We start from the raw sequence: 57671 nt of genomic DNA on the forward strand, positions 1-57671 counted from the left end.
TACTTGCCTGATTCAAAAGAATCAAAAACTCACTGTTTGCCAACATCAGTCTTGCAGTGTCCGATTTCAGAAGTTCCTCAACATTTTGGGTTAAACCTGTCACGAATCCATTGTATTTTCTGATTCTCTTGTACAGTCGGTAGAAGAAATTTGCACTGTATTCATAGCGGAATAACAGATAGAACTCATCGGCAAATATCCATGTCGTTTTTCCTTCTTTCCAGTTCTGAATTACCCTGTTGAAAATACTGTCTAAGGTAACCAGCATTCCCAGTGGCATAAGCTGTTCCCCCAGTTCCCGGATATCATAATCCATGATCCTGTTCTTCTTATTCACATTGGTCGGCTGTGCAAAGGTGTTCAGGCTTCCATTGATAAAAAGTTCGGATGACAGTGCAAGTCCCCTTGCCTCTTCTTCCGGCTGTAACATCAACTGTCGGTACATATCTTTCAATGTCGGAACTTCTCCGGTATAACCACTTCGGATATAATCCCGGTACACATCTGCAGCACAGCGGTCCAGGATTGACTTTTCTTTTGCTGACAGGTTTCCTGCTCCAACCAACTGTTCAAATACAGACAGAATAAACTCCGATTTTTCAATCAGTGGATTCTTTTCATTGCCGTAGGCTGCGTCCATATCCATTGCATTCAGGTGATTGTCTGATGTCGCAGATACTTTTACAACCTGTCCACCCAGAGCCTCTACTAATTTTGTGAATTCGGACTCCGGATCAAGAATCAGGATATCGTCATCGGTACTCAATGCCAGATGCACAATCTCTTCTTTTGCCGAAAAGCTCTTTCCTGATCCACTGACGCCCAACCGGAAACTGTTTCCATTCATCAGTTTCTTCCGGTCGGCTACCAGAAGGTTCTTGCTGACTGCATTCTGCCCATAATAGATACCGCCCGGCTGCAGGATTTCCTGTGTATGGAACGGGATTAAAACAGCCGTTGATTCCGTTGTCAATGTACGCAGGGCATTGATCTTTCGCAGTCCGTAAGGAAGCACTGTATTGAGTCCGTCCACTTGCTGCCACTTTAATGTTGCCATCTGGCACAGATGCTTTCTTGCTATCGACAATAATAATTCCGTATCGGAATCCAACTGTTTTTTACTGTCTGCCAGATGTACCATTGTCAAAATTCCGAACATCATACGCTGGTCTCTGGTTGTCAGATCATCGAGCATTTCCTTGGTTTCTTTTCTCTGAAGTTCCATATCGTATGGTACGATTGCCGAGAAGTTATTATTAGCGTTCTGCCTTCTCTGCCAGTTGGTCACGTTGGTTTCCACACCAAGCAGTCGGTTCTGGATTTCCCTTACCGCTTCATCCGTAGGGACTGGCAGGATATCAATCGACAATATCAGATTCCGGCTGAAGTCACACAGTTCTGAAATCATGTCATCTTTAACATAACTTGCATAATCCTGCATATACAGGACTCTTCCGTACCTGTCACCGATTTTAAAATGGTCACGTTCAAATTCCATAGAATCCGGACACATCCAGTCCTTGAAACTTGTTCCCTTCTTGGCAAATTGTTTCAGATCAAACGGAAATGCCTGTGGGACATCTCCCTTGAAGAAGTCCCTGAAAATCTGGAGCCGGCTCTCTGCGTCCAGTCCTTCTGCTGTGGACGATAACTTTGCCAGATGTGTTACGATGTCTGTTCCGATACGTGCAAAATAGGTTCTTGCATCGTCAATCGATCTTTTATGTACACTGACAGTCAGATACCGTTCCTGATAGATGCTGTTGTTTGTTCCTGTAATCTTAGACAGGAGCATTTCGTTGTATTCTTCCCGATAGTGGTCCAGTCCATCTTCCTTCATTGGAAGCAGGATTGATTTTTCAAATTCTTCTTTATTGATTCTCCGGTTATTGATGGTAATTTTGGCAGAAATGCCGGAATCCAGTGAATTTAAGAGTTCGGAATAATCCAGAAACATTTCTGTCTTATTGTCCTTACTCGCAATATAATAGTTGATATCTGTAAAACGATATGTTTTTGAGAATTTCGTTCCCTGTTGAAAAATTCCATCCGGCCAGATTCGCTGGATGGGAATTGCCTGTTGGACTGATTTCGGAACTTTGAAGCGTTCCTTATCCATCCGAAGTGCCTGACTTAAGGTTTTAATCAAAGGCATCACTCCTTCCCTTGCGTTTCTTTCTCTGTTTTGCTTCTGCTCTTTGCTCCCGCTCTTTTATGATTTCCGCTCCATCCTTTTGATTCTTTTCTCCCAGCGAGATGGTCTCCTGCATGCAGGAGTAGTGGATATCTTCCGACTGAAACACCAGTTTCTTCGGATACAGCAATTCGGATTTGATCACTGCCCATAAAAACTGTTCGGCTGTCATACCATGATATTTGAAAAAGCCACAGGCAGCAAATGGAGTAGCACCAAGCACACACAGCCATCCGGTTATTTCCTGTCCGGTAATTTCACGCATTCCAAAGTAAATTCCGATTGCTGTAAGAATCGCAAGAACAGAACACACACATTGTCTCAGGTCCAGTCCCATAAACATGGATTCCTGATAGTCCCGGATTTCTTTATTCATCTTGACTTCCATAACTTATCGCTCCTTTCCTCTGCTTTGTTTCTTCGTTTTCTGTGGTTTTTCTTTCGGTACTTCTATCCCGGCAAATCTACAGTGTTCTGCAACGCCTTCCGGATCAAATTCCGCAAGTCTTGCTAGATCAAACGCTACCTTCTGATAGGTTGCATATCCTGATCTTCCTGTTTCATTCAACACTTTTCCTAGTTTATGTTCCTTGATAAAATGAAGCATATCCTTGGTAAAATCTCCTGTTATAAAAGCCTCATTTGGCTCTAAGAACTGATAGGGCAGATTAATGGTTACATCTCCAAAATCTTCCCATTCTCTCCCTTCCTTATGGCAGAGTCCTACATATAAATTTCCATTGTTCCGATAAGAGCTCACTCGTATTGCTACTGTCTCACGTCCAAATTCCCAGTTATATCTTAATGTTTTCTTTATATCCATATTTTTAACCTCCAAGTCCCATCATTTCTCTGACAATACGGTCAGATGCCTTAATTGCTCCAACCAGCACCAGTAAATTAAATACCAGTTCTCCGACATAGTTCCACACGATTGTAACTGCACTCAACTCCGTATCTCCGACAGCCGGAGGGCTTGCTGCATAAGCAGAAAAGATAATACATGCCAGTGCAATAATTGCCCCTTCCAGACATACGCCTACATAAGAACGGATAAAGTTCTTTCCAATGGACTGCGTGGGTTCTCCTGCAAATGAGGAAATCGGAATCGGGGCGATTGCCGTATACATATAGATTTTGAACATTCTGCCATACACTGTCAGGATCATTACAAATGACAATACAGTGATCAGCAGACTGCCAAGCAGTGTAACAATCCACAACGGAATGGATTCCAGCATTCCCACGCTCTCAATCTTATCTACAATCTCCGTTGGCAGTTCCGTCACGCTTCCTGCCATACTGGAGCCACTCATTACGGTTGTCACGATTCCCTGCACAATGGAAAACAGTGCCTGCATAAGTTCCATCCCGTATGTAATTGCTCCCTGAGCAAGTGCAAACCGGATAAATGCTTTTAGCACATGTTCCGGCTTTTTCAGATCTGTAAAACTGCCACACGTTTTAATGATTCCGGCTGCGAAAAATAATACCAGTAATCCATAAGCAATGGCTGTCAGTGCATCATTAATATTTACCATAATCCGCCAGATGCCGCCGCCCTTAAAAGTTGCCGGATTTTCGGTCAGCAGAGTCCACAGTTCTGCCATCTTTTCACTCCATGTGGATAGTGCTGAGTTTAGATTCTGTACAATCCAGTTATCACTCAAAAACTCTCACCTCCTTAAACATATTTTTGAATACAGGAGTACCTTCCGGCACTCCTGCTGTTTCCTGATATATTTTTTCAAAGAGGCTTACGCCATAATCAAATCGAGGATTTCTTTGGCGAACGTAATAATTACCCCTCCGGCCAGTGTCAGAAATCCATTTGCCCTCTGGCTTGGATCATGGCTTTTTAAAGACAAACCAACCTGCACAACACCAAATCCAAGCAAAATCAAACCGATCGCACGAATCAGAGAAAAAATAAATGTAGACAAGTTATTGATAACGGACAACGGATCTCCGGCTGCGAATGCGGTCGTTGCTCCAACCGTTACGGTCAGTACCAGCGCCATGTAAAGGCTCATCCACTTTTTCTGTTTTCTCCCCATCGGCATCGGGGTTGTCATTTTTTCAGTTGTATTCTTTTTTGTTCTATTTTTTTCTCCTGTGAGAAGTTTCTTCAATACACATCACTCCAATCCATCAAAAAACTGCTATTCACCAAGGATGTCCTCGGTAGACAGCAGTTCGTAGTCGTCTAATCTGTTAATGTCAATCTTTAGGTCGTCGTGAGCCAGTGGTGTTTTCGCATAATCATAAGGCGATGCACCACCGTCCTCTGTGTATCTGAAATTCACATGCTTTTTTAAATCATATTTATCGTCCATGATTGGACGCTCCCCACGAATAAACAAAATCGCTTTGCGGTTATCTAAAAGCCGTATTTCATCCGGTGTTAAAAGTTCCCTTCCAGTCTGCTGATAATTCACCGAATAGCTACCGCTACGCCCTTTTGTCTGTCCGTAGGTATTGGTATCCAATGTCTCTTTTCCCAATAATTCCGAGACATACTTATGTCCTTCTTTTTCATTTCCACCCAAATATAAAAATTCATCGCAGTTACCGATAAGACTCTCATACGAGTCTTTAAACAAGGCTTTCATCTGTGCAATGTTCTGGATGATGATACTGCAGGAAATCCCTCTGGAACGCATGGTTGCCAGAATCTTGTCAAAGTCATCCGGCAATGCTACGTTTGGCCATTCATCCATAATGCAGTGTACCGGAATCGGAAGCCTTCCTCCGTACTTCCGGTCTGCCACATAATACAGTGTCTGAAACAGATTGCTGTAAATCATGCCGACCAGATAATTCATACTGGTGTCCGCATCTGGAATACAGCAAAACAGTGCCACTTTTTTCTCCCCGATACTGTATAAGTCCAGTTCGTCTGTACAGGTCAGATTGGCGATCTGTTTCAGATTGAACGCTGCCAGACGAACACCAACAGAAATCAAAATAGATTTCGCAGTCTTGCCGGCCGCCTGCTTATAAATGGCATACTGCTTGACCGCAATACTCTCTGGGTCCCGCATTTCCAGTCTTTCAAACAAAATGTCCAATGGTGACTGGTAATCCTCATCATCTTCTTTGACCTGTGCACTGCCAAGCATTTCCATGATCATCGGGAAGTTCTGTTCTTCTGGTGGAGCTTCATGCAGCAAATACAGCATAAGTGCCTGTAAAAGTGCAGTCTCGGACTTCTCCCAAAACGGGTCTGAGCTCTGCGCTCCCTTCGGTGTTGTGTTGCGGATCAGGTTATTGATCAGCTTCAGTACATCCTTATCATCCCGGACATACGCAAACGGGTTATAACACCAGGAAGTCTCCGGATTGATCAAATCAAAAACCCGGACTTCATATCCATTCCGTTCCAGAACACCTCCTGTTTTGCGCAGAAGTTCCGCTTTCGGATCTGTGATCACCATCGAGCAGTTGCACTGCATGATGTTCGGAATCGCATAGGTCCGGCTCTTTCCTGCCCCGGAACCTCCGACTACCAGCACATTTAAATTTCGTTTATGCTTATATCCATCCAGTCCCATGCGGAAATGCTGTGTCAGAAGCAGATTATTCGTGTACTGCTTTTCGCAGTAACGTCTGCAGATTTCGGACACATTGCCCCATTTTGCGGAACCATGTTCCACGCCTCTTCTATAATTTCTTTTTTGGGATTCATAAATACCAATGCCTAAGAAATAGGCTGCTGTGAATATCAGAATACATTTGAACGTATACGGTGTATACGTGATAAAAAACGGCTGTTCGAGTTTTTCGCTCAGCGTTTCTAAGATTTGAATAAAATTCTTATCCGGTGTAATGGCACAAGCGGTAATCGCTGCCGCCCACCAGACAAATGGCAGAAAGACAAGATACAGAACCCAGTCCTGCTTTTTTGTACTTATCTCTGCAAGTCAGATTCTCTTTTCTTGCGTGGCTTTTCTTCTGGATGTCCCTGTCCTTCTTTCTTATGAAAGGAATCCACCCCCGGTATCAGTGAGAGACTTCTGCCGTTGTCCCACTTAACACCGAGCTGGCCTGCATCATCCACATACTGCACAGTTCCTTCCAGTCCCTGCGGCATACCCGCTTCTCCGTCCATCGAATTCAGACAGATTCTTGTTCCTGCCGGATACTGTTCTCTAAGTCTTGCCACTTTTTCTCTTGAATAAATGACCAATCAACCACTCCTTTCTCTACCAGAACATGTGTCTGGTGGTATTCGGTTTTGCAACCTGAATAATGATTTTATCTATTCCATCACTATATCTTCCGGCTGCAAGATATTTACTTCTAAGCCTGTTCAGTGCCTTACGGATCTGCCTTTGTTCCCCGGCTGTAATCTGCAGCCGTTTCTGGGCGAGGTCGTATTCACTTACTTTTTTCAGAAGAGCTTTCGTTTCTTCCAAACATTCATCCTGCTCACTCTGTGCCTGCAGCTCATCATTCAGTGCCACCACGAACATATTTTTCATAATGTTATCCATCTTCAAATAGTATTTTGTCATCTGGCTGACCTCCTTTTTTTGTTACACCAACCATATCACAAGACCTCCGTAATAGCTACTCCAACCATCCAACTTTTTCACTTTTATCGTTCCGGCTGGCTCTTTGCTTTTTTCTCTTTTCCGGATGCTTTTTCAGATGGTTTTTCATCCTTGGTTTCCGGTATTTTTACAGGGTCTCCGATTGCGAACTCATCGGTTATATACTCCTGTTCCTTTGCACCAAAATTGCGTTCGATATGGTTTCGTATACTGTAGGAAGCCTGACGGACATCATTTAAAAAGTCTCTCAGTTCCTGCGGATCTTTCTTTCCACATTCATTTCTCTGTGCAATATACTCCAGATTGAATCCGGTAACATCCACACCATAACGTTTTGCAATCACATAGGCCGCACAATATGCCTGTGCGCTGACTTTCTGTCGGCTGTAGGTTCCGGTATGCTGGTCCAGTGCTGCACATGCCAGTTCTCTGTTCAGTGCATGGAATGTCGTTACTTCACTCATTCCGTTGCGGATATAAATGGTACGGTATCTCGGATTGTACTGGGCCTGCACTTTGTCTGGCAGATCATCCTCAATCTGTACACGCACCGACTGGTCTTTTAAGACAGCTCCTACCAGTTCTGTCAAACTTCGCTGTGAGCGTTCTTCTAATGGCTTTCCTGACATCTGACTGATGTCAAATCCTTTTCCGATCGTATACCCTCTCCGCATTTCTCCGTCTTTTTCGTATTCAGTGGAAATCATATAAGTAATGCCATGCTCCCCTGCTTTTACTGAACGGTGTTCTTCTCTCCAGCGTTCATAAGACCTTACCACCTTAAAATCCGGATGCTGTCCGTAGATCAAAAGCAGATTCGGAGTTCTCTGTGTATTACACTCTGCCATAAAATCCAGAAAGCCTTTCAGTTTTTCTCCATCCTGAAAAACTCCCTGTGCCTGTGAATCTACTTCAGCCCATACCTCTTCTCTTTCCTGCTGCTTCTTGGCTGCATATTCTTCCTTGGTCAATTTCTGTTCAGGAATCTGCTGTTCTTCCGTTCCACCTGAAATCATATCTGTTAAATCCATATACATTACCTGCCTTTCGTTTTCATATTCTTACGTTTCTTCCTGCTCTCTCTGGCATTTTTCCGTCTGTCCGGCCTCTTACGTTTCTCTTCCTGTTCCTTACGGATATCTCCAAGTTCTTTCCGCACAGATGGTTTTTCATTCTTTTCTTCCCAGCTAGTTTCCCGACCGGAAGAAATATTTTTGTTGCGCGAGAAAGGTTCGGACGGATTCTTTGCTTTCCCCTCCTGCGCATGTGTAAAATTTCCTTCCGGGAAAGCCTCATCCCCGATCTGGAACATTTCTTCCGCATCATCCAGTTCAAATTCTATCTTACCTTCCGGCAGGACAACGGTCTCTGTCCGTACATTCTCCCCGGTTTCTTTTTCCATCTGGTTCTCTGCCTTTTCCGGTGCATTCTCTTTTTCCACTGCTTCTGTAACCATAGAGCCTGATTCTGCTTTTACAAAATCCAGATTCATCCGGTCTAATACCCGGTTCATCTTTGCTGCATCATCTGCAAATACCATGACCTCTGTCTGATCCGGATTCACCTTATCTTTGATGACAACATATAAGATACCTCTCGCTTTGGCTTCTTTCGCAAATTCTTTTAAGCGGTCACCCGGAACGGTAAAAAATTTCATCGGGCGCTGTTCCTTTAACATTCTGGTAAGCCTTGTTTTCCCTCTTGTCTTTTTCTGATCTTTCAGGGCGGCCGCAATAAAGATTGCCACATGCTTTGCCACATTTCCGGTAATCTTCAAAGAGTATTCCATTCCTTCCAGACTGTACCGCACCACCTGATCTGCCGGTTCTGCTCCGTAATTCATACTTATCTCACCTCCTGACTCTCTTTTTCTTTGTATTCCACACGTTTCTCATTCTGGTTTTGTTCTTCTGCCTTTCGAAGTCTTTCTTCGATTTCCAATGAATGCTTTTCAATCCGGACGGTCATACGGACTTCTTTTCGGAGATTTTTTAATTCCTCATTGATTTCGGACAGCCGTACTTTTCCACTGTCTTCACTGTCATTCCGATAGAGCTTTCTGCGTTCCTTCATCAGTTCTGAAATCTGTTTTTGTAACGGCTCACGGTATGTGGCAAGCTGTTCTCTGGTCGTAATGTCATGCTTCATTAAAAACTCAATCTGTTCAATCCTCTGATCCAGTTTCCGGATATCCTCTCTGATGGCATACGGACTTCTTCTCGGTCTTTTTGGCAGTACTCCCATTTGATATAAATAGGAATAATACAGTGCCTGAATCCCGGTCAGTTTCTTTTTGGGATGAATCTGTACTGCCTTTTGATAGACTCGTTTCACCTTTGGCTGTAGTATCTGCCCACGTATTTCCTCTTCGGAATAGTTTTTTCCGAGAGAACGCAGACGGATATACCGCTCCATTCCCGGAGCTTTTAAAGAAATGTATTTCCTGTTCAGTTTCCATGTATAACCCCGCTTTTCCATCTCTTTTAGGAATTGTAACCAGGAGTAGCTTTCCTGTACCGATTCCCTGATATCCAAACGGATCGCCATTCTCCATGTCGGTTTTCCTTCCTGTTCTGCTTTCCACTGTACATAAGGGATTGATTTTTTCTGATTGGATTCAATGATAGACAGACCATATTTTCTGCACAGGTCATCGGAAATCTTACGGATCTCCGTATAATAACTCTTAGCATTACTATGGTACTTATGTCCGTCCACCATGCTTACAGAATTCCAGACAATATGATTATGATAGTGTCTGGTATTAAGATGTGTTGTTATGACTACTTCAAACTGTCCTTTTAAGAGCCGGTCTGCCAGTTCCTGCCCGATGAGATGTGCCAGTTCCGGTGTCACCTCACCTTCTGCAAAACTCTGTACCAGATGGTATCCTTCCACACCGCCCATCTTATGGAATCTCTTTTTCGTTGTCAGCATATCTTCATACGCATTTTCATTGGTGCATCCGATGGTATCTTCGAAGACCGCTTGTTCCGTCTTTGTCCGGTTCATGGCATAATCAATGGCAGCCTCCAGAGAGTCTGCTTTCTGTGTGGTTTTTTCTTTGTCTTTCACATATTCGATGGAACGGTCCAGGCGGTGGACGGGGATAACACTTGTATAAGCCATCTGTCATTACCACTCTTCCTTTACCAGATGCCATGTCTCTTTGGTAAGCCGGAGCATTTCCTGTACACTCTGCTCACTTGCCATTCCCGAAGCATTCGCAACATGGGCAAGCTGGTTCGCATTATTGCACAGACCCGCTATCTTCCTAAGCAGTTCCGGGTGATGTTCACAAGGTTTTGCGTGTACCTGTGCTCCTAAGATCAGCGAACGCATAAACTCTTCCCGACTCAGTCCGCTTTTTTCCACCTGTTCCTCCAATTCCCTGAGTTCCCTTGCATTTAACCGCACCGGGATCACATGGTTTCGTTTTCGCATTGCATCACCGTCCCTTCTCTTTTCTCTTTCATCATATCGCCAAGCTCCTCATCGGATTTTTTCGCTGCAACCATGCAACAGGTCACTATCACTCCTATAAATCCTCCGCTCATCAATGCGATTACAATCATTACTCCATTTCTTAACATGACTTGATCCTTCCTTTCCATTTCCGTCTGTGTCCGGGGGATTGGGGTTCTCCCCAAAGTGCGTTTGGATATCCAAACGCTATGCTTGCAAAACGAGTACCGCCAGTTTCTGTAGCACCGGATTGACTCGATTCTGATTTATTTTGATTCTTTTATCTGTACCAGTCCATCAAGTGTCGTACAAATGATATGGAGTCTGTCTGCCATACTGATTTCGGTATTCATTGTTCCTGTCACTTCTTTCCCACATACGACTACCATCCGGCATCTCCGTAAAAGGATATGGGACATTCTTCCATATCCCTGCATATCTTCTGCATCAGACTCTTCCAAGAATGGTGAGAATACAAATCTCGGACAGATTGGTACATACCCAAGTTCATAGATTTTTCTGCAATATTTCTGCACTTTTACCCGGCTTTCTTCTGCTGAACAGCACACATAAGCCAGCGCCTGTTCCATACGCTCCATCTCCTTCCTGCATCCAGTTGGATGCCACTCATTTTCTCTATAAAAAACAAGATGTCCAATTGGACATCCCGGCTACTTTTCATCCTCTTTCTGCTCTGCTTCTAATGCAATTTTCACTCTGTCACTTCCCAGTTTGTAGTAGGCATCTGTTACCTCAATTCCCACTGCACGATAACCTGTCATAACCGCTGCAAGGACAGTTGTTCCTGCTCCGACAAACGGGTCCAGGATCAGCCCTCTCGGTTCACAAATCTGGATAACATCTTTCATAAGCTGCAACGGTTTCTCTGTCACATGAATCCGGTTCTGCGGATTGCCATATCGGAAGACGCCCGGCAGACAAGATACCGGACGGTTGATCGGCATCGGTCCGTTACTGCCCCACACAATATATTCAGCCTGCTGGCGGAAACGGCCTTTCTGTGGACGGGAGTTTCCCTTATCCCACACCGCTGTTCCTCGCCAGATCCATCCTGCCCACTGCAATGCATCGGTAATCGATGGATACTGACGCCAGTCAATGAACAGACAGATCGGAGCACCTTTCTTGCAGGCTTTCCGCACATCATAGAGCCATTCAGCCATCCAGTGCGTCCAAGATCTCTGGTCTTTGTTATCCCCATCGAAATCCGGAAGTGCATTGGCAGCACTCATACTGCTGTATTTCTGATTTGTAGTACGATTTCTTTCATTCTGTTTTGTTCCACCGGATGCATACGGCGGATCGGTAATAACTGCATCAAAGATTCCCGGCTGGAATGCTTTGACCAGTTTTAATGTATCTCCATGTAATATTTTCCAGTTTTCCCCTTCAGTATATTCCTCCGGGTATGTTCCCTCTTTCATAAGTTCTTCCAAACTCAGGCCATTTGTCATAGGCATCATCCTTTCTTTTCTCAGCGTTCCGGCTGATTTTTCTTCTTTGTCTTTTTATTTTCTTTGGGCGGCGGACTCAACTCAGTTTCTACATATTCGCTGATAATCAAAAGTGCTTTGTAATAGTCCCCACTTTCCAATACCCTTTTACGCATTTCTTTTGCTTCTGCTGTCTGTTTATTCTTTTTCAAAAGAGTTGAGGCATCGCCCATAATGGAAAAAATATTCCCATCATGTCCAAGGAGCTGTAACTTGGGACGTTGTTTCTCAGGCTTTGTCGGAATCTGCTCTGTTTTCTTTTCATACATTTTCGGCTGTTCCATATTAGGATGCCAAAAATGCACATTCATCGTTCCACCATCTACCTTGATATCCCTCTGTTCAAATCCTTCACCCCACCCGTCACTGTACTGCCCTGTAATGTATTCGGTGAATTCCTGTAGTTCTTCCTGACTTAAAAATTCATTTAATTCCAGTTTGGTACAGCCGTACAGGATTCCGTCTTTGTTTTCTATCGTAACAACTGCACTTTGTATCTTTTCCTGAATGGACTCACTTCCGTCAAAATACTGCATGAGATCATCTTCCCCATAGCGTTCCAGTTCTTCTCGGATGACTTCTTCATAATCGGCAAGTTCTGTTCCATCTAATGGCATTCCATATTCATCACTCTCCGACCACTCTTCTTCCCATTCGGATTCTTCTGAATAAAGATTTCCAGTCAGCTCCGTCAACAGATGTACGTGCATCGTTCCTTTTTCTTCCATTCTCTATCACCTTCTTTCTAATGGTCTGTCCCTGCATTTATTTGTCTGCTTTTTTTCTTTCGCAAGGTCTGCATAATCTGCCCCTTCTTTTTCCGGCAGATTGCAAATAATCTGATACGTTCCCTCGTAATGTTTTTTCATCTGTTCTTTCGCCCATCTCCCGGCAAAGTCATTATCGGTGCAGATTTCAATTTCTTTGATTTCCGGATGGTTCTTCAGAAACTCTTCCAGTGCATCCGGCAGCTTTTTAAAACGTTCACTCTGTATCTGTGTGTTTTCTTTCGGAGCAGCGATTCCTCCAAGGGAAAGACGATATTTATCCCTCTTTCCTTCTTCCAGTGTCATGTGGGCCAGTGCATCAATACACGCTTCATATACGACAACTCGTTTTGTTTCTCTTTCAGGTGGAATACAAAAGCTGTACTTTTTTTCACTCCCGGTCTGCTCCATCTTGAATCCTTTCCCGTTTTTTTCATAGATTCCTCGCAGGAATGCATATCTTGCTTTTCCGGATTCATCTTTTCCAACAAAAACAGCGTTATGGTACGGGACACTTTCATAAAGGATTTCATGCGAAATGCAATACGTGATCACTTCATCGCTGATTCCTCTGTGGTTTAAATAAGCCCTGATTCGTCTGCAATTACAATATCTCTCCGGCAGCTTAAAGGGTGGTTTTTCCTTTTTCGCAGACTGTGTCGGAATAAAAGACGGACTCTCTTCGCACAACAGTTTTACGGCATCTGTAAATTTCATTCCATCTACTTCAATCAGGAACCGCAGTGCGGACACGCCACCGATATCTCTGGATTTCCAATGCCATTTGCTGGACAGTTCATTGATTTTAAAACTGTCATGGTCCGTCAACTGCCATTCATTTCTGGTTCTTGTCTTTTGCAACCGCTGTGCCTGATGCGTCCGCAAATACTCATACGCAGTCATATTTTTTGCTGCCTGAATCTCTTCTTCCGTTACCCAGGGCATTACAGAATTGCATCCTGAAGATCCAGTACCTTATCCGTCCGCTCCCAAGGAAACTCCTTTCTTCCAAAATGACCAAAAACTGCCGTCTGCCGGAAAATCGGACGGTTCAGTCGAAGGGATTCCATGATCTGAACAGGTGTCACTCCAAACACCAGTGGGATTGCTGCCGCCAGACAATCATCCGCACACACTTTCCCTGTATCAAAGGTATCCACCTCAATCATAACCGGCTCTGCTACTCCGATTGCATAAGCCAGAGACACCTGACACTTGCTTGCAAACTCAGCAGCTACTATATTTTTTGCGATATACCTTGCCATATAAGCTGCCGAACGGTCTACTTTCGAACAGTCCTTTCCTGAAAATGCACCGCCGCCATGCGGAACCATACTTCCATAAGTATCCACCATCAGCTTTCTTCCGGTCAGTCCGGTATCTGCATCAAACCCTCCACACACAAATTTTCCTGACGGATTGATCAGAATCTTCGTATCCTCATCCGGCGGCAGTAATCTGAGTGCTGAGCGAAGCACTTTCTCTCTGATTTCGGCATCTAACTTCTTCAGGCTCTTTTCTGCACCATGCTGGCAGGAAACAACAACACTTTCCAGTCTCACTGGCTTTCCATCTTCATATTCTACGGTTACCTGTGCTTTTCCATCCGAAAAGATATCTTTGATATATCCGCTTCTTCTGCAAGCCGAAAGTTCACGTGTGATCCGGTGTGCCAGAACAGTCGGCATTGGCATAAGCTGCGGAGTATCATCACACGCATATCCGACCATAACACCCTGATCTCCAGCTCCCCTGCTTCTATCTCTTAATTTTGCGCCGATATTATCCCGAAATTCTTTCGACACACTCACTGCTTTCGCAATATCTGGACTCTGCTGGTGTACAAACGTATCCATTTCTATCCCATCTGTACAATATCCACACTCTTCTAAAACTTTTCGGATCACATCAAACACTGGTGGTTCATATCCGCTGGTGATTTCTCCTGCTACAAACACATTTCCTCTTGTAGCAAGGACTTCACACGCCACTCTCGAAGATGGATCGTAACGCAGACATTCATCTAAGATTGCATCTGCTATCTGATCGCATACTTTGTCTGGGTGTCCTTCTGTTACTGATTCTGCTGTATAAAAACGTCTCATCATTCTTCTCCTTATATACAGACAGGGCAGAAGCTGCTTTATGCACATCTCCTGCCCTGTCAGATTGGTTTATCCTGTAATTCTTATTTTATTTTTCTTCTGTTTCTTTTTTGTTGTCTGTCATTTTTGACTTCTTTCTGCGGTATACAGTCACTCCTGTAGCTGTTCCAGCAGATGCCAGTGCAAGCAGAACAAACGCCCATATTTTCTGGTTATCACCTGTTTTTGGTGCATTTGTTTTTTCTGTTGTTTTCTCCGGTGTTCTGGCATCTTTCATTTCTACTTTCTGGACTTCCATTGTATCTTTCAATGTAAATGTGACATCTTCCGCAATCTCGTAACCATCCGGTGCTGTGATCTCACGCAGAGTAAGTTCTTCATTGACTGGGAGTTTTTCAACGGAATGTGGTTTTCCATCTGTAATCCACTCTTCCAGAACAGTTCCGTCTTTGCGGATAATCTGAAGCTTTGCCCCTTCCAGTTCTTTTCCGGTTGTAAGGTCTGTTTTTGAAATTTCCACTTTGGAATATTCATCTTTCATCTCAACCTTTGTCACACTGCCATCTTCTTTGACTTCAAACATCACATCGCTGGCAGACACATAGCCATCTTCATAAGGAGCCAGTTCCTCATGTAAGGTATAACTTCCTTCCGGCAGTCCGTAAATGACATGTTCTTCCTTACTGCTTACCCATTCTTCCACAACATTTCCGTCTTTATCAATGACCTGCAGTTTGGCTCCTTCCAGCTCATTTCCGGTAGTTGCATCTGTTTTTGTAATGCGTGTTTCTGTCGGCTGATTCTCAACTTCTTTGTTCAGTTCAATCTTTGCAAGATTCTGATTTTCGTAAGTTGCATCTACATTCCATACTTCCTCATTTGGAAGATATCCAGCTTTTCTGACTTCCTCTTTGACATAGTATTTTCCATGTGGAAGATCACTGTCGAAAGTAAGTGTTCCCTTTGCATCCGTTGCTTTCTTTTCCAGCAAGGTGTCTTTCTCTACGAGAACCTCTCCCTGATTAGAAAGAATATCTTCTGCAGCATACAGTCCAAAAATAACACCTTCCAGCTTTTCGCCTGTGACAGAATCTTTCTTTTCTACTGATACGAAAACTTTCTGTCTTTCATTTTTATAGGTAACGCCTTCATAAACAACTGCCTGTGTATCATCCTCTGCTGTCAGGGTAAATTCTTTCTGTTCTGTATTTAGGACAAAATTCTCTCCTGCTACAACTTCTTTCAGATAATACGTTCCCAGTGGCAGATTGTTGATAACTGCTGTTCCATTTTCATCTGTAGTCAGTTTGGCTACCAGGTCATCTTTCTCATATCGGACAACTGGATTTCCTGCTTCGTCCTTTGCTCCGTCCGGTGAATAGATGGTATCTTTGGCATATATTTCGAATTCAGCGCCTTCTACTCCGGTTTCTTCATATTTAAAGCCTTTATAAATACCTGTTTCTTCTTTTCCAGATACGGCATTTCTTACTTTTGAAACCAGTGCTTTTACTTTTGCCAGAACAGAATCTCCGGTTACTTCGGTAAGCTGTTCTCCCTTTTTCGTCAGGAGCAGGCTTCCTACCTGTTCATCGTTTTTCTGTTCTACCTCTACAATCGCAGCTCCTGTATCTGGATCAATCTGATGTGCAGTGTTTGAGGATACTGTAATTACAATACCACTCTGTGGATTTTCTTTATATGTTCCTTTTGTAGTCTGTTCTAATGGTGAAATAATCGTTGTTCCATCATACAGGGACTCCTCGCTTCCCTGTCTTACAAATCCTTCCGGTGCTTTCACTTCTTCGATTCGGTAGGTAGAGCACTTCAGTTCCTGCGGTGTGATCAGATATCCTTCCTCGTTTGTTTCGAATACACTGATCTTTTCTTTCTTCGGATACTGAACAACCTGTTCCACATATTTCTTATTTGTCACATCGTAAATCTTATAAGAAGCACCAGCCTTTAAAACAGTATTTCCAGTCTGTGCATCCTTCTTTACAATTTTCAGCAAAAATTCAAACGGGCGGTCATCAAATACTCTCCACTGCATTGGCTCTCTGCTGTCATTTTCCACATTTACAACAAATGGATCAATGGTTTTCAAATTCTCAGGGGTAGTACTTTCCACTACAACATAACTTCCATACGGCAGTTCCGGGCTGACTGCATATCCTTTTGTATCAGTGATCAGTTCTGGTACTGGTACGGCTGTTCCATTCTCGTAAGTAACTGCAACCTGCTCTTTGCTGAAGTCATAATTTTTGAAATCGCTTGCTGTATAGCTTTCTCCATTGGCTGGCTTCAGTTTTCCATTTTTTACCTGTGTCAGGTCGCTGATCAGATATACCTTAAATCCTGCTCCTGCAACCAGGTCTGTTTCTGTCTGCTCTCCATCTTCACTGATTTTGATTAACTGGAATGCCTGTTTCTTTACCTGCTCTTTTACCGTAAGGTCTCTTGTCACTTCGGCAACATCCTGACCTTCATAAGTTACTGATACCTCGTATTTGGTAGTATCCAGTGTATATCCTTCCGGTGGAGTGATCTCTTTTACATACATTTCTCCAAGGTATAATTCTGAAAATTCCAGTGTTCCGTCATCTCCGATGACTCCCTGTGCAATCAGGCTGTCCTGTTTATACAGAACCCCTGTTGTGCCATCCGGATGCACGATGTCCTCTTTTGCATACAGACCATACACAGCACCACGAAGAACACTGTCCCCCTGCGCTTTAAATGCAAGTGTTTCTTTATCGATCTTTGCGATTTTCACCTTTCCGGTGACTCTCTCATCTGTTGCTGTTACAGTCATTGTCTTTCCGGCAGTAACAGCCACTTTATATACTTCTGTATTCAGTTTGTATCCTGTCGGAGCAGTGATCTCTTTCACGTACACTGTTTTCAGTGCAGAATCAAAATAATCGCTGACTGCTTTTCCGTCTGTTCCGGTTGCTGACATTGTCATCAGCAGATTTTCACACTTCTTATCAGTATAAATACCATAAACTGCTCCTGACAGTGGATTCTGTGTATTGACATCTTTCTTCATAAGTTCAATGCGTGTCATATTCAGCCACTGTACACTGAAGCTTACCGGCGCTGCTGTTTCGCTTTCAAATACACCGATATCCTGCTTGGAATCTCCGGTTGTCAACACCAGTGTTCTCCATGTCTTTCCGACAGAACCATATAAGTTGCCGGAAGCATAACTGCCTGTCAGTAATAAATCTGCGGACAGATAGAATGTATCTCCACCATAAATCTGGATTTTTCCATTTGTAACACTTGTTCCTTTGGAAAGATTATGTGCTGTCACATTTTCTGGTACACTCAGTGTCACATAGTTTCTGTGATCTCCAGACAGTGTGATATTTGGTGTTTTCTGGATGTTTCCATCCCGTACTGCATTCAGCTTTGTGCTTGAAAGGCTCAGTTCACCTTTTGGCGGTTCTTCCTGTCCAAACAGATAATTGATATATGCGATAACCCCTGCATTTACAAGGTCATTATAATTACACCCTGTAAATCCGGCTTCTCCTGCATAAGCATAGCTGGCTGCAATGTGTGTATACACATACTTTTCATCTTCCGTTTTTCCAGACAGATAACTTCCTGTCAGATTTCCTGCCCCGCCATAACCATAATAAAGGACTTTCTGCAGATTTTTATTGCTGTCCAGTACCTGTGCTACATAACTTCCACTCGGTGGGGATGCTTTCTGGGACTGAAGGCAGTATGCAATTTTTCCATTGACTGTAAACAGGCAAGTAAGATAATTTCCAATATAACTTGGATAATAAATAGTTCTCCCCTTTGTCAATGTAACTGTGGAACCGCTGCTTGTAGCTCTTTCAGCCGCAGACAATACCATCACATTTCCCTCTTCGATGTCCTCTTTCAGTTCTTTGATTGCCTGTGCAGATGCATCTTCTTCGGATGTTTCAATTTCTACATCTGTGTAGTTCTGCACAGGCGAATCCGAATCATCTTCAGATTCTGTATCTGACTTCTGTTTCTCTCCACCATTTTCTTCGGAATGTGCCTGTCCTTCGGTATCCGTCAGAGTCACTTTACGGGTGATGGTATAGCTGTCACTCTTATCTTTTGGAACGACCATATAAGTGGCAATATATGTTCCTGCTTTGTCTGAATGATACTCTCCACCATTCTCATCTTTGATACTTACAAGCGTAACATCTTCTTTTTCTGCATCATAATGGATTCCTTCCATACTGGTTTCCACTGCAAATGTATCATCTGAAACTGCTTTTGTGATATCATCTGCTGTAACTGATGTATCTTTCTGGCTTGTTACCGCCTGTTCAGATGCCTGTACTTCCGTCTGCTGTTCCGAGCCTGTCTGTTCGGCCGCAAACGCATTCGCACTGCTCAAGGTACTGATGCCCATCAGGACAGCCAGTCCAAAAGCAGCAATTCTGGTCTTTAATTTTCTAACCTTCATGTGCTTTTCCTTCCTATTATAAATAGATTTTTTCAGTAAAATACCGCAGAAGATGTTTCCTCTGCGGTACGTTTTATCTTGCATATCGATTTTTTTCTTTTTTTACTTCCTGTCTGGTACGTTTTACCGCTTCCATGACAGACTCCGTTGGAATCTGGTTATCCTTACATCCTTCCAGAATTCCATCCAGATAAAATTTCGATGGCTTTGCCGGAACATCTTTGTGCGGAGCGTTCATCATATATACAAACACTTCTTTCTCCACACCATCCTGATTTTTTACCCGAATCGATTCTTTCCCATAAAAACTTGGGAATCCTTCATAAAAATCCAGACTCTTCTCACACGCTTCTGTGATTTTCCATAAGACTCCTTCGACATAGCTTCCTTTTTCCGGCAGAACCGTTGCTACCCCATTGCCCGGAGCCCTTCCCCGAAATGCCAGCCGATAATTTTCAAGCCGGACGTTTTCCACAACTTCCGCAGCCGGACACCTGTACTTCATCTGCTCCAGATTCATGTTGCTGCCATAAGCGAAGTAATATCTATCTTTCATTTTTTCTCACCTCTATCTGACTCCTTCTGTCCTTTGATTTTTCTTCAGACACTCATACGTGCTTTTATCATATCTCCACGCAAGATCACCATCCAGATTTGCCAGCAGATGTTTTCGAACATTTTTATATTCGTCTCCAATTAACCCAAGTCTCAATAAAAATGTACGAAATGTAAATGCCGGGTTTTCTGATATCAGTGTCTTTTTCATCTGTGTCGATCTCTGATTGATTGCCTGTGCGGAAATGGCTAATGCCAGTGTAATATTTGCTCTCACCTTTCCTGCATGTAGTGTGCTTTCAAAACAACGCCATTCCAAAGTTCCCTTGGAAAACACAGCATGAAGATTCAGAGCATAATAACGGGTATGATCATAATGGGTATGACTTCCATCCCTGCCTCCATACCAGACATTTCTTACTCGGTCCATTGTGATTGATTTATTTGGTATTTTTCGGATTTTCTCCAATACCTCCGGTCGCACCCTCTGACAATAACTATTTGCTCTTCTCTCCTGCACTTTCAGTGCTTTGAACAGGATATCTTCCTTTGCATACATAATTGTCAGTGCATTTTTCAGACTCTGCGGTGTATGATTCGATGCATCTACATGAACATGCTGACCACAGGACTCATTTACAAAACCTCCATGCTGTCGCAGACATCGTACTACTTCCTGTAACTTTCCCATTTCATCATAGGATAATTTCGGTGATACCATTTCTGTTGAATATTCTCCACCTGCGTCTACAATTCGACCGTATACTTTCCGTTGTGTATAAATGCTCCCATCAGACATAAATTTCCACTTTTTTCCTTCCAGATCTATCACTGACCAGACTCCATAAGTAGTGCCGTCATAATATGCTTCTGTTCCAAACATTTCAGCAACAACTTCTGCAGCACGTTGTCTGGTAATCCCTGTCATTTCGATTTCTGTGCCAAAGTATTGGTCTTTTATTCCGATCATGCCTAATGGATTCCTTTCTCAGACACTTTCTGTGTGTTAAGTTCGGAGTCTGCCTTTTGTAACAATCTGCCAATTGCCTCGATAACATTGACAGTTACTCCGTTTCCAGCCTGTTTATAAAGCTGTGCGTCAGAAGTGCTGTCTATGATCTTATCAATCTGCCAGTCGTAATAACCCTGCAGTCGCAGACATTCCCTCGGAACTAACCTTCTTATTCTGCCGTGATACAAGATGCCATGACGATCGGTTGCAGTAATTGTAAACATCGGTTCTTCGGGTTCTTTCATACGTCTGCCGTTCTGACGAACATTCTCTTTTGCTGGTGTTAAGACTGCTCTTGCTCCATCCTCTGCTAATACACCAGAACATTCTCCTTTGTATTTGTGGACACCGCATTGTCTGGTATTCAGGCTTCTGCATTCTTCCGTTACCACCGGCGGAGGTGAAAGATCGACAAAGTGCAGCGTTCCCTGTTGAACACCTGTTGTCAGGGTATGTGCGATCTGGTGTCCGACTCTTCCTCTCCTGCTGTTGAGATTCGCATAACCCAGATCGATGCTGTCCCCTTCTCTTGCAAGTTTGTAGCCGAGCTTTGTATTCTCTTTGATTGGAACACCTACATCATATAATCCTGTCTTGCCGCCCATTCCACCTGCCTGTGATGTCAGGGTACAGCTTAGTCCTTTGGGACTGTAGACTCTTTTCCCCTGACTTCCTGCCCGGACTTGAACAAGAGCTGCTCCATTTGTTTCTGGTTCAGGTAATACTTTTCCGGCACATCGGAAATCAAAATATCCGACAATATACACCCGTTTTCTTGCTTGGGGGACTCCGAAATCCTTGCTGTTAAGCACTTTCCATTCGACATGGTACCCCAGTTCAGAAAGCGTACTGAGGATGGTGCAAAACGTCCGGCCTTTGTCATGCGATAACAAACCGGGAACATTTTCAAGGATAAAATACGAGGGTCTTTTAGCTTCAAGAATCCGGGCAATTTCAAAAAAGAGAGTTCCTCTTGCATCTGCAAATCCTTCTCGCTTTCCGGCGATAGAGAATGCCTGGCAAGGAAATCCTGCACAGAGTAAATCAAAATCTGGCATTCGTTCTGGTTCGATTGTTCTTGCGTCATTACAATACCACTCCCCTTCCGTATCAAACAGCAATCGGTAGTTCTTATCCGCATAAGTATCCACCTCGCAATGTCCGACACAGACAAAGTTTCCTGCCCGTCTTAAGCCTTCACGAAATCCCCCGATTCCGCTAAAGAGATCAAAAAATTGAATGGTTGCGGCTATCAACCTCCTTTTTGCTGATAAAAACAGGCGGCATGATCTCTCATACCGCCCTTCGTTATTCTGTATCAATTGGTTACCATTCTGTTGGTTCTTCTGCTTTGGATTCTTCCGGATCAGTCTCTCCTTCTGGTTCAGTTTCCTCTTCCGGTTCACTTTCCCCTTCTGGTTTGTTTTCCTCTTTCGGTTCACTTTCTCCATCCGGTTCGGCTTCCTCTTCTGGTTCACTTTCCCTTTCCGGCTCAGTTCTTTCTTCCGGTTGAGTTTCTTCTGTTCCCAATTCTCCAGTTGTCTGTTCGGATTCTTCAGGCTGCTCTTTGCTTTGCCATTCGACCTCTACCTTTTCCAGTGCTTCTTCTATAATCTGAATTAAGAAGTCTTTCTGTTTCATGTGTTTCTTTCCGATGACTACTTTTAATCTCTGGAATAATTCCTCTGATACCTGTACTGCTACTGTTCTTACTGCTCCCATGCTTATTTCTCCTTTTCCTTCCACTCTGTTGAAATGTTCTTCAATGACCTGTTGTAAAAATTTTTGTGTGCTGCTTTCTGTGAGTTCAATCTCTTCTCTTACTTTCTCATGTAAGTCCATCGGGATCTTTCCGCAGATATTTTTCATCTCTGCCATAACCTTTCTCCTTTCACTTTTGCTACACACAACATACTCCAAAGCCGCATGGAAAGCTATTCACAATACCCACCAAAGATATCGATGCATTTCTTGCCTTACCCCTAGCAGATCCAACAATGTATGTATCGTGCAATCATAGGCCTCACCCCCTTTACAAATTTTCCATTTGAGATAGAAAATCCATCATCTGATCTGGTATTTCTTCCGATGATGGTTTCGTTTTCAATTGTTCCGTAGTGCCACATATTCCTAATTCCCGAACACTTTCTTTTATCGTCTTTTGAATGACTTCTTCCATCCATTTCCGATCCTCTTTTTCCAGAATTGCCTGAACCAGATACTGGCTTTTCTGCCCTTCTGGAACACTTTGAAATTTCTCCCATGCCCTCTGGTGTTCTGGATTTTTCAGGTTCGGGCGGAACGAATATACCGGGCGTGTCATCTCGTCCACATCTGCTCTACAATCCGTTCATACCCTGTTGCGTTGGCATGGACGTCCTCTATAAAAACGGGGCGGCAAATCGCGTCCTGTGCGGTCACGTGGCGTTTTAAAATTGCGGAGCCTCCCCCCATAAATACGGTGGGTACTGCCCGGAGATCAAACCCGGATTCTGTCACCGCAGACAGTATTCTTTCTATATATTTCCGTCCGTTTTCCTGTATGATCCGTCTGGCCTCCTCTGCCATACTGCAAGATTCCCTCCGAAGCACACGCTCAATTTGAGTTTCTGTCACAGACAGTCCGGTATTTCTACGCACTTGTTCTGCTGTCTCATCAATACATCGGATTACTCCAAGTTCCAGACTTCTGCACGTTGCTGCATTCGGAACAGCATTGTCCAGCCTCATAAGGTCAACGGTCCAGCCACCAATATCAACAAGCAGAACAGACGGTTCATTCTTCAGATACTCTGGATGCAGAGCAAGCGCAGAGTATCCCTGTGGGAACAGTTTCACATCTTTTATTGTTATCTCATATAACTCACTTTCATATAAAAATCGCACTGGCTGCTCTTTCCGCAACAGATACTCCCTGAATCCCTGTTTCTCTCTTCCAAAACTTGAAAGCGGAAGTCCAACAGCCAGAATTACCTCTGTCTTTCGTTCCGCTTTCCGATGCTTGATTTCTTCTGCAATGGCTGCCAACGTCAGCAGATAATAATTATCATTGGACGTTTTATTTTTTACCAGCGTCTGTCTTCCCGTACCGCAGACATAATACTTTCCTTGATATTGCAGAACATTCTGCATGGTATACGGCTCGTAATCATACCCAATAATTCCACTTGGGAAAGACACTTGTCTTGTTTTAATGGCATAATAGCCATGATCAATTCCTATGATTATCGCAATCACATCCTTTCATTTTTTCTGTTTAACGTAAGATCAAAAATGTTGTCACTGCTGCAACGGATCGTTGCAAAAGTGCCATTCGTGAACACTTTTCTATGTTCCAGCGTCCCAAAACCTGCGGAAAATCTGGTTTTTTTATACCACTATCGCCAGAGGAACACTACTGTTCCTTCCCAGCCGGTTATAAAAGATCCCTCTCCCGGCGGCGGTCCAGCCTGTCCGGGGGAGGGATATATCGCAAGTTTCCTTTTTGAACAATTGCCTGTCTTTTTATTTTTATGAGATGTTTTTCCTGCTTTTGTAAAATGGGAAGATACTCCGGTTCTGTCAAAAACTTCCGTATATAATTGCCCTTTTTTCCCAGCTTGTTATCATTTTTCAGCAGTTCTATTTCTACCATGTAATGGGTATCTGGATGAAATCTCTTCTCACACAAAATGCTGTCCCCTTTTATATAATCAGATTTAGCCGATTCTCTTGCTGCCGCCAAGAGTTCATAAATACTTACTTCCACCTCTTATCACCTCCCAAAAGACCAGAAAAAAGCAGACCTCTTAATCGAAGTCTGCTCCTGTCGGATATGGTAATCCTCTTTCTTCATATTTTTTATCGATATAATTTCGAATCCATTCCCTGTATTCTTCCGTTAATGCCAGTTCCTGAAATTCTAACAACCACTTTTCCCCTTTTGCTTCGTCATCAAGCCATCGATCTTCTATGCACTCCGGCTCATCTAACATTTTCATCATCGCTTCAAATGGCTCTTTTACATCATCACCAAATTCTTTCCATAAGGCGATTCCATAGTTCTCCAGTTCAAAAAATTCTGTCAGATATGTCAATCGTTCCATATCCCCCAATGTCATTCTTTTTTCACCTGACAATAATGCTCGATCTCTTTTGCCACATAGATTTAAAAATTTTCTCTTTTCCATCTCCACATCCATTATACTTTTACCTCTTCCTGTTAAAAATAATTCCTTATTACGAAACATTATAAAATTTAAATTCTTTAGAATCAATATATATATTTCTGTATTACGAATCTTTTTATTTTATAAGGGGAGTTCATCATTATGCAAAAGATTAGACCAGATATGGATATTGGTAAAAATATCCAAGCAATTCGATATAAAAACAATATGACTCAAGACCAAGTAGTTGCAAAATTAAATCTTATGGGTATCTCCATCACCAAAAGTACCTATGCCAAACTGGAAACAAATCGCATGAACATTAAGGCATCTGAATTAGTTGCACTTGCAAAACTCTTTCATACCGATATCAATGCTTTCTTTTCCGGCTTGCTATAGTTCGACATTCCCCGACTCCCTGTGTATATAATAGCATATTAAAAATAAGAACCAGTCTATATTCTTATCGGATATAAACCAGTTCTTTTTTCTTATCAAATAATATAAAAGTGACAGGGAATTCAGATTCTTATCTTCTGTCACTCATGTAATTATTATTCTATTTTAAATTTAATGAATTTACCCATTCTTGAATTTCTTTTTCAATGTTATTTTCTATATAAACGTCATACACATTTTTCCACATTATCTGTGTATACTGTTATTTTCAACCCCATAATTATAACTTGGTACACGCTATACACTACTATAAACTGTACTCCATTTTAGGGAATCCCAGAAAGATCTCGTCATAAGAACTCATATCGATCTCTTTTTCCATAATCTCCGGTCTGTATTTCTTATCACTCATTTCCACACTGCTTCGGGATTTTTTATTCATCCAGTCAAGATCTGCCTTTGTATATGGAATCTTCGGCTCAATCTCAAACAAATCCGCTTTTACTTCCTCTGCGATCATCTGTGCTACTTTTTTTGTTGTTCCGCTTGCACTGAAAAATGTCACTAATTTTTTACTCATAATAAAAAGCCCCTTTCTATACGTATTTTTTACAAAAAAATAGATGTATAAGATTTACATTCATCTTACACATCTATTTTAAGCTCTATCGCTTCATTATGTCTAATGCTTATATTGAATTTTGTTTTATGCCTGAAAAGCATTAATCTCCTCGATCATTTTACGGACTGCCAAAGAATATGGGATATTCCGTCGCCAGGCAATCACCGTACTGGTCGTGATTTCAGGAGAAATTTTTCGCTGTACAAGAATATCATCTCGCCAATACTTTGCAGCACCCTCAATTGAAATTGGATACCCTAGTCCATTTGCCGCCATAACTCCGGCATTCGTTCCAAGATTACTCGTAAAAGCAATCTGTAATTTTGAAAAGTCTTTCCCAAACCAGTTAGCAAGTTCACTTTGAACGTTCATTCTTTCCGGCAGGATCAAGGGCTTTCCAATAAGATCTTCTTTTTTTATAAACTCTTTTTCTGCCAGCGGATCATCCGGCCGCATTCCGACACACCAGTGATCGCAATCTGTAATCCGGATATAATCCAGCCCTTCGGTGTCCACCGGCTCCATGAATAATGCAATATCTACAAGTCCTTTGTTCATCATCTCATACACTGTATCTGCTGTTGCAGTATGCAATACAATCTGAACCAGCGGATATTTTTCTTTATATGTTTTACATATCTTCGCCAATGTCTCCACTGCTGCAAATTCACCGCATCCAATGGTTATCGTGCCCTCTACAACCTCTTCTTTTCCTTTCAGTTCCGCAAGCGTCCTTTCCTCAAGATTAAGAATCTCCAAGGCACGCCTTTTTAATAAAATTCCTTCATCAGTGAGCGATATTTTCTTCCCGTTTCGAATAAACAATGTTACTCCAAGCTCCTCTTCAAATGCCGCCATTTGTCTGGATAGCGTTGGCTGGGTAATATGCAATTGTTCTGCTGCTTTTGTAAAGCTCTGTTCTTTTGCTACTGTTAAAAAATAACGTAATAATCTTAATTCCATATCTTTATATTCCTACAAATTTTTAATTCTAAAAGTTTAAAACTATCGTTCTCTAATCTTCCTGACATTACGATTCATGAGGTGTCTTGCAATATGTCTATAAGCAAATGCTTTAAAGGCTGAAATTTCTTGATGATGTTCCTTCAACAGTTCATCTGGACAATCATAAACACCAAAATCCTGATTGATTCCTTCGCTCTGAATATAAGTATTGTTTCTATCAAATTCAATAATGAGATTTCTGAAATCCTTGACTGCTACTCCATAACCGCAAAATGCACCTTTACATTCCGGATTTCGTTCCTGTAACTTCTTTATATAGGTTTTATCCAAAATGAAAGCTTCCAATTCATACCACTGATTTTCAAAATTAATTTCTACCCAGCTATGGAAAATATTTTTTGGAGCATTACGGTAAACAAACCCGGTCATAGCTCCTTTCTGCAGGCTTTTATCAATCGTAAAACCATGTACTCTGCATGGAATATTGCAGGCACGTAAAAGTGCCATGAATAAAGTTCCTTTAGTATTACATTGTCCATAACCATCTGCAAGTACTTTTGAAGCTGAAATTCCGTCATCAATATTATATCCAAATAAAATATCATCTCTTACATAGTTGTAGATTGCCTTAATCCTTTCAAATTCACCCATTTCCTTCCATTTCATATTTTGAATAAGTTTTTGAATTGCCGGATTAGAAAAATCAACCATTCGTGTTTCCCTAAGATACTTATCTTTCATTTCCTATCGCCTTTCCCATAGGTTTTCTCACAACACAATGCATTCGCATACCTTTACGAATTTCAAATTTTTCTACTTTTAATCCTGCTTTTTTGCAACATTTTATAACCACATCTCTTGTTGGCACCTGGACATCTCCATGTCCGCATATATTTGCCAACGGCATTTCCAATGTATTCATTAGCCATACCAATACTTTGTTGTCACTGGTCACATCTCTAAGAACCAACCTTCCATTTGGGCGAAGACATCTCTTCACACTGTCAAAAAATGCCTGTGGATTCGGATAATGATGGAAACTCATAGAACAAATAATTGCATCAAATGAATCATTTTCAAAAGGAAAGTTCTCACAGTCTCCTACAACAAATGTTGCATTTGAAATATTTTTCTTTTTTGCCTGTTCAATCATGGCCGGAGTCAGATCCAGTCCTGTATAATGTCGGTCTGGATATTTTTCTGCTAATAAAGAAATCATCGGAGCAGGCCCACAGCCTGCATCTAATAAATCTCTAAAAGGCTCCTTCTCTAATTCTTCCAGAATATCCGGATAATCTTTCTTGCACATTTCGTAAATACCAGCATGGCTACTTTCATATCTTCCTGCTGCTTTTGTAAATTCTTTAATTGACAATTTTTTATATTCTTCATTTTTCATGCTTTTTCTCCAATCACAGTACCTTTTTCGTCTTGCATCCGCATTTCTTCATTGATATGTTCGAAAAAATTCATTGGCAAAAATAATTATCTTCAGCGGTATAGTATTAGTTCTATAGCTTATTGATTATATTACCTAATATCTGTTATTCTATAATCTTTCACTATGTTAGTTTTAACTAACTATCTAGTATAAAGAAAACCGTGCAAAAAGCAAACTGTAATTTCACACGGTTTTCTCATGCTTAAGTATATCACTTGCGTAATCATATAACAATATATTTCTTTCAACAATTTACAAAACTAGGCGGTAGAATTTACTCTTTCACACAAGTATTACTTTTTATTATTTTCTCTTGCCATAATTCCTGTAAATTGTTCGACACCAAAACGTCTCATAAACATTTCACATTTACACAGGAATAAATAGTAAATATTTAATCCGCATCCACTTAGTCCTTCATAATTTCCCTGTCCCTTAGAAATTAACAGATCAGCATTCTCAACCTCATCCATTGATTCCTTAGAGATTGCTCCAACCACATTACCTGGCAATCCGGTACCGTTTCCAAGTACCTTTTGTGCAACATCTTCCATGTGAATGTATTTTGCATCTTCCAGTGTAGCATCATTTAAAACTGGTTTGCCTCTTACAATCACAGTTATATGTAAATTAGGATTAATATCGCGAAGAGTTGAAATCAATAACTTATCTGTTACAATTTCTCCGCAGTTATCCGTAAAATAAACCAGCCTTTTCGCATTGACCAAATCGTTTTTAAAAACATCCAACAGTTTAGAATCTATATTTATATTTATTGCTTCATCTAATTGAGCTTTCAGCTCACCTTCATTTACATTTTCTAAAGCTCCAAAATCAATATAGTTTCCAACCATTGCATACTGTATTGCTGTTTTTAAATGATTTTCAGATGTATCAATTTTATTTTTCATATACGGAAAGTGATCAAGCATTAATTGATTGTAATGCTGTTTGATTTCTGTATAATCCATCACATTTCCAAAAAGTTCCTGACGAAGATTATCCATTTTTTCTGCAACCTGTGGTGTAGATAACCCATCACTATTCTTTACAATCTCCTTCACCTTATATTGATATTCTGTTATCTTTCCTTCTGTTGCATCAATAGGATATTTATTAATATTTCGTTTTATCTGACATTTTTTACATTCTTCATTTATTATCATAACTTCCGTTAATAACCCCCACTTTTCTAACGCTAAATCAAGTTAATCCTTTGGTTCGTCAAATTTTCCATTTCCCTCTCGGAACGGATGAGCCACGTTCATTTCAACATATTTTTCGACAATTTCATCAAAAGTTGACTGTGGCATTTTGTCTATATTTACCGGCAAATCATAAATCTCATCAAAAAGATATTATCGGCAATAAATCCATTTTATTATGTGATATCTTACTTTTGTTTTGCCATATTTAAATGCTGCTTTATCTTCACAGCTGGTCTCAGTATTCGTCTGATTATCAACTGCAAAAATCAAACATCTCCCTGCAAATCATTTTCCCGCATGTTGTTTTGAAAATACTTTCATAAGCTTTTAATGCAGCTTCTTTCGATAAACCATCCTCCATAATATTAACCAGGAAATCAGCCTCTACCAATATCTGATAATCAATTTCATCAATATTATTATATGTATGGTGATGTGCAATCAAATACTGAACCCGATCAGATACATCTTGATCAAAGCCTAATTCTTTGAGCATCTTTTCTGCAATTGCAGGACCTTCTTTTTCTTGTAATTTTCCATTGCAGTTCCCATATTTTTCTTCGCAGGAATGAATTCCAATATCATGTGTCAAAGCTGCTGCTTCAATGATAAACAAGCATTCCTTATCTACATTTTCTGTTTCTGCGATCAATTTTGCATAACTATGCACTTTACAAAAATGTTGAATCCTCTTTGCATCTCCTCTGTATAATTCAATCATTGCCAAATGTAATTTATTTATCATCTTAATGCTTCCTCCTATTGCACTATAGAATAGCTTTTGAATTGATTCTCTATTTTCCGTGACATATGTCACATTTTTATTCTTGAATCTGTGTCATTAGAAACGGTCAATTCAAAATGTTTTCTATTTGTTTTTAGATAGCCTTCTTTTTGTAACTTTGATATCTCTGTAGACATTGCCGCACGATCTATACAAAGATAATCTGCCAGCTGCTGCCGGTCAAAAGGAATATCAAAAGATAACGACGAATGTCTGATAGATTCTGCTGACAGATACGACAATAGTTTATCTCTGGTTGTTCGTTTCCCGACATGGGTGATCTTATCGTTCAGGATCAGTATCTTATTCGCCAGGACACTGACAAGGTTACGGATCAGTTTCTGATGATGCTCGCATGCCGTCGGGCAGGAAACAAGGAGTCTCTGGACATTCAGGGAAATAATTTCACAATCCTCATCTGCTATCACACTGATGTTTAAAACAGCTCCCGGGCTTGCTGCATATGGCTCACCAAAGAAATCACCGGTATGGCATTTTGACAGAATATTTCGATGTCCCCAGAGATCTTCCTGAATCACAAGAACACAGCCTGACAGCACAAGTCCCATTACCTCGGTAGAATCTCCCGCTCTGAAAATATAAGAATTTCGTTCTTTGGAAATTATTGTTGCATTTACACAATGCAATACGGATAATATCTCGTTATCTGTAAGGCCTTTGAAGAATGGACTGTTTCTTAGAATAGGCAAATATTTTTTCAAAATCGTTCCTCCTGTTGGAAATCAAACATACAAGTTGTATTTATTATACTATGATTCTAGCAGAAACAAAAGTGAAATGTTATAAATGGAGGGTAAAAATGATAAGAAAGATTATTCGAATCGATAAAGAAAAATGTAATGGATGCGGTGTCTGTGCGGATGCCTGCCACGAAGGTGCCATTGATATCATTGACGGAAAAGCAGAATTGGTGAGAGAACATTTCTGTGACGGACTTGGTGATTGTCTCCCGGAATGTCCTACAGGCGCCATTTCTTTTGAAGAAAGGGAAGCTCCTGCATATGATGAAGAAGCCGTAAAAGAAGCTCAGAATAAGAAAATTGCTCAAAATCAGGCAATGTCTACGCACACCGGTTGTCCTGGTTCTAAAATCATGCAGATTCGGCGGACAGAAACACCTGAGTCTGTAAAATCATCTTCAACCGTAGATTCTGTATCAAAACTTCAGAACTGGCCAGTCCAGATTAAACTTGCACCAGTCAGTGCACCATATTTTGACGGTGCAAAGCTTTTAATCGCAGCCGATTGCACTGCTTACGCTTATGCAAGTTTTCATAAGGATTTTATTCAGAATAAGGTAACATTAATCGGTTGCCCTAAATTAGATCAGGTAGATTATAGTGAGAAATTAACTGCAATCATTCAAAATAACAACATCCAAAGCGTAACGATCGTAAGGATGGAAGTTCCTTGCTGTGGTGGTTTGGAGATGGCAGCAAAAAAAGCGCTTCAAAATAGTGGAAAATTCTTACCATGGCAGGTTATAACGATAGGTATTGATGGGAAAACTATAGAATAAAAAAAGAAGGAGAATGCAATAATGGATAAGAAAATGTTTTGTTTTCAGTGTGAACAGACAGTCGGATGTACCGGCTGCACAGGAAATGCCGGCGCCTGTGGGAAAAAAGCAGATACAGCCAGATTACAGGATGAACTGACAGGTGCGTTGATCAGCCTTGCAAGAGCTGTTGACGGTTCAACTGCTATTTCTAAAAGAACCGGGCAAATCATAATTGAAGGATTGTTTACTACAGTTACAAATGTGAATTTTGACGATGCATCAATTGAAAACATGATACAAAAAGTCAGAGCTGAAAAAGAAAGACTGGTTCCTGACTGCAGCAAATGTCAGTCACCATGCGGTAAAACAGATGAATACGATATGCAACAACTGTGGGATGCCAACGAAGATATCCGTTCTCTGAAGTCTCTTATTCTTTTCGGGATTCGTGGGATGGCAGCCTATGCCTATCATGCAAATGTTCTGAATTATGAAGATGCCGAGGTGAATCGATTCTTCTGCGAAGCATTGTTTATGATTGGTTATGGAGAGAGTGTGGAAACTCTGCTTCCCACAGTGCTCAAAGTAGGAGAAATCAATCTGAAGTGTATGGCACTTCTTGACAAGGCAAATACAGAAACCTATGGAATACCAGAACCAACCGATGTGACACTTACAATAGAAAAGGGGCCTTTTATTGTCGTAACCGGACATGATCTGAGAGACCTGCAGCTTTTACTTGAACAAACAGAGGGAAAAGGAATCAACATCTATACTCATGGTGAAATGCTCCCTGCCCATGCATATCCGTTCTTAAAAAAATTCTCTCACTTAAAAGGGAATTTTGGAACCGCATGGCAGAATCAGCAGAAAGAGTTTGATCATCTTCCTGCTCCGATTCTCTACACTACCAACTGTCTTATGCCGCCAAAAAGCAGCTATGCTGACAGAGTATTTACAACAGAAATGGTTGCTTTCCCAGGTGCTGTTCATATCGATGAAAAGAAAGATTTTACGCCGGTTATTGAAAAGGCACTGGAACTGGGTGGTTACAAGGAAGATCAGATACTCACAGGCATCAATGGCGGTACAAAAGTGACAACCGGTTTTGGTCATGCGGCTATCCTGTCTCATGCAGGTACTGTAGTAGAAGCTGTAAAATCAGGAGCAATCCGTCATTTCTTCCTGGTTGCCGGCTGTGATGGTGCCAAACCGGGCCGAAACTATTACACAGAATTCGTAAAACAGACACCTTCTGACAGTATTGTCCTCACCCTGGCATGTGGAAAATTTCGTTTTAATGATCTTGAGCTGGGAGAAATTGGTGGTCTGCCACGGCTGATGGATATGGGTCAGTGCAATGATGCTTATGGTGCGATTCAGGTTGCTGTGGCACTTGCAGATGCATTTGGATGTTCCGTAAATGAACTTCCACTCTCCTTTGTTCTCTCCTGGTATGAACAGAAGGCTGTCTGCATCTTGTTAACGCTTCTGCATTTAGGTATCAAAAACATTCGTCTTGGTCCTTCTCTTCCGGCGTTTTTGTCTCCTAATATTCTGAATTTTCTAGTGGAGAATTATGGCATTGCACCTATTACCACACCGGAAGAAGACATTAAAGCACTGATGAACCATAGCAAATAAAGTTTTAACGGTTCAGCACCTTTACAGTTGCATAAGCTTTCGAGTTATCTATAAATTCAACAAAGCCGATGCGGGATTCAAAATCCTCCATCGGCTTTATTGATTGTAATCCCCGAAGTGAAAACTATCTTATAATATGTACTCCATTTGTCTTTCTTTCGTTCGCATTCCCATTTTTTCATAAAATTTCTCAGCAGGAGTATTTCCTGCCCATACATTTAATGTCACTTCATAACATCCCAGCTGTTTCGCTTCACTTTTTACATATTCAAACAGACTTTCGCCAATATGCTGGCCTCGAGCCTCTTGATCGACACATAGATCATCAATAAAAAGAGACTTAAACTGCACCATATTATTTGAAAAGGGCTGCTCCTGTAATTGACAAAATGCATACCCCCTACAAACATCATTCTCATCTACTGCAACATATATCGGCTTTTCTTTATTTTTCAGAAGCTCTGCCAATTCATCTATAGTATATTTGGTCGTACCCGGAATAAAAATATCAGGTCTTATGTCTGCATGAATTTGTAACACCTGTTTTAATAGCTCTAAAATTCTTGGAATATCTTTTTCTTCTGCTTTTCTGATAATCATTTTTACTCTCCCATCATTGTAATCAATATAAGTGAACTATTTCTAATCATCAATTCCACTACTTTTACGTTCCATATATCCTAGCCGATTAAATATATCTGCCAAAACCGGGTATCTTCTCGTTGATGGAACTGTAAGCGGATCCGGTAACTGCACTTGCTTCTCTTGTTCTTCCTGCGTAGCTAAGCTGATGCCGACAGCACCTAGAATGACCTTCGGAGTCTCATCTCAATTTTGGAAAGATGATGACTATCTTAAAGCCCTTTCCCCACTGGGAAGCAGCTTCCAGACGAAGGTTTAGATCGTCTGCCATCTTCTTAACCAGGTAAAGCCCTATACCGGTAGCTTTCTTTCTGCTGTCAGTAGAATCCCCGGTAAAGCCTTTTTGAAAAATATACGGCAGATCATATTTTTTTACACCGATGCCATTATCCTCAACTGAAAGGACATCTGCGGTCTCCGAATGTATCATAGAGATCGTTAGCATGGGACTATCGCTGCTATATTTTATGGCATTGCTCACGATCTGTCCCAACATAAACTGAAGCCCTCTACGGTCTGTATAGACTGTTTTAGATTGCAGTTTATTGAGAATTGCAAACTGCTTTTCTTCCAAAAGTGGGGCATAGTCCTCCAGAACTTCCCCCAAGCAGTCATTCAAATTGATATCTTCAAACTGATAATCCTTTGTACTGCTCTTTAACCGGGCATAGTATAACATTTGAGTGACATCCTCCTGAAGCTGACTGCGGACATAATCTAGCTTTGTTTGCAGGGGAGGAGATATTTCGTCACTCCGATTATCCAGGAGCATGGTCAACAACGATAGGGGCGTTTTCGCTTCATGTGCCCAGCCCTCCACATATTCTTCATAGTCCTGTAGGGCATCTGCCATACTGTTACTCTCAGTTTTGTGTTCCTGTAAAACTGATGCCAGAAGCCGGATAGATTCTCCTTCTTCCTGGCTGATGGCACTGAGCAGCCGTTCCTCGTTGCAGATGGTAGGATCACTGAGGAAATCCCGGAACAGCTCTCGGCAGGTGGTCTCCCGCTTGTTTAGTACAAACAGAATCGCTGAAAACAAAAAGAGGCTTGTCAGAACTAGTAACCCAATCAAGGTTTGAAATGCCTGAATGTCAGAAATCCAAAGAATGATAGCACAAAAGCAATCCACGCCCAACAGCAACAATAGCCAGGGATAGTATCGCTCTGTTATGCGCCAAAGCTGCTTCATGGAGCCACCCCCGTTTCCAGACGATAGCCCATCCCACGAACCACAACGATTCGCTGCTTCATCTCAAGACCGGACATCGTCTTTTTCAGCCTGGTCAGATTAACCTGCAAGGCATTTTCGTCTATGTATTCCGTGGTTCCCCATAGTGCTACGCAAAGCTGCTCCGTCGTGACCAGAGCATCGCCGCCGGACAAAAGAGCAACCAACAGTTTTCCCTGATTTTTTGGAAGCACGACAGAGGTATTATGAATATAAAGCGTGTAGGTCTGCTGGTCTAACAGGAAATCTGGTCCCTCCATGAGATTGGTACGGCCTTCATACCTTTTGAGAATATTGGATACCCTGGCAAGAAGTCGATCTTTTCTACACGGCTTCGTCAAATATTCATCGGCACCCAAGTGGAACGCTTGCAGTTCATCCTTTACCTGATCTCTGGAAGTCAGTACCAGGACGGGGATAGCGGTTTTATTCTTTAGTTCCTGGCAGATTTGAAAGCCACTGATCTCCGGCAAATTCAGGTCTAAGATCACAAGGTCAGGACGGAGGGCTGCCAAGAGCCGCGCGGCATCTTCAAACTCAGTGATTGCCTCCGCAACATACCCGTCCTTTTGGAGCATATTGCAGAGTTCTTCCCGCATATAGACTTCATCTTCCACAACAGCAATTCTTTTCACGACAGCACCTCCTTCCAAATTATTCTTCTCTCTGTGGCTGCATCAGTGTCAGCAAATACCGATCACTGGATCGCTTGACCACTCTCATATAAATATATTCTATCACGCAAAACAGCAAAATCATAGCAACAGATACAAGCAGCATTTCAGACACTGTCCCACGGGTTCGAGACGAGAGTATCCCTGTAAATAACGCCCTGACTCCAAACAGACTGCTGACAGCCGCAACCAATACAGGAAGTCCCATAAACCAGGTAATTTGCTTTCTAGCAGACTGGCAAAGGGTTTCGTAAGTAGCTCCCAGGCGGATCAGGGTCTGGTATCTGCGCCCGGTTTTCTGCTGACTCATCAGGAACTGAACACCCACGATGGTGTTGGCAACTACCAGGAAAACAATCGCAAGATAGAGGGTAATATAACTGGATGCTATGGTGTAGAAAAGCTGACGACCCATATTCTGAAGATAGCTTTCATATTCAATGCCAGTTTCGTCCAGCTTCTCGTTCAAATCCAAATATGCAGTCATAAGGCTATTTCCATCCAGAGCTTGCTCACTGAGCACCGCATTGACATAGGTATCATACATTCCTTGGCTATAATATAGGAATGCTTCATCCGGAAGAATCAATGCAAAGGACAAGGTTATAGAACGGTCCGTGACCAAATTCACAGACTGAACCTCTCCTGTAAGATGAATCGGACTACCATCCAGTTCCACCTTGGGCTGTCCGGCCAATACTTGGTTCAGCATTGCGGTACGGCTTACCGTAGTAAACTCTGTATCAATATAGACAGCGGCCTCTTTTTCGCCTAATTGGAGAGCCGGTTTGCCGGACAATTTCAACAAACGATTATAGTCCGATAAACAAATCAAATATGGGTATGTGGCATAATCAAGATTGTTCAAAAGGACATCCCGGTCTTCTGACTGGGGCAAGCTCCGAAGAGAGTCCATAACAGCGTTCATGCTGTAGGCATTATCATAATCTTCTGTGGTGCGAATACGCCCAACCCTCATTTCAAAAAGCTCTGAAAATTGATTTTCCAAACTGTTTTCTTTCAGGACTGCCTTTATATTCGGAAGAACCTGCGATGAATCTTCTGCAGTATGATCTTCAAAAGTATAGTCGATTACATGACTAGAAGACAGGTTATTCGTTCCTGCAATTCCTACGCCCGCACCAAAACAACACAGCGCTGCCAGAATCAGCAGGGAGCTGATGGCCATGGAGTTTGACTGATGAATGACATTCTCCTGAATCTGCCGGAAGGTAAATACATGAAGCTGCTTATTTCCTTTTCCTTTCTTAACAATCAAAGCAATCAGCGCACGTATCCCATAGAAAAGCAGCATCGTACCAATTATGCCCAACAGCAAAGTCAGTCCCATCATACTTACCTTTGTCCATGCAATTTCCTGAATCGCCATGTAGTAAGCCACTGCCAACATCACACTTCCGCATATAGCAGCCAGTCCATAGATAACAGAGGGCATTTGCTTTTTGGTGCGGTTCGTTGACTGGGATAGCAAAGCGTCTATCTCCTGGCGGCTGATTCGTCTACTCAAAATCAGAAGTGCCGACAGCTTAATTGCCAGAAATCCTGCCATCGTCCATTCAATCGCAGACCAGGATAAAGAAAACTGATGACCGATGATCCCCATGCCTACCAGCTTAGCGGTGACAAGACTGACAATTTCTGAAAGCACCACAGCTACAGGTAAGCCTATGAACATGGCAAGAATACTGATCAGGCAATCTTCCGCCAGAAGCATACCAAACAGTTTACTTCTACGCATCCCCAACATTAGATAAACACCAAACTCATGCCGTCTGCGCTCGAGTTGATACTTGCAGGCAAAATAGATCAAAAAGAACAGAATACCGAGGGTCATTCCATAAAACGCAGGAATCAGAAGCAGAAGTTTGTTAACTGCGTCACTCTCCATTTTCTGCAAAAAGAGCATTACATCTTGAGTGGAGATGGAAAGAATCATGTAAAAGGCAACAATGGAAATCACCAGGGAGCTGAAAAACAGACCGTTTTCCTTTCGGCTGCGGCGGCTGTTCCGAAGAATGAGATTAGAGAACATTTGCGCTGCCCCCTCCCAGTTGCGCCATCACCTTCAGGATGCGCCCGTAGAACTCCTGCTGGCTTTCGTCTCCACGCCGAAGCTCATGAAAGATCACGCCATCCTGGATGAACAGGATGCGCTTACAGAAGCTGGCGGCATTGGAATCATGGGTTACCATCAGGATCGTAGCTTGTTCGTCACGATTCAGGCCGGACAGCTTCTCCATAAGACTTTTTGCGTTCTTAGAATCCAGCGCACCCGTCGGTTCATCGGCAAGGATCATTTGAGGATGTAAGATCAGAGCTCTTGCTGCCGCAACACGCTGACGCTGGCCACCGGACATCTTGGACGGAAACTTATCCAGAACATCAGTGATTTCCAGATAGACAGCCAACTGCTTCAGCCGCTGTCTGCTTTCTGCTTCAGATACCCCATGCAAAGAAGTCGGGAGCAGGATGTTTTCCCTGCCAGTCAGGTTGTCCAGCAATTCAAAGTTCTGGAATAGATAACCAACCTTTTTCCCACGGTACTCTGCAAGAGCCTTTCCCTTGATCGATTGCAGAGTATCACCCTCCACCTGAATGCTTCCACCTGTGGGCTGAATCACAGTTGCAATACAGTTGAGAAGCGTGGATTTACCGGAACCACTGCTTCCCATAATACCGAGAAACTCTCCCGGCATGACCTGAAAAGTGATTCCGTTCAGGGCTCTCGTCTGGTTTGGCAAAGTCCCATAGACTTTGGTAAGATTTTCAATATTCAAAATTGGTTTCATGTGAATACCTCCTATCCATTTCTAGGCAAATGATAGCACAGAAACACAATAAAGAACACTTACAGTCGCTGTAAGGATTCTGTTCCTGTTTTCAGAACAAGAATGACGCATCAAGCGGGATAAGTATATGAATTCCTAATTTTCAAAACATATCCCTTGTAGTTTCCATATGTCTTGATTACCAATCCGATCTTCCAAAGGTGTAAATAAGGTGTAAATCCCCAGGCGCGACTTCCTGATTCAACAGCTAAAAGTATTTTTATATTTTGCTCTTCTTCGATTCTGCGAAGCTGAGCTTTTATCTCTTCTCTCATTTGTGACACCTCTTTTTTATTACACCTTTAGTTATAAAACTTTAAAGAATGGCATTACTTTTCATTACATTCTCTTGTCATAATCCCCGTAAACTGTTCAACACCAAATCGTCTCATAAACATCTCACATTTACACAAGAACAGGTAATAGATATTTAATCCACAACCGCTTAATCCTTCATAATTTCCCTGTCCTTTAGAAATCAATAGATCCGCATTCTCGACCTCATCCATTGCTTCCTTGGATATTGCTCCGATCACATTACCCGGCAATCCTGTACCATTTCCGATTACCTTTTGCGCAACATCTTCCATGTGAATGTATTTTGCATCTTCTAGTGTAGCATCATTTAAAACCGGTTTGCCTCTTACAATCACAGTTATATGTAAATTAGGATTAATATCGCGAAGGGTTGAAATCAATAACTTATCTGTTACAATTTCTCCGCAGTTATCAGTAAAATAAACCAGCCTTTTTGCATTGACCAAATCGTTTTTAAATACATCTAACAGCTTAGAATCTATAGTTATATTTACTGCTTCATCTAATTGAACTTTCAGTTCACCTTCATTTACATTTTCTAAAGCTCCGAAATCAATATAGTTCCCAACCATCGCATACTGTATTGCTATTTTTAAATGATTTTCAGATGTATCAACTTTATTTTTCATATACGGAAAGTGCTCAAGCATTAATTGATTATAATGCTGTTTGATTTCAGTGTAATCTATTACATTTCCAAAAATCTCCTGTCGAAGATCATCCATTTTTTCTGCAACCTGAGGTGTAGATAATCCGTCACTATTTTCCACAATTTTCTTCACTTTATATTGGTATTCTTTTATTTCTTCTTCAGTCGCATTGAGTGGGTACTTATCAATATTTCGTTTTATCTGACATACTTTACAATTCTCATTTATAATCATAGTTTTTACTCCACATATCATATTTGTTTTCTCTATCTACTTATGAAAAAACAATGTCAATCTATTGTCCAGTATACCACATCACTGTTAAGAATACCAATTTTCCTATACGGATAAAAACGTACTTTTTCAGATTTCAAATATACACTTCCTTCCAAATATGATACGATATACCCAACAAATTATACGCGAGGAGAATTTTATGAAAGCTTATGAACGTTTACTAAAATATGCAGTTATAAAAACCCCATCTGATGAATCCAGCGATTCAACACCTTCTTCCGCATGCCAGTTTGACCTGGCCAATCTTTTAAAGAAAGAAATGGAAGAACTTGAAGTCTCAGATATTCAGCTGACTGATAATTGTTTCCTCTACGGGAAACTTCCTGCTACAAAAGGTTACGAGAATGCACCGGGTATCGGTTTTATTGCACACGTAGACACCGTATCTGATTATTGTGAGCACGAGATTCAACCCATCATCACAGAAAATTATAACGGTAAAGAGCTTGCTCTTGGCAATAGTGGATTGACCTTAAGTCCTAAAATGTTTCTACATTTGGAATCATTAAAGGGACACACGCTCATTACAACAGATGGAAATACCATCTTAGGAGCTGATGATAAAGCCGGAATTGCAGAGATCATGACGCTAGTCGAGCATTTACAGAAAGAATCCATTCCTCATGGTCCTATTTCTATTGCCTTTACTCCTGATGAAGAAATTGGCACGGGAGCTTCTCATTTTGATGTTGAGTTGTTTGGCGCAGATTTTGCCTATACATTGGACGGTTCTACAGAGGGAGAACTGGAGTATGAAAACTTTAATGCATGCAGTGCTTCTTTTGATATTCATGGGGTAAGTGTGCATCCTGGTTCTGCCAAAGATACAATGATCAATGCCTGCCTTCTTGCTATGGAAATTAACAGCTTGCTTCCTTTACACGAGACACCTCGTGACACAGAAGGATATGAAGGTTTCTATCATCTCATTAATATGAATGGTGATTGTGGACACGCCACGTTAAATTACATTGTCCGCGACCACGATACAGAAAAATTTCAATACAGAAAAGATAAACTTATTGATATTGCAAATGAGTTAAACCAAAAATGGGGAGACGGTACTGTTGATTTGTGTATAAAAGATCAGTACTTTAATATGAAAAATATTATTGAAGAACATATGCACCTGATCGATAATGCAAAGCTTGCCTGTGAAAAGGCAGGACTTATTCCAAATGTTTCTCCTATTCGAGGTGGTACTGACGGTTGTCAGCTGAGTTTTCGCGGTCTTCCATGTCCTGATATAGGTACAGGAGCTTATGGCTATCATGGACCTTATGAACACATTTCCGCCCAAAGTATGGATAAAGTAGTTGATATGATTATTGAACTTGTGAGAATATATTCAACTTTTTCAAAAGAAAAGTGAGGTTATTTCCAAATTAGTAAATGCTTAAAAGGCGCTGCTCTTATGAATGAGTAACGCCTTTTTAACATCTATTTCATTAATAAAATTGATTATTTTTAATATCCGTTATATTTATGACATGCAGCTTTATGTCCCGGTTTTACTTCCAGACGATTTTTATACATGCAGATTTTTCTGCATCTCTTCTTTAAATTCTCTTCCCTTGAACAAAATCACTGCTACAAGGAATAAGAAACACGTCAATGCTCCAAACATACTCACTGTTGGATTTTTCACCACCCCGCATAAAAGCAAGATTACCGGAAGGATTAATCCATATCCAGCGGCCATAATTTCATAAATAAGATACTCTCGTACCGGACTTTTCTGCACTTTAGCGGTTACAAACATTGCTGCAAGTGTAGATACACTCATGATCGGCAACACAAGATCTACAGACCAGCTGTGCCATCCGGTCAGTGCATCCCATATAAAACAGATGATTGTACCGATAATAAGCTGCCACATCGCATTTTTCAGCAGATTATAACGTTTGAAAAATCCGATTGACGAGGCAATCCACATCGTCACAACACCTCCTGCTGTAAATAAAGTCCATCGAATTCTTGGGTGGAAATTCAAATCCGTAACAAGCATTGCCGCAACAATCGCAATACACAGAAAGCTATAGATCTTATAGACATTCATTTCCTGTTCGCTTGGCTTACCTGTCTTTGGAAATTCAGGCTTTACTTTTTCAGATGTGATTCCCTGTTCTTTTAACAAGCGATAAAAGTTGCGTTCAATGTTCACTGTGTCGTATCTGGATGTAAATGCAAATGATAATTTATCCTGGAAGGAACACAAACATAATTCAAGCTTCGGGGTATTTGTATATACGCCAAATCGTTCAATATAAGGTACATAACTTGCAGGCATTTTAACTGCGCTCATATTAGAAAAGATTGCTGTTGTATTCTTCTCCGAATATTTTGCGCCTGCCTGAATACAAAGGTTTTTAAGTTCCAATGGCGCAAGTCTCAAAATCGGATGCAATTCCAGTGCTAGTAACTCGCTGATATGTGCTGACATTTTTTCTTTCGTTAATTCTGTCTCAAAAAATTCTTTCGTATATTTCAGAACTGCTTCAAAGCTTTGATCTTGTGTTGTAAAATTATATCCCGGTTCGATCCAGTTAAAAAAATTCAACATCGATGAAGACGGAAAAAACTTTCTTAGGTTAACCGGAACCATTAACACAACCGGCTTTTTCTTCTGCATCTTAGACATTTCTTCGTTTATTGCCATCATAAATAATGCTGTCAAAAAGATCGTCATGGATACTCCGAGTTCTCTGCTTCGCTTTAATACTGCCTGTACTGAGACAACAGATTCATGGACATGTAGATGATTTCCATCTTTCTTTTTCCTTCGTATCTGAAAAGCATTTAGTTTTCTTTTTTTCGGTCGTTTTTGATTTTTTGAATAATATTTTAAGAAACTGTCATCTTCCTGATCTTGTACAGTCATATCTTCCGGCAGTAATGTAATCTGTTCTAATCCTTCTTCTTTATGCACAAGGTATAAATAATTCTTTACCAGTTCTTTTAAGAATTCTGTTGCCCCTGTACCGTCTGTCAACACATGAAACACTTCAAAATTGATTCGTTTTTTATAATAAGTTACTTCAAATAGTAGGGTCTTCTTATCTCTTATATAGAGTCTGCTGCATGGCTCTTTATATTCTTCTTTAACAATCGGCCGTAGATTACACGGTTCAAGATAATGCCAAAATAATCCCTTACGAAGTACCATTAAAAACGTAGGAAATGTTTCTATCGTCTGATCCAGTGCTTCCTGTAAAGCTTTAGGATTTACTTCTTCTTTTAATTCACAGTAAAATCGAAATACTCTTGTATCTTTTTTGTTACTGGCAGCAGAATATAATTTCGCTGCGTTGTCTAATTTCCTCCAGCGTGCGTTTTTCTTACTCACTGTGTTTCCCCTTTCAAAAATTCATTAATATAGGTGAAACTTTCCTGTACATGAAGCTGCTTGATCCCCAACGCGAAGTATCCATGTAATGCATCTTTAATCCGATGTATCTCCACATGATTTCCAGCCTCTTTCAAGCGTTCCCCATACGCTTCCCCTTCATCTCGAAGTGGATCAAATTCACATGTAAGGATCAATGTATCCGGCTGATTCGTTAAATCTTCAGCTATATATGGTGCAAAATAAGGATTCTTCTTATCCTCCTCATTTCTCGCATAAAGATCAATATAATCCTGCATTTTTCCGGCAGTCAAAAGATAATCGGAGCCATTTTCCTTAACAGATACAAATGGTGAATTCTCTGTATAATCATTATAGGTAGCCGGATAGATCAGAATCTGTCTGTTTGGCATAAATTCTCCGCGGTCTCTTGCCATCAAAGATAATGCTGCGCAGAGATTTCCCCCAGCACTGTCTCCGATCAAAGTAATGTTTTCTGGTCTTATATTTAACATAAAATCTCCAGAATATACCGCTTTTGCAACAGCATAACAATCTTCCAGACCTGCTGGGAATTTATCTTCCGGTGCCAGTCTGTATTCAACTGCAACTACATATTGTCCGGTTGCATTCGCAAGCCGAGCGCAAATTCTTTCATAATTATCAATACTTTCTGTAACCCATCCACCGCCATGTATGAACAAAAGCAATTTTTTATCCTGAATATCATGCTTCTTTTCTTCACTTTCTCGAAAGCTTTTCTCGCTTGGAAAAAATATTCGAATCGGAACTGCATGACTTCCGTTATATATTTTCTCGTCTACTTTCTTATAAAAAATCTTCATTGGATCCAGTCGTTTTAAATCCGCCATATGACGAAATGCTTCCACTTCTACTCCATCAAAAGATAATGCTTTCAAAATTTTCTTTGCTGTCTGATTGATCAATAGTACATTCTCCTTATATCCGTTCTTATGTCTGTAAAAGACTACGAATCCATTATATCATAAAGTGCTTTGAAAAATAAATTTAATGTTGAAAAAAGCATCAGCCAACTGAATGACTGATGCTTCTGACATCAAGATACTTTACTTTTTATAAACTGTGTTGCCTTTTGCAATCACTTCAACAAGCTGAAGTTCCTGATCAAGAATACAAAGATCCGCATCATAGCCTTCTTCAATCTTACCTTTTCCTTTGAGGCGAAGAATCTCTGCCGGATTAGATGTAATCGTAGAAATAGCTATTTCTAATGGAATTTTTGTTTTGAATACACATTCCTTTACTTCTTTCAGAAGGCAGCTGGACTGTCCAACCCCCATTCCAAGGAATTCACCATCACTACTGTACATCGGAAGGCTTCCCTGTCCATCGGAGGAAATTGTCATACGATCAGGATTTACTCCTGCATCCAACATACGTTTGATACCATTGCATACACGTACTTCATCACAGATAGTTTCCCAATAGTCAATATCTTCATTTCCGGTAAAATCTACTGCTCCACCCTTCAGTGCATACTCAATTGACTTACAGAAAAGCATCTCATTCCGGTTGATATGTGTTGGAAGTATTTGAGAAGCCGGTATCTCTGTCTCATCTACCACCCGTTCAATAAGATCTAAGCATCTCGGACTGTCGCCAAGATGAACATTTACAATACCAGCTTTCCCGGAAAGGACGCCACCAAGTCTTGTATCAGCAACGACACGTGCAAATTCTTCAAAAGTCGGCTGTGAAGAACGATGATCAGAAATTGCGATTTCTCCTGTTCCAACAATTTCCTGAATCATCATAATGTCTTTTACAATACTGTCCGTCAGTGTGCGGACCGGAATCTGATAACTACCTGTATAGCAATATGCAGACATCCCCTGCTCATTCAAGCCTTTTGTCTTTGCAACCAGTGCACACATATCACGACCGATTCCATCTGTTCCAAGGCAGCCAACAACTGTTGTTACTCCAAACTTCGTAAGTCCTTCTATAGTTGCTTCTGGAGTACGGTTGGCGAATCCACCTTCGCCACCGCCTCCGAGTACATGAACATGACTATCAATGAATCCCGGAGTTAAAAGTAACCCCTCTCCATCGATCACTTCTGCATCAGAAAGAAATCCGTCTGCTGACATAGAACCTGCATCTTTAATCTTGACAATCTTGTCATTGATCGTCAATACATCTTTTTTCCCCAGATGCTGTGGGGCATAAACATCAATACTCTGAATTAATTTCATCTTAAATCACTTTCAATTATCAAATGCCTGTTTTAGAATCCAATTCCGACAGCGATCAGAACTGTAATAATTGCACCAATCATCAATACGCCGAGGAATTTCCACATGAATTTGATCCAGTTAGACCACTCGATCTTAGCAATTGCAAGAGATCCGATCAGACATCCTGATGTAGGAACGATCAGGTTTGTAAATGCATCACCAAGCTGGAATGCAACTACAGCTGTCTGACGTGATACACCTAACAGGTCTGACAGTGGAGCCATAATCGGCATTGTGATTGCAGCCTGTCCTGTTCCGGATACAACGAAAAAGTTGAATACGGACTGGAACAGATACATAAGTACTGCTGCAACTGCTCCGGATACTCCTGACAGTGCATTTGAAATATTATACATAATTGTGTTGATAACTGTAGGTGTAGTCGGATCAGATCCACCAAGAACCTGCATGATACCCTGAGCCATAGCAACAACAAGCGCTGCACCAATCAGATCTTTTGCTCCATCTTTGAAAGAAGTTGCAATATCATTCAATCTCATATCGTTCAGCTTAAAGATAACTCCGATCACACCGGAAACAATTCCCATAATAAAGAACTGTGTTGCGATCTCTGGCATGTAATATCCCTGAGTCATAACTCCCCAGATCACCCAGACTACGGTAGCAGCCAATGTCAGAAGAACTAAAATGTGTCCAAGACCAAAGGAATGTCCTTCGTCAATACCTGTTTTTTCGTTCTGTTCACGGAAATACGCATCCGTCTCATATGCGATTGAGATTGTCGGAGCCTTTTTAACCTTTGACGCATAGAACATCGTCATTCCACAGCCAAGAGCTGTAAATACAACCCACATTACCATACGGAATCCTGCTCCTGAGAATACGTCAATCCCTGCAATACCCTGTGCAATACCTACAGAGAATGGATTCATCCAGGATGAACCGAAACCAATCTGTGTTGCAACATAAGTAACAAGAACTGCAATAACGGAGTCATATCCAACTGCTACAAATAATGGACAAAGAATCATAGTAAATGGAAGTGCTTCTTCTCCCATTCCGAAAACTGCTCCACCAAGAGAAAACAGTACGAAAAGTACTGGAATCAACAGTTTTTCGGCTCCCTTTGCCTTACGGATCAATCCAATCAATCCGGATTCGATCGCACCGGTACGGATCATGATACCAAATGCACCACCTACTACCATAAGGAATGCGATAATCTCGATCGCAGAACTACTTACGATTCCGTTATACATATAGTTGAAGAATCCTGTTCCACCATCTCCACTAAAGAGTGCTACTCCTTCTGTTACTACGTTCCCTGCATCATCTGTCAGATACTGGAAACTTCCGTCTTTGATTACTGTACGGGTTTTCTCAACACCATTAATCATGTATGAAATGTCCTGTGTTTCGTAAAATCCCTTTGGTACAAGAAATGTCAGAAGTGCTGCTACAACAACTACTAAAAAGATAATGATGTAGGTGTCAGGCACTTGAAATCCCTTGTTAAAAGACTTTAACCCTTTTCCTTCTTTTTTGCTCATTTTTGAGTCTCCTCCCACATTTTTTGATATACTATGTTAGTGTACCATAGAATGCCGGAAAAGTAACTAAAAATTTATATATTATATCAATTTTTTTGTCATTTTTTGTATTTTTATACATTTCAACCGTAAATAAATCTGTGATAATGCAAAAAATTAACGCTCTTGCCATAAAAAGCAAAAGCGTTATGATATAAAACCAATTATTACGAGTATGAAATTACAAATGTCCAATCAGACTATGATTATGCTTTCCATAATCCATTAAGATTACAATAAGCATAAACTTTCACTTCGCTCTTTTCGAATACTTGTGCTATCTCAACATTCAACAGCTACTTTTATAACACCATCTCTCTTATTCTCAAAGAGATCATAAGCCTCTTCAATCTTACTGAGAGGATAGGTATGCGTGATAAGGGGTTCGGTATTGATTTTTCCTTCAGCAATCAGTTTTAATATTTCTTCACAGTCGCATCCATCCACTCCACCGGTTTTAAAGATGAGATTCTTACCATACATGTCTGGAAGTGGTAAGCTTTGTGCTTTATCGTAAAGTGCAACAACTGTCACAATCGCATTCGGTCTTGCGCATTCCCAGGCTAAACGAAATGTAGACTCTGCACCTGCAACTTCCAGGACAACATCTGCACCGCCGTGGTCACTTGTATTCTTAACAAAAGTCTCACATTCTTCCGGAGAAATAGTAAGTACATCTGGGTAATGTTCATTGATAAAATGTATACGTTCCTCATCTTTTTCACACATAATAATGTGTTTCGGATGCTTTAGCATAACACAAAGTAATGTACAGATACCAGTCGGTCCTGCACCGATGATCAACACCGTATCATCTTCTGTGATTTCAGAGATACGAGTTGCCCAGTAACCCGTAGCCAGTACATCTCCTACTAATAATGCCTGTCGATCGGTAACTTCATCCGGAATCTTATTTAATCCCTGATCCGCGAACGGTACACGCACATACTCAGCCTGACCGCCATCGATACGACACCCAAGAGCCCATCCGCCATTCTGATCCGTACAGTTATTGACATACCCTTTTTTACAGAAATAACATTCACCACAAAATGTCTCGACATTTACCGTTACTCTGTCTCCCGGTTTCACATGTGTTACAGCTTCGCCAACTTCTTCAACAATTCCAACCATCTCATGTCCGACAGTAATCCCCGGAACTGCGCGCGGAACACTTCCATGCTTAATATGTAAATCACTGGAACAGATACTGGCAAGTGTAACCTTTACAATCGCATCCCTTTCATGCATAATCACCGGTTTAGGTTTTTCTGTTAATTCAAATTTTCCTTTTGAAACATATGTATATGTCTGCATCGTTTTCCCCCATCATCTTCAAAATAATATAAAGTTGCTTATTCTTTTGGATTATCTCCATCACGATAAGGTACAGTAGCTGCCGGAACAACCGTTGAAGCCGGTTCGGTATGTATATCCTGATCATCAAAGAATATATGCGCTCCAAATGCTGCAAGTACTTCTGTCTTGCTGACACCGCCTAAGAAGAACGCTTCATTGATTGATACACCCCAGTTGCGGAGTGTTTTGACTGCGCGTTCATGCGCCGGAGCATTTCTAGAAGTAACCAGTGCGGTTCGGATTGGCTGAATATCCTTTTCTTTAAACAGCTGTTGTACATAAGACAGCTTTGTCAGGAAGTTAGCAAACGGACCTTTTGCCATCGGCGTGTTCGCATTCGCTTTCTCATGTTCTTCAAATGCCTGTATTCCGTTCTTCTGAAAAATCTTTTCAGATTCGCCTGAAAAAAGAACTGCATCTCCATCAAATGCAATGCGGATCTGATCTATCTTTTGCTTTGCATCCGCATGTGCCGCTCCAGTCAAAATAAGACCTGCTGCAATTCCATCGTTAATAGCCGATTGTACATCAACAGAATTTGCTGACAAAAATAAGTCTGTCTTAAAGGCTTTTAAATAGGGAGCAATTTCCGCTCCACTTGTCAAAGTCGCTCTTGTAATATCCAAGCCATAATACTGTATAGAATTAAAGATACGAAGACATGTGTTTGCATTGTTCCGTGACATAATGATCACTTCCACCAGTCTTCCTAACCCTGTGTTATTCAGTTTCAGAAAAGCTTTAATTAATTGGAAAGCAGCACCCTTCTGAAGAATTTCATTCTCATGTGCTACCTGGTAAGCCTCATATGCTTCAACGCCTTGTTCTTCGAATATTTTATTTTCCTGTTCAAGATTAAATAAAGCTCTCGAACTAATCCCTATTACAAGAGGTTTTGATAAATCATATGGCATATTTTATCGCCTCCGATCAAGAAAAGAATCACCCATCAATCACATCTTTCTTACATTATACGTTTCCATACTATGAGATACAAGTAAGAATATATAAGAAAAGATTATTTTTTGAATTCCACTGCGTGTTTTCTCTTCCACAGTGGAAATAAGTTACGCTGACATACGTAATTCTTTCGTTCATCTATTGCAATCGCATGAAAGAATGTCTTCCACAGATCCGTATACTCATCTTCGTACTCTTCTGTCTTTCTCAATGTCTGAAATTCTTCATCTGTCAGATATCGGAGATAGTTCTCACCATCTTTCGGATGAACACAAGCTGTTTTGCGATTATCATCTATGATCATCCACTGTTCTGAAGGCATGCGGTCTGCAAAATGTCTGCCAACCAACATAATGACATCACTTTTTGGCTCCAGATGGCTAACATAGACGTTACTTGAATTCAATCGTTCAAATCGTGCGAACTCTCTGAAATGATGGCTTTCGTTAGACACTTTACGACGCAATTCTAATATCCGCATCACACGTGGATCCGCATATTGCTGTAGTACACTCTCTCCAATTTTGAATCCGACACGAAGGAAATTATAAATTGCCTGCAGTGCATCTTCCTCGACAGATAAAGTCACCAAATAGATATTCAGATATGCTTCATCCGAAATATCTCTCCGAATCGAGCGAATCACTTTTTCTGCTTTGGAAAGATCTTGGTCTACATGAATATATTCATCAAATATCGTTTGCTGAAATACAGGTTCTTTTTTTAATTGTATCTGGTCATGACCAATCAGTAAAGCTTCAGACCATGCATCATAGATACAGGTCATGATATCTTCCAAACGGTCTTTACAAGTAAATATCTTCATCAGCATACTCCAAAATCTGTCAATGTCATCTGGGTAAATGATTCATTCGCATGTTGTGTGTTCCATAGATCTTTCTTGTCTACACTTATTAGTTGTCGCGTAATATAAGATACCTCAATAGGAGTATGGTACATCTGTTTTCCACCACACGTGATGAAATAATGCGCACGCTTTAATACTACTCCCATCTTCTTCAGACTTGCATAATCAAGTCTGCCATAACGTCTTGCATAAGTGATACGACTTGCTGATTTCGGTCCGATTCCCGGAACACGAAGCAGTGTTGCATAACTCGCTTTCTCTACTTCTACTGGAAACTGCTCCAAATGGCGTAATGCCCAATCACACTTTGGATCAATCATTTCATTAAAATTCGGCTGTTCTGAGGATAATAGTTCTCCTGCCTGAAATCCATAGAACCGCAATAGCCAATCAGCCTGATACAGTCTGTGTTCACGTAAAAGTGGTGGTGGCGTTCCTATCTCCGGCAACACATTATCTTCGTTCAATGGAATGTATGCTGAATAGAAGACACGCTTCAGATCAAAGCCCTGATACAATGCCTGTGTCGTCTGCAATAATGTATAATCACTCTCACCGGTCGCACCAATGATCATCTGCGTGCTTTGTCCTGCCGGAGCAAAACTACGCTTCAATCGCGACATATCACGAGGCGCCAACTGGTTCGCATTCTCCCGGGTAAGTGCATGATCCAGTGACGTGTATTTTTTATAAGATTCTAATCGATTCATCTGAGGATTCTGAGAAATGGCTTTATCCTTCTTCTGAACATTCAAGCACTCAGAAAAATGTTTTTTCGAAGCATCAGAAAAAATACCTGCATTCAAAAACTTATTCCCGCCACTTCGCTCCATATAAGCTGACTTTCCGATTGCCATTCTGTGAGATGCAATCGTACTCTGCACCTTACCCATAGGATTCAGAATGTTCTGCATGGTCTTGTTTGGAGCCAATGTATGCAATCCTTCTTCCGTGGGCAATTCAAGGTTGACACTGATACGATCCGCAAGATATCCTGCTGCCGCAAGTAGCTCGTCGGATGCTCCCGGAATCGTCTTAATATGAATATAACCGTTAAAATGGTATTTTGTTCGAAGCAGCAATAATGTCTCGCACATCTTCTCCATCGTATACGTCGGATTCCTTAAGATTCCGGAACTCAAAAACAGACCCTCAATATAATTACGCTTATAAAACTCTACTGTTAAGTCACAGATTTCTTCCGGAGTAAAAGTAGCCCGCTTTACGTCATTACTTCTGCGATTGATACAATACTTGCAATCATAAGCACAATGGTTCGTCATCAAAATCTTAAGCAGAGAAATACATCTTCCGTCTGCTGCAAAGCTATGACAAATGCCGCATGCCTCTGCATTGCCGAGCTCTCCTTTCTTTCCCCGCCGGCTGGATCCACTTGAAGTACATGCAACGTCATATTTTGCTGCGTCAGCAAGAATCTGTAGCTTTTCCTGTGTTGTATAATTACTATTCCTAATATCTGTATTCATATTTTCATTATACAAACAGTTGTTCGATAATGCAAGTATTATTTCGAACAGACGTTCTTTTATAACTGTTCAATATGCTTTGAGCATTCTTAAAGTACCTGAAAAATCAAGATTTTTTCTCTATTATCCTCACCCGGAAACAGATCTGAAGTATTAATCTCATCATAAAAAATCAACTGTTCCTGAGTCATTAAAATACTGATATATTCTTCTGAAGGATAATAGAAAAATAATAATATATCTCTCGGATTTTCATAATAAGATTCGTAAATCCTCGCTAAAACTGACTGCAATATCTCTACTGAAAAAGGATTAAAAAAGTAACAGCGATCCACTTCCGACGGAACTTCATAATTTTCTGCACTACATAATACAAACTCCGTGCGTGATGCGGAAACGGATACTTCTTTATTATCTGCTGCTCCTTTATAAATCCGTTCATCATACTCTACGCCTATTGTCTTGCATCTTGTTTGATACGAAAGATAAAAACATACCCGCCCTTTTCCGGTTCCATAGTCAATTAGAGTATTATTTTTCCTGATCAGTCCACTGTTTGCCAGGCGCTCCAATACCATATAAGACGTTGGTTCATAAGGATATCGATACTGATCTGAATGAGAGTCATCCCGCCCGGTTGTCTTTATCTTCAGGAGTTTATCCCATTGTGTTTCATTTTGATTCATTTCTTTCGATCCTTCATTTTTATGTTTGAAATATCCCCCGGTATTTTCCCAAGTTCTGTTACCATGTACATAATCTGGCTTCCTTCTTCTTTCAGCCACTTAATTGACTTTTTATAATCTGGGAACACCTTCTCCACTTCCGACCAAAATGCTTTCGAATGATTCATCTGTTTTCTATGGCACAATTCATGAACCACAACATAATCCAACACCTCAGGAGGCGCAAGCATCAACAGACAGTTAAAATTCAAATTTCCTTTGCTGCTGCAACTTCCCCATCTTGTTTTCTGATTTCTGATGGTTATATTCCCGTAAGTGACTCCGATTATTCTTGCGAAATATTCTACTCTAGCCGGAATTATTTTAAGAGCCTGGTCTGCAAGTGCCTTGATTTTATCGAGTGTCACGTTTTCTACATTTCCCGATTCAACACTTTTCTTCTTTACTTTTATTTCATTCATCTGTTTGCTTATCCAAGCTTCATTCTTATTAAGAAATTCCTCAATGTATTTCTCTGTGACACCATACGGAGCCCTTACAGTGACACTAAGATCAGAATTCACCTGAATAGCTATAGTTTTTCTTCGGGATTTAATTACTGTAACTTCCATAAATTGTCCCTTTGTTTTTTGCTATTTCATATAATCACGAATCTTATCAATCAACGTAACATCCGCCGGAAGCCATGCAACGCTATCTAATTGATCCTTAGTAAGCCATTTTGCAGCTTCCGCTTCTTTCAATTCCAGATGTCCTGCGACAACTTCACACCAGAAACAATCCATAGAAAGATGGAATGTTGGATAGTCGTATTCGATAGTATCAATAAGCTCACCAACAGAAATTTCTGTATCCAGTTCCTCCATGATTTCTCGCTTTAATGCTTCCTGCGGTGTTTCTCCGGCCTCAACCTTTCCACCCGGAAACTCCCAGCCACCTTTTAGATCTCCGTAGCCTCGAGCTGTTGCAAATATCTTTGATTTTTCATTAAAAGAATCGCAAATAACTGCTGCTACAACATGTATTGTTTTCATAAATAAACTCCTAACTTGTCATATATTCATAAATATCATCTCGAACCGGTACATCCAAAGTATAATTGATCTCGAATGCATCGTCCTTCGTTTTTTCCATCTTAATCGGGATTGGAGATCCCTTTGCATAGATTTCGCCTAAAAAGTAGAATTCTTTTGCTTCTTTATCATTCTTGTTTTTACGAACAAAAAGAAAAATTCTATTGTCTCGATCCTTTACAGTTCTCTTATAAAAATGATCTGCATCACTGGAATCTACTTTTCTTGGATGTTTGGATAATGCTATTAAGTTCTGCTGTGAAATAAAACGATCTTCATATGCAATCGCATCTTCTGTCTTATCATAGTTAATAAAGACTGGAAGCGTTTTCGTAGCAGTATCATAAAAATATCCGCCAATATTTTGCGCATTCAAATTCTTTTTCCAGTTCAGTAATCTACACACGTCTTCATAAGTATACTTTTGATACAACTGAAAGTTCGTATCTTTATACGGTTGTGCATATCTTTCTTCAATAGTCTCTATACCATATTCTATAAGTTCCTTGACCATTTTTGAAAATTCAGAATCACGTATCAGCAATGCCTTGAATTCCGGATGCAATTCATATCCTTCATCGACTTTTTTAATTAATACACAAGAAGCATATTTTTTTCGTTCCTCTTCTTTCGCAAATTCGTTTGTTAAATTACGTATAACGGATTCCTCTACTATCTTGGAATAAGTCGCTTTATACTGTTCAGGCAACAATTTTTCCATATATGCAAGAATTCTCTGATTTTGATTAATCAAATGTTTCAGTACTAATAATTCGTGAATCCTCTTCATATTTGTAACTTTCTTAGAAAGGAATTCAATAATTAACTCTTCTTGCGTATTTAAGGTAACAGTATAGTCATCTGAATAGTATTTCTTTAAGAACGCATAATAAGATCCAAACTTCTCAAAATATTTACGCACATCAATAGAGCCATACTCCTTAAAATCCAAAACGGTCGGGATTCTTCCCAAACGATATCTCAAATTATCGAAAGATTCTCTAAGTAATTTTACATCATTGGTTCTTGCCTGATCTATAGAATGGTAGATGCGTTCTCTGGAAATCGCGTCAAAATGAATTGTAGATTCTCCAGGAATCACGCGCGTACCTTCTGATACATATCTACGAATGGAATCTTTATTGTAACTGCGGTCACCCGACAAAGCAATTGGAATCATAAAATTATTCGTGTAATTACCAATAAAATCCAATATTACAACGTATTCTTTATTATCAGCTTTTCTAAGTCCACGTCCCAACTGCTGAACAAATATTACCGGTGACTGTGTCGGACGAAGCATAATTACTTGGTTTACACGTGGTGCATCAATACCCTCATTCATAATATCTACAGAAAAAATGTAATCTAATCCTCCCTCATAGTCATCCTGCTCCAAACGTTCAATAGCGCGCTCACGTTTTTCCTGTGAATCATCACCGGACAAAAACAATGTACGTAATCCGCGTTCATTAAATAATCTAGATAATTCTTTCCCCTCATCTCTACGGCTTACGAAAATCAAACCTTTTACACGATCTCCATTATAACCATAATAATTTGCTTGCTTTAAGATATGGTCTACTCTTGCAGAACAGGTTAATTGATTAAAGTCCTCTTTTTCATTAATCGTCTCGCCGTCAATAATCAGATCGGTAATTCCATAATAATGGAAAGGACATAAAAGATTCTGCTCTAATGCTTGTTGGAGTCGAATTTCATATGCAATATTATGATCAAACAATGCAAATATATCAAATCCGTCCATACGTTCAGGAGATGCGGTCATGCCCAGATAAAAATTAGGCTTGAAATAACTCATGATTTTCTGATAACTATTTGCACCGGCCCTATGCACTTCATCGACTACGATTGTATCAAAATGGTCCGGTGAAAATTTCTGCATAATCTCAGCTTTAGCCATTGTTTGCATCGTAGAAAAAATATAATCCTGTGCAAAACTCTTTTCTGTACCAGATAATAATCCGTAAGTTCTATTACTACCAAACACACGCTTATAACTCTTCAAAGCTTGTTTTGCAATTTGTTCTCTATGCACCAAAAACAACACTTTTTTCTGTTTTGTTTCTCTAAGTGCAAAGGCAGATGCATAGGTTTTTCCGCTACCACATGAACTGACCAAAAGTCCTCTGTGTTCATTGCTCTCTAATAATTTACGAAAATTGCTTACAAATCGTGCCTGCATTTTATTCGGCTGTAACTTATATGCTTGAAGATCAACCATTTGCTCTTTAGCAGCATTTTTCTTCTGTTCTTTTATAAGTTTATATCTTACTTCATAATCCTCAATGAAGTCTTTTACTGCAAGTGTATGTTCACTATTCCAAAGAGCATTAAATTCCGTCATCATTTGCTTCAGTAGTTCACCATCAGAAGTTGAAACGAGTTTCGTATTCCACTCTTTATTCACTGAAAATGCAGACGCTGTCATATTGGAACTTCCTACGATAAAACGGTAAATCTCTTCTTCTTTAAAAATATATCCTTTCGTATGAAACCCAGATGCACCTTCATCTGTAGAATCATATACTCGCACTTCAACATTCGATAGATCCGCTAAAGTTTTTAATGCTTTCGGTTCTGTAAATGTCAGATAACTTGTCGTTAATATCTTTCCCGGTATACCTTTATCGCGTAATTCAGCAAGTACCTGCTTTAACGGTGCCAGTCCACCTTCGGTAATAAATGCCACGCTAATATAAAAAGCATCACAATGGCGAAGCTCTCGCTCGATTGCAACAGATACTTTTTTCCCCTGCGTGTAGTCATTAGAAACAAACTCAGGCCTATATGCCAAATTTGAGTTGATTGCTGAATTAATAAAAGCCGTATCTAAACCTGAAGAAATATCGTGATTAGCCTTTACTGCCATCTGAATCACCTCCACTGTAATCGTTTATAATTTCAACAATATCATTTAACGTACTAACTCAAATTATATCATACATACGTTTATCTGTGGAAATAAAGTGCATGGATTAGAATGGGTAGATTATTTAATTGTGAAATGATTTCCAAAATATATTCGTTTCTTTTTATTGACTTTTTGCTACTATGGGGGTACAATCGTAGCTAAGAAATGGGTTTTTTACTGAGTAATGTCTTCGGACTGGAAAAGGGTGCTCGTTTCTTTTTTTATGTTCATTATATCATACAGATACATTTTACCATCTTTTGCATGTCGAATAACCATTATTACATTAAAAACATTATATCTTTCAATTTCCCCAACTTCATTAAACACTGGCAAAGCAAATCTTGACTCATAACGATACCAACCATACATTGCATCTATAGTATGTTTTTCTTTATAATTTTCAGTAAATTTCTTTCCGGCTGCAATTTCAATCAATTCTGGTAATCCCTGTGCGGCATTAGCTTTTGCCTTCGCATTTGCTCCTTTTAAAATATGTGTATAATTTGAATGAGTATACTCATCCGGTAAATCTGTTCCAATATAAACTGCATCATTGCTGTCATCAATTGTGTAGATATCTCCTACATATTGTTTTAGATATTTTTCAACATCCTCCCATTTTACAGATCTTTTCCCTTTGAATATGATGTCATGAATAAATACCGTTTTCTTTCCATCTATATCCTCGATTACATTTACTTTTCTTTCCACGTCTACCTCCTTCTGCTTCACTCGAATACACGCAATGCGTTATTTATTATTAAAAAAATAATATTCAGTCCTAATCATCCATTCGTTTTATTCGACATTCCGTTTCTGCTCTATACTTTAATAAACGTAACAGATATTCTGGAAGTTCTCTTTTCTCTGCTTCCCAATCTTGAACGGTACGATACGGAATCCCATAGTAGTCACTAAATTCACGTCTGTTCATTCCCATTTTTTCTCTTAATTCTTTTACTTCTTTTCCTCTGCTCATGATTGAACCCTCCCATTTAAATAACGCATTGCGTTACTTGATAGTACCAGATATATGCTATGTTGTCAATCAACTACCGTCTCACCTCTCATCATATTTTCGCCCATATGTTTTTATG

Annotated in this window: 58 protein-coding genes and 2 pseudogenes (1 of these 60 running past the window's edge); 4 read left to right on the forward strand and 56 right to left on the reverse strand. The window is 40.6% G+C overall.

The genetic code is table 11. From position 1 onward, the window contains the following. From ACZ47Z_RS08525 to ACZ47Z_RS08655, 27 genes are all read right to left on the reverse strand, one after another. Nucleotides 1-2149, reverse strand: partial view of a VirB4-like conjugal transfer ATPase, CD1110 family gene (locus ACZ47Z_RS08525; protein ID WP_199596345.1) — the 5' portion only. The gene continues 182 nt to the left of window position 1, outside the view; only the first 2149 of its 2331 coding nucleotides appear in the window; its start codon is at nt 2147-2149; the stop codon falls past the left edge of the window. Further along, on the reverse strand, nt 2142-2582 hold the full coding sequence (locus ACZ47Z_RS08530) for a PrgI family protein (RefSeq protein ID WP_007884640.1): 441 nt from the start codon (nt 2580-2582) through the stop codon (nt 2142-2144). The genes ACZ47Z_RS08525 and ACZ47Z_RS08530 overlap by 8 nt, the downstream gene beginning before the upstream one ends. A gap of 3 nt (nt 2583-2585) precedes the next feature. Then, a complete protein-coding gene (locus ACZ47Z_RS08535) occupies nt 2586-3017 on the reverse strand; it encodes a DUF4313 domain-containing protein (RefSeq protein ID WP_007884639.1) in 432 nt (143 codons plus the stop codon). Between the two features lie 4 nt (nt 3018-3021). Further along, complete coding sequence (locus ACZ47Z_RS08540; protein ID WP_172590441.1) at nt 3022-3864, reverse strand: VirB6/TrbL-like conjugal transfer protein, CD1112 family; 843 nt, start codon at nt 3862-3864, stop codon at nt 3022-3024. Nucleotides 3865-3951: 87 nt separating this feature from the next. Next, entirely contained in the window at nt 3952-4269 is a 318-nt protein-coding gene (locus tag ACZ47Z_RS08545; RefSeq protein ID WP_006426976.1) for a hypothetical protein, read from the reverse strand. Nucleotides 4270-4356: 87 nt separating this feature from the next. Further along, complete coding sequence (locus ACZ47Z_RS08550; protein WP_154301185.1) at nt 4357-6081, reverse strand: VirD4-like conjugal transfer protein, CD1115 family; 1725 nt, start codon at nt 6079-6081, stop codon at nt 4357-4359. Between the two features lie 23 nt (nt 6082-6104). Then, nucleotides 6105-6383 carry a DUF4314 domain-containing protein gene (locus ACZ47Z_RS08555; protein WP_024852684.1) on the reverse strand — a complete coding sequence of 93 codons (279 nt, stop codon included), beginning with the start codon at nt 6381-6383 and terminating at the stop codon, nt 6105-6107. Nucleotides 6384-6399: 16 nt separating this feature from the next. Next, the gene (locus tag ACZ47Z_RS08560; protein ID WP_004614509.1) at nt 6400-6711 is read right to left on the reverse strand and encodes a hypothetical protein; all 312 of its coding nucleotides are present in this window, start codon (nt 6709-6711) and stop codon (nt 6400-6402) included. Nucleotides 6712-6794: 83 nt separating this feature from the next. Then, complete coding sequence (locus ACZ47Z_RS08565) at nt 6795-7781, reverse strand: ArdC family protein (RefSeq protein WP_396568740.1); 987 nt, start codon at nt 7779-7781, stop codon at nt 6795-6797. Nucleotides 7782-7786: 5 nt separating this feature from the next. After that, the gene (locus ACZ47Z_RS08570; protein WP_004614511.1) at nt 7787-8593 is read right to left on the reverse strand and encodes a PcfB family protein; all 807 of its coding nucleotides are present in this window, start codon (nt 8591-8593) and stop codon (nt 7787-7789) included. A 2-nt stretch (nt 8594-8595) separates the two neighbouring features. Beyond that, nucleotides 8596-9879 carry a relaxase/mobilization nuclease domain-containing protein gene (locus ACZ47Z_RS08575; protein ID WP_464525458.1) on the reverse strand — a complete coding sequence of 428 codons (1284 nt, stop codon included), beginning with the start codon at nt 9877-9879 and terminating at the stop codon, nt 8596-8598. A 6-nt stretch (nt 9880-9885) separates the two neighbouring features. Beyond that, complete coding sequence (locus ACZ47Z_RS08580) at nt 9886-10194, reverse strand: plasmid mobilization protein (protein ID WP_024852688.1); 309 nt, start codon at nt 10192-10194, stop codon at nt 9886-9888. After that, nucleotides 10173-10343, reverse strand: a complete 171-nt coding sequence (locus ACZ47Z_RS08585; protein WP_117482321.1) for a DUF3789 domain-containing protein — start codon at nt 10341-10343, stop codon at nt 10173-10175. The genes ACZ47Z_RS08580 and ACZ47Z_RS08585 overlap by 22 nt, the downstream gene beginning before the upstream one ends. A 138-nt stretch (nt 10344-10481) precedes the next feature. Beyond that, nucleotides 10482-10805, reverse strand: a complete 324-nt coding sequence (locus ACZ47Z_RS08590) for a DUF7768 domain-containing protein (protein WP_015513330.1) — start codon at nt 10803-10805, stop codon at nt 10482-10484. An 81-nt stretch (nt 10806-10886) separates the two neighbouring features. Further along, the gene (locus ACZ47Z_RS08595) at nt 10887-11690 is read right to left on the reverse strand and encodes a DNA-methyltransferase (protein WP_226793175.1); all 804 of its coding nucleotides are present in this window, start codon (nt 11688-11690) and stop codon (nt 10887-10889) included. Between the two features lie 20 nt (nt 11691-11710). Continuing rightward, entirely contained in the window at nt 11711-12457 is a 747-nt protein-coding gene (locus ACZ47Z_RS08600) for a hypothetical protein (protein ID WP_007884619.1), read from the reverse strand. 6 nt (nt 12458-12463) lie between these two features. Beyond that, nucleotides 12464-13441, reverse strand: coding sequence for a DUF3991 and TOPRIM domain-containing protein (locus ACZ47Z_RS08605; RefSeq protein WP_006426986.1), 978 nt, complete (start codon nt 13439-13441; stop codon nt 12464-12466). Then, complete coding sequence (gene metK / locus ACZ47Z_RS08610) at nt 13441-14601, reverse strand: methionine adenosyltransferase (protein ID WP_167528845.1); 1161 nt, start codon at nt 14599-14601, stop codon at nt 13441-13443. Before metK ends, ACZ47Z_RS08605 begins: the two co-directional genes overlap by 1 nt. An 88-nt stretch (nt 14602-14689) precedes the next feature. Then, nucleotides 14690-19066, reverse strand: a complete 4377-nt coding sequence (locus tag ACZ47Z_RS08615; protein WP_117718716.1) for a SpaA isopeptide-forming pilin-related protein — start codon at nt 19064-19066, stop codon at nt 14690-14692. 73 nt (nt 19067-19139) lie between these two features. Beyond that, a complete protein-coding gene (locus ACZ47Z_RS08620) occupies nt 19140-19622 on the reverse strand; it encodes a gamma-glutamylcyclotransferase family protein (RefSeq protein WP_006426989.1) in 483 nt (160 codons plus the stop codon). Nucleotides 19623-19634: 12 nt separating this feature from the next. Then, nucleotides 19635-20591: an amidoligase family protein gene (locus tag ACZ47Z_RS08625; RefSeq protein WP_006426990.1), complete on the reverse strand. Its 957-nt coding sequence runs from the start codon at nt 20589-20591 to the stop codon at nt 19635-19637. A 2-nt stretch (nt 20592-20593) separates the two neighbouring features. Beyond that, nucleotides 20594-21889 (reverse strand): DNA (cytosine-5-)-methyltransferase, encoded by a 1296-nt coding sequence (dcm, locus tag ACZ47Z_RS08630; protein ID WP_055247004.1) that lies wholly within the window; start codon nt 21887-21889, stop codon nt 20594-20596. 70 nt (nt 21890-21959) lie between these two features. Beyond that, nucleotides 21960-22511, reverse strand: coding sequence for a hypothetical protein (locus tag ACZ47Z_RS08635; RefSeq protein ID WP_007884604.1), 552 nt, complete (start codon nt 22509-22511; stop codon nt 21960-21962). A gap of 154 nt (nt 22512-22665) precedes the next feature. Beyond that, nucleotides 22666-22956 (reverse strand): hypothetical protein, encoded by a 291-nt coding sequence (locus tag ACZ47Z_RS08640; RefSeq protein ID WP_006426993.1) that lies wholly within the window; start codon nt 22954-22956, stop codon nt 22666-22668. Next, nucleotides 22953-23861 (reverse strand): ParM/StbA family protein, encoded by a 909-nt coding sequence (locus ACZ47Z_RS08645; protein ID WP_044912250.1) that lies wholly within the window; start codon nt 23859-23861, stop codon nt 22953-22955. Before ACZ47Z_RS08645 ends, ACZ47Z_RS08640 begins: the two co-directional genes overlap by 4 nt. Nucleotides 23862-24048: 187 nt before the next feature. Then, entirely contained in the window at nt 24049-24381 is a 333-nt protein-coding gene (locus tag ACZ47Z_RS08650; RefSeq protein WP_005341391.1) for a DUF5720 family protein, read from the reverse strand. 40 nt (nt 24382-24421) lie between these two features. After that, the gene (locus ACZ47Z_RS08655) at nt 24422-24814 is read right to left on the reverse strand and encodes a hypothetical protein (protein WP_005341389.1); all 393 of its coding nucleotides are present in this window, start codon (nt 24812-24814) and stop codon (nt 24422-24424) included. Nucleotides 24815-24943: 129 nt separating this feature from the next. On the opposite strand from ACZ47Z_RS08655, the gene ACZ47Z_RS08660 reads away from it, so the two are divergent. Next, on the forward strand, nt 24944-25180 hold the full coding sequence (locus ACZ47Z_RS08660; RefSeq protein ID WP_005341369.1) for a helix-turn-helix domain-containing protein: 237 nt from the start codon (nt 24944-24946) through the stop codon (nt 25178-25180). A 328-nt stretch (nt 25181-25508) separates the two neighbouring features. Here ACZ47Z_RS08660 and ACZ47Z_RS08665 read toward each other — a convergent pair. The 8 genes and pseudogenes from ACZ47Z_RS08665 to ACZ47Z_RS08700 all read right to left on the reverse strand — a co-directional run. Continuing rightward, a pseudogene (locus ACZ47Z_RS08665) lies at nt 25509-25760 on the reverse strand (flavodoxin); the annotation flags it as partial. A 126-nt stretch (nt 25761-25886) separates the two neighbouring features. Continuing rightward, nucleotides 25887-26765: a LysR family transcriptional regulator gene (locus ACZ47Z_RS08670; protein ID WP_054751278.1), complete on the reverse strand. Its 879-nt coding sequence runs from the start codon at nt 26763-26765 to the stop codon at nt 25887-25889. 42 nt (nt 26766-26807) lie between these two features. Further along, the gene (locus ACZ47Z_RS08675) at nt 26808-27509 is read right to left on the reverse strand and encodes a transglutaminase-like domain-containing protein (RefSeq protein WP_054751279.1); all 702 of its coding nucleotides are present in this window, start codon (nt 27507-27509) and stop codon (nt 26808-26810) included. Then, complete coding sequence (locus tag ACZ47Z_RS08680) at nt 27499-28167, reverse strand: class I SAM-dependent methyltransferase (RefSeq protein ID WP_054751281.1); 669 nt, start codon at nt 28165-28167, stop codon at nt 27499-27501. Before ACZ47Z_RS08680 ends, ACZ47Z_RS08675 begins: the two co-directional genes overlap by 11 nt. A gap of 335 nt (nt 28168-28502) precedes the next feature. Further along, nucleotides 28503-29375 (reverse strand): damage-control phosphatase ARMT1 family protein, encoded by an 873-nt coding sequence (locus ACZ47Z_RS08685; RefSeq protein WP_054751283.1) that lies wholly within the window; start codon nt 29373-29375, stop codon nt 28503-28505. 63 nt (nt 29376-29438) lie between these two features. Then, a pseudogene (locus tag ACZ47Z_RS08690) lies at nt 29439-29567 on the reverse strand (protein adenylyltransferase Fic); the annotation flags it as partial. Nucleotides 29568-29670: 103 nt separating this feature from the next. Beyond that, nucleotides 29671-30162: an HD domain-containing protein gene (locus ACZ47Z_RS08695; protein ID WP_015529815.1), complete on the reverse strand. Its 492-nt coding sequence runs from the start codon at nt 30160-30162 to the stop codon at nt 29671-29673. A gap of 68 nt (nt 30163-30230) precedes the next feature. Then, nucleotides 30231-30923 (reverse strand): Crp/Fnr family transcriptional regulator, encoded by a 693-nt coding sequence (locus ACZ47Z_RS08700; RefSeq protein ID WP_020435609.1) that lies wholly within the window; start codon nt 30921-30923, stop codon nt 30231-30233. 98 nt (nt 30924-31021) lie between these two features. Here ACZ47Z_RS08700 and ACZ47Z_RS08705 point away from each other — a divergent pair, with 98 nt between their 5' ends. Both ACZ47Z_RS08705 and hcp read left to right on the forward strand, forming a co-directional pair. Next, the gene (locus ACZ47Z_RS08705) at nt 31022-31741 is read left to right on the forward strand and encodes an ATP-binding protein (RefSeq protein ID WP_054751285.1); all 720 of its coding nucleotides are present in this window, start codon (nt 31022-31024) and stop codon (nt 31739-31741) included. A 21-nt stretch (nt 31742-31762) separates the two neighbouring features. Beyond that, entirely contained in the window at nt 31763-33367 is a 1605-nt protein-coding gene (gene hcp, locus ACZ47Z_RS08710; protein WP_270390132.1) for a hydroxylamine reductase, read from the forward strand. A 129-nt stretch (nt 33368-33496) separates the two neighbouring features. On the opposite strand, the gene ACZ47Z_RS08715 is transcribed toward hcp, so the two are convergent. From ACZ47Z_RS08715 to ACZ47Z_RS08745, 7 genes are all read right to left on the reverse strand, one after another. Beyond that, nucleotides 33497-33967 carry a GNAT family N-acetyltransferase gene (locus ACZ47Z_RS08715; RefSeq protein ID WP_117826920.1) on the reverse strand — a complete coding sequence of 157 codons (471 nt, stop codon included), beginning with the start codon at nt 33965-33967 and terminating at the stop codon, nt 33497-33499. A gap of 223 nt (nt 33968-34190) precedes the next feature. Further along, nucleotides 34191-35201 carry a sensor histidine kinase gene (locus ACZ47Z_RS08720; RefSeq protein WP_464525459.1) on the reverse strand — a complete coding sequence of 337 codons (1011 nt, stop codon included), beginning with the start codon at nt 35199-35201 and terminating at the stop codon, nt 34191-34193. Next, entirely contained in the window at nt 35198-35893 is a 696-nt protein-coding gene (locus ACZ47Z_RS08725; protein ID WP_464525460.1) for a response regulator transcription factor, read from the reverse strand. Before ACZ47Z_RS08725 ends, ACZ47Z_RS08720 begins: the two co-directional genes overlap by 4 nt. 1 nt (nt 35894) lies before the next feature. Further along, nucleotides 35895-37967 carry an FtsX-like permease family protein gene (locus ACZ47Z_RS08730; protein ID WP_464525461.1) on the reverse strand — a complete coding sequence of 691 codons (2073 nt, stop codon included), beginning with the start codon at nt 37965-37967 and terminating at the stop codon, nt 35895-35897. Beyond that, nucleotides 37957-38724: an ABC transporter ATP-binding protein gene (locus ACZ47Z_RS08735; protein ID WP_117541864.1), complete on the reverse strand. Its 768-nt coding sequence runs from the start codon at nt 38722-38724 to the stop codon at nt 37957-37959. Before ACZ47Z_RS08735 ends, ACZ47Z_RS08730 begins: the two co-directional genes overlap by 11 nt. 110 nt (nt 38725-38834) lie before the next feature. Then, entirely contained in the window at nt 38835-39038 is a 204-nt protein-coding gene (locus ACZ47Z_RS08740) for a DNA polymerase beta superfamily protein (protein ID WP_226870659.1), read from the reverse strand. A 54-nt stretch (nt 39039-39092) separates the two neighbouring features. Beyond that, on the reverse strand, nt 39093-39965 hold the full coding sequence (locus tag ACZ47Z_RS08745; RefSeq protein WP_054751295.1) for a damage-control phosphatase ARMT1 family protein: 873 nt from the start codon (nt 39963-39965) through the stop codon (nt 39093-39095). A gap of 202 nt (nt 39966-40167) precedes the next feature. On the opposite strand from ACZ47Z_RS08745, the gene pepT reads away from it, so the two are divergent. Further along, nucleotides 40168-41400 (forward strand): peptidase T, encoded by a 1233-nt coding sequence (pepT, locus tag ACZ47Z_RS08750; RefSeq protein WP_464525462.1) that lies wholly within the window; start codon nt 40168-40170, stop codon nt 41398-41400. 156 nt (nt 41401-41556) lie between these two features. Here pepT and ACZ47Z_RS08755 read toward each other — a convergent pair whose 3' ends face one another. From ACZ47Z_RS08755 to ACZ47Z_RS08820, 14 genes are all read right to left on the reverse strand, one after another. Continuing rightward, complete coding sequence (locus ACZ47Z_RS08755) at nt 41557-43374, reverse strand: DUF6320 domain-containing protein (RefSeq protein ID WP_464525463.1); 1818 nt, start codon at nt 43372-43374, stop codon at nt 41557-41559. Further along, nucleotides 43371-44321, reverse strand: coding sequence for an alpha/beta hydrolase (locus ACZ47Z_RS08760; RefSeq protein WP_055156621.1), 951 nt, complete (start codon nt 44319-44321; stop codon nt 43371-43373). Before ACZ47Z_RS08760 ends, ACZ47Z_RS08755 begins: the two co-directional genes overlap by 4 nt. A gap of 141 nt (nt 44322-44462) precedes the next feature. Continuing rightward, nucleotides 44463-45611, reverse strand: coding sequence for a beta-aspartyl-peptidase (iadA, locus tag ACZ47Z_RS08765; RefSeq protein ID WP_015529810.1), 1149 nt, complete (start codon nt 45609-45611; stop codon nt 44463-44465). A 32-nt stretch (nt 45612-45643) separates the two neighbouring features. Beyond that, on the reverse strand, nt 45644-47164 hold the full coding sequence (gene yfcC, locus ACZ47Z_RS08770) for a putative basic amino acid antiporter YfcC (protein ID WP_054751303.1): 1521 nt from the start codon (nt 47162-47164) through the stop codon (nt 45644-45646). Nucleotides 47165-47485: 321 nt separating this feature from the next. Next, nucleotides 47486-48520 carry an alcohol dehydrogenase gene (locus ACZ47Z_RS08775; RefSeq protein ID WP_464525464.1) on the reverse strand — a complete coding sequence of 345 codons (1035 nt, stop codon included), beginning with the start codon at nt 48518-48520 and terminating at the stop codon, nt 47486-47488. Nucleotides 48521-48558: 38 nt separating this feature from the next. Continuing rightward, nucleotides 48559-49476, reverse strand: coding sequence for a 5'-nucleotidase (locus tag ACZ47Z_RS08780; protein WP_464525465.1), 918 nt, complete (start codon nt 49474-49476; stop codon nt 48559-48561). 104 nt (nt 49477-49580) lie between these two features. Then, nucleotides 49581-50348 (reverse strand): TIGR03915 family putative DNA repair protein, encoded by a 768-nt coding sequence (locus tag ACZ47Z_RS08785; protein WP_054751308.1) that lies wholly within the window; start codon nt 50346-50348, stop codon nt 49581-49583. Then, nucleotides 50348-51877, reverse strand: a complete 1530-nt coding sequence (locus tag ACZ47Z_RS08790) for a putative DNA modification/repair radical SAM protein (protein WP_464525466.1) — start codon at nt 51875-51877, stop codon at nt 50348-50350. The genes ACZ47Z_RS08785 and ACZ47Z_RS08790 overlap by 1 nt, the downstream gene beginning before the upstream one ends. A gap of 89 nt (nt 51878-51966) precedes the next feature. Beyond that, complete coding sequence (locus ACZ47Z_RS08795; RefSeq protein ID WP_015529805.1) at nt 51967-52563, reverse strand: class I SAM-dependent methyltransferase; 597 nt, start codon at nt 52561-52563, stop codon at nt 51967-51969. Then, on the reverse strand, nt 52560-53174 hold the full coding sequence (locus tag ACZ47Z_RS08800) for a M48 family metallopeptidase (RefSeq protein ID WP_227164853.1): 615 nt from the start codon (nt 53172-53174) through the stop codon (nt 52560-52562). The genes ACZ47Z_RS08795 and ACZ47Z_RS08800 overlap by 4 nt, the downstream gene beginning before the upstream one ends. 21 nt (nt 53175-53195) lie before the next feature. Then, nucleotides 53196-53597 carry a (deoxy)nucleoside triphosphate pyrophosphohydrolase gene (locus ACZ47Z_RS08805; protein WP_054751314.1) on the reverse strand — a complete coding sequence of 134 codons (402 nt, stop codon included), beginning with the start codon at nt 53595-53597 and terminating at the stop codon, nt 53196-53198. A 10-nt stretch (nt 53598-53607) separates the two neighbouring features. Continuing rightward, nucleotides 53608-56529: a DEAD/DEAH box helicase gene (locus tag ACZ47Z_RS08810; RefSeq protein WP_464526051.1), complete on the reverse strand. Its 2922-nt coding sequence runs from the start codon at nt 56527-56529 to the stop codon at nt 53608-53610. A 216-nt stretch (nt 56530-56745) separates the two neighbouring features. Continuing rightward, the gene (locus ACZ47Z_RS08815) at nt 56746-57285 is read right to left on the reverse strand and encodes a hypothetical protein (protein WP_117497163.1); all 540 of its coding nucleotides are present in this window, start codon (nt 57283-57285) and stop codon (nt 56746-56748) included. Nucleotides 57286-57355: 70 nt separating this feature from the next. Beyond that, nucleotides 57356-57553 (reverse strand): helix-turn-helix domain-containing protein, encoded by a 198-nt coding sequence (locus ACZ47Z_RS08820; RefSeq protein WP_015529802.1) that lies wholly within the window; start codon nt 57551-57553, stop codon nt 57356-57358. Nucleotides 57554-57671 lie beyond the last annotated feature (118 nt).

The sequence above is a fragment of the Mediterraneibacter faecis genome (genome assembly GCF_055383675.1).

Excerpts from the sequence above, each read along its gene's own strand:
- ACZ47Z_RS08530 (WP_007884640.1), bottom strand. The coding sequence starts at position 2,582 with ATGGAAGTCAAGATGAATAAAGAAATCCGGGACTATCAGGAATCCATG.
- ACZ47Z_RS08535 (WP_007884639.1), bottom strand. The coding sequence starts at position 3,017 with ATGGATATAAAGAAAACATTAAGATATAACTGGGAATTTGGACGTGAG.
- ACZ47Z_RS08545 (WP_006426976.1), bottom strand. The coding sequence starts at position 4,269 with ATGACAACCCCGATGCCGATGGGGAGAAAACAGAAAAAGTGGATGAGC.
- ACZ47Z_RS08560 (WP_004614509.1), bottom strand. The coding sequence starts at position 6,711 with ATGACAAAATACTATTTGAAGATGGATAACATTATGAAAAATATGTTC.
- ACZ47Z_RS08565 (WP_396568740.1), bottom strand. The coding sequence starts at position 7,781 with ATGGATTTAACAGATATGATTTCAGGTGGAACGGAAGAACAGCAGATT.
- ACZ47Z_RS08570 (WP_004614511.1), bottom strand. The coding sequence starts at position 8,593 with ATGAATTACGGAGCAGAACCGGCAGATCAGGTGGTGCGGTACAGTCTG.
- ACZ47Z_RS08575 (WP_464525458.1), bottom strand. The coding sequence starts at position 9,879 with ATGGCTTATACAAGTGTTATCCCCGTCCACCGCCTGGACCGTTCCATC.
- ACZ47Z_RS08580 (WP_024852688.1), bottom strand. The coding sequence starts at position 10,194 with ATGCGAAAACGAAACCATGTGATCCCGGTGCGGTTAAATGCAAGGGAA.
- ACZ47Z_RS08585 (WP_117482321.1), bottom strand. The coding sequence starts at position 10,343 with ATGTTAAGAAATGGAGTAATGATTGTAATCGCATTGATGAGCGGAGGA.
- ACZ47Z_RS08590 (WP_015513330.1), bottom strand. The coding sequence starts at position 10,805 with ATGGAACAGGCGCTGGCTTATGTGTGCTGTTCAGCAGAAGAAAGCCGG.
- ACZ47Z_RS08595 (WP_226793175.1), bottom strand. The coding sequence starts at position 11,690 with ATGACAAATGGCCTGAGTTTGGAAGAACTTATGAAAGAGGGAACATAC.
- ACZ47Z_RS08600 (WP_007884619.1), bottom strand. The coding sequence starts at position 12,457 with ATGGAAGAAAAAGGAACGATGCACGTACATCTGTTGACGGAGCTGACT.
- ACZ47Z_RS08605 (WP_006426986.1), bottom strand. The coding sequence starts at position 13,441 with ATGCCCTGGGTAACGGAAGAAGAGATTCAGGCAGCAAAAAATATGACT.
- metK (WP_167528845.1), bottom strand. The coding sequence starts at position 14,601 with ATGAGACGTTTTTATACAGCAGAATCAGTAACAGAAGGACACCCAGAC.
- ACZ47Z_RS08615 (WP_117718716.1), bottom strand. The coding sequence starts at position 19,066 with ATGAAGGTTAGAAAATTAAAGACCAGAATTGCTGCTTTTGGACTGGCT.
- ACZ47Z_RS08620 (WP_006426989.1), bottom strand. The coding sequence starts at position 19,622 with ATGAAAGATAGATATTACTTCGCTTATGGCAGCAACATGAATCTGGAG.
- ACZ47Z_RS08625 (WP_006426990.1), bottom strand. The coding sequence starts at position 20,591 with ATGATCGGAATAAAAGACCAATACTTTGGCACAGAAATCGAAATGACA.
- ACZ47Z_RS08635 (WP_007884604.1), bottom strand. The coding sequence starts at position 22,511 with ATGGCAGAGATGAAAAATATCTGCGGAAAGATCCCGATGGACTTACAT.
- ACZ47Z_RS08640 (WP_006426993.1), bottom strand. The coding sequence starts at position 22,956 with ATGACACGCCCGGTATATTCGTTCCGCCCGAACCTGAAAAATCCAGAA.
- ACZ47Z_RS08655 (WP_005341389.1), bottom strand. The coding sequence starts at position 24,814 with ATGGATGTGGAGATGGAAAAGAGAAAATTTTTAAATCTATGTGGCAAA.
- ACZ47Z_RS08660 (WP_005341369.1), top strand. The coding sequence starts at position 24,944 with ATGCAAAAGATTAGACCAGATATGGATATTGGTAAAAATATCCAAGCA.
- ACZ47Z_RS08670 (WP_054751278.1), bottom strand. The coding sequence starts at position 26,765 with ATGGAATTAAGATTATTACGTTATTTTTTAACAGTAGCAAAAGAACAG.
- ACZ47Z_RS08675 (WP_054751279.1), bottom strand. The coding sequence starts at position 27,509 with ATGAAAGATAAGTATCTTAGGGAAACACGAATGGTTGATTTTTCTAAT.
- ACZ47Z_RS08680 (WP_054751281.1), bottom strand. The coding sequence starts at position 28,167 with ATGAAAAATGAAGAATATAAAAAATTGTCAATTAAAGAATTTACAAAA.
- ACZ47Z_RS08685 (WP_054751283.1), bottom strand. The coding sequence starts at position 29,375 with ATGATAATAAATGAAGAATGTAAAAAATGTCAGATAAAACGAAATATT.
- ACZ47Z_RS08695 (WP_015529815.1), bottom strand. The coding sequence starts at position 30,162 with ATGATAAATAAATTACATTTGGCAATGATTGAATTATACAGAGGAGAT.
- ACZ47Z_RS08705 (WP_054751285.1), top strand. The coding sequence starts at position 31,022 with ATGATAAGAAAGATTATTCGAATCGATAAAGAAAAATGTAATGGATGC.
- hcp (WP_270390132.1), top strand. The coding sequence starts at position 31,763 with ATGGATAAGAAAATGTTTTGTTTTCAGTGTGAACAGACAGTCGGATGT.
- ACZ47Z_RS08715 (WP_117826920.1), bottom strand. The coding sequence starts at position 33,967 with ATGATTATCAGAAAAGCAGAAGAAAAAGATATTCCAAGAATTTTAGAG.
- ACZ47Z_RS08720 (WP_464525459.1), bottom strand. The coding sequence starts at position 35,201 with ATGAAGCAGCTTTGGCGCATAACAGAGCGATACTATCCCTGGCTATTG.
- ACZ47Z_RS08730 (WP_464525461.1), bottom strand. The coding sequence starts at position 37,967 with ATGTTCTCTAATCTCATTCTTCGGAACAGCCGCCGCAGCCGAAAGGAA.
- ACZ47Z_RS08735 (WP_117541864.1), bottom strand. The coding sequence starts at position 38,724 with ATGAAACCAATTTTGAATATTGAAAATCTTACCAAAGTCTATGGGACT.
- ACZ47Z_RS08740 (WP_226870659.1), bottom strand. The coding sequence starts at position 39,038 with ATGAGAGAAGAGATAAAAGCTCAGCTTCGCAGAATCGAAGAAGAGCAA.
- ACZ47Z_RS08745 (WP_054751295.1), bottom strand. The coding sequence starts at position 39,965 with ATGATTATAAATGAGAATTGTAAAGTATGTCAGATAAAACGAAATATT.
- pepT (WP_464525462.1), top strand. The coding sequence starts at position 40,168 with ATGAAAGCTTATGAACGTTTACTAAAATATGCAGTTATAAAAACCCCA.
- iadA (WP_015529810.1), bottom strand. The coding sequence starts at position 45,611 with ATGAAATTAATTCAGAGTATTGATGTTTATGCCCCACAGCATCTGGGG.
- yfcC (WP_054751303.1), bottom strand. The coding sequence starts at position 47,164 with ATGAGCAAAAAAGAAGGAAAAGGGTTAAAGTCTTTTAACAAGGGATTT.
- ACZ47Z_RS08775 (WP_464525464.1), bottom strand. The coding sequence starts at position 48,520 with ATGCAGACATATACATATGTTTCAAAAGGAAAATTTGAATTAACAGAA.
- ACZ47Z_RS08780 (WP_464525465.1), bottom strand. The coding sequence starts at position 49,476 with ATGCCATATGATTTATCAAAACCTCTTGTAATAGGGATTAGTTCGAGA.
- ACZ47Z_RS08785 (WP_054751308.1), bottom strand. The coding sequence starts at position 50,348 with ATGAAGATATTTACTTGTAAAGACCGTTTGGAAGATATCATGACCTGT.
- ACZ47Z_RS08790 (WP_464525466.1), bottom strand. The coding sequence starts at position 51,877 with ATGAATACAGATATTAGGAATAGTAATTATACAACACAGGAAAAGCTA.
- ACZ47Z_RS08795 (WP_015529805.1), bottom strand. The coding sequence starts at position 52,563 with ATGAATCAAAATGAAACACAATGGGATAAACTCCTGAAGATAAAGACA.
- ACZ47Z_RS08800 (WP_227164853.1), bottom strand. The coding sequence starts at position 53,174 with ATGGAAGTTACAGTAATTAAATCCCGAAGAAAAACTATAGCTATTCAG.
- ACZ47Z_RS08805 (WP_054751314.1), bottom strand. The coding sequence starts at position 53,597 with ATGAAAACAATACATGTTGTAGCAGCAGTTATTTGCGATTCTTTTAAT.
- ACZ47Z_RS08810 (WP_464526051.1), bottom strand. The coding sequence starts at position 56,529 with ATGGCAGTAAAGGCTAATCACGATATTTCTTCAGGTTTAGATACGGCT.
- ACZ47Z_RS08820 (WP_015529802.1), bottom strand. The coding sequence starts at position 57,553 with ATGAGCAGAGGAAAAGAAGTAAAAGAATTAAGAGAAAAAATGGGAATG.